Source organism: Psychrobacter sp. MES7-P7E (genome assembly GCF_002863645.1).
Classification (GTDB): Bacteria; Pseudomonadota; Gammaproteobacteria; order Pseudomonadales; family Moraxellaceae; genus Psychrobacter.
On sequence record NZ_PJBU01000115.1, the window covers coordinates 1 to 57,671 of the forward strand.

Below are 57,671 nucleotides of genomic sequence, written 5' to 3' on the forward strand. Positions count from 1 at the left end.
ATCCACTGCGCCGTTACAGTTTGTGTCTATGACTTGTTTTTTACTCAACAGTAGTCCTCTTACATAAGTATTGTCAGTTACTACTCGAGCACCTTCTGTTGGCACACTATTATCATTACCTGGTGCAAGTGGTACTAACGTTACGATAGTAGTTTCACTTGGCGTATTGTTAGTAGTATTGATAATGGCATTTGAAGAGACAACGTTGTACTTTATCGTTGCTGTGCCGTTAGCAGGTATGCCAGCAGGGAAAGCGCTGAAAATATCATATGTATTGCCGCCTACTGTGGTAGGAGAAATGTCTTTTGTGACAGTACCTATCGTTACGGTTACATCTCTGACTTGAGTATTTGCACGTTTACCAATGTTTACGTCTGTATCAGTAGTATCTCCAGTGATAGTGAACGTTAGCTCACCTGATACATCGCCTTCAACCTGATCGCCAGAGTTAGTAATAACTGACTCGTAGTTGGCTCGAGTTGTTCCATTTGTGGTTACTGGAATTTCTTTGGTAGCTGATCCCTCAATCTTTAATCCACGCTTAGTGGTTATTAAAGATTGTGCATAGTCACTACCAACAGTAGTTGGCACAGTACCATTTAAAGTCTCTGAATCACTACCACTAGGATAGTATGTGCCAGTAGTCTGAGCAGGATCGTCTTGAGTGCCAGCAGGGCTAGCATTAGTACTATCTATCACTTTACTAGTGTTAGTTGTATTTGCAGTATCGTCTAAGAGGTCTTCAACTCGGACATGGTTGACTGTAGAAGCAGCTAATACCGTCGTTGCATCAATTCTTTGGACTTTGAAAACGATAGTAATGGTGCTACCAACTTTCAAATTCGCACCGTCAATTGTAAAACCATTAGGAACTGAGCTTGAAGTACTAGTCGTAGTTGTAGTACCTACAGAATCACTACTTGTGGAGTTAGTGACAGTAATTGGTTGTAAGGTACTACCGTTTGCTGTTGCTAGTTTCAATCCAGCGGGTAAAATATCTACGATTTTGATATTTTTAGCATCAGATGCATAAGTTGCGCTACCGTCATTTTTTACAGTAATAGTATATTCTGCTGTATCGTTAATATTGTTAAGATCTAAAGAGTTTGTTACTCTCTTTACGATACTGAATACTGGTAGTTTAGTAATTGAATCATCGTTGTTAGTGATTTTCTCGTTACCAGTAACTTTGTCTTTAGATAAGTAATCACTAGTAGCAGATAGGGTTAAATCTGTAGTAGCACCACCCTTATTACCTGAAGTTTTTTCACTGATTACAATTGAAGATACATCACCAGCTTTAAGGATAATAGTGGCATTGGCAAAATCAGCACCTGACTGATTGGTTACTGTGACTAAGTCGCCAGCAGTATTACGCGTTTGGTAAGTAACTGTTATATTGGCAAGCTGTGTAGCATCTACACTACCTAAGTCCATATCATAACTATCAGTAAAGTTACCACCATTGGTCAAAGTATGATTATAGGTAATAGTACCGTTAGGAATAACAGCTATGCCTTTATTAGTATTAACGTCATTATCGCCATCAATATTAGTAGCCACTAATGAGAATTTAACTGTTTCAGTAATACTAATTACTACTGGGTTTGAATCAACTTTCTGCTGCTCTTGACCTCCAACAAAGTAGGTTGCTGAGGCAACGTTCGTAATAGAAGCAGAGCCTGCAGTAGATTGTTCACCTGCGATAGCACCCGTAGATACGCCCATCAGCGCAGCCACACCGACAGCAAGCAAACTATAATTAAAAGTATTTGATTTCATGTAATGCTCCAGAATTAAGATTAGAAATTGAAACGTTAAAAGGGTGAAGGTTTAATATCTGTTGAACTAATTAACGGTAGTATTGAGAGCAACAGCCGCTGCTTTCTTCGCTGGTAAGAGTCTGATATTCCAACGTAGCGTACGGTATTCAGAATATGGAACCTTGACCATCTTGCCATCGACATTTCTCATCAAAGGCATGTCAGCGTAGTTCTTACCATCAGTGCTAGCTTGTGCGCTCGCAGGCATCGCATCACCGGTAAATGTCATGTTTGCAGGGATAGGTAGCGTTACCATCAAGTCGTTAATATCTTTATTAACGGTATTGGTATAATTCGCTTTATACTGAATCACAGTACCTGCTGGTGCAGTACGTACTGGCGTATAGACTACTTTACCTTCTGCATTCTTTATGACTTGATTAGCTGTTAGCTCCATTTTTAGAGCATCATCAGCATGCGCTATGTTTAGTAAGCAAGTAGAAGCTACGGTTGCTAATAAAACACTACGTAAAATCTTGAAACGTTTCATATAAAATCCTTTCTTAGAGCATTACTATCATTAGGGTTTTGATGTTTTGGGTTGTAGTAAAACTGTCTACAATTTGATATGAGTATTATTTGTAGAAAGCACATATTTTTTCATTAATCTATTGTCACGCAACCAATACAATTATTCATTACAAAGACGACAAATGGCAATTCAAGGTAGCCAAACGGTAAAAGCCCTGTCTGGGTAGACAGGGCTTTTTAAGGTCAAAGAGAAAGTTAGTGATAATTCAAAGTTGCAAGAGAGAATAGCTACTGAGCGTTTACAGTAGTGCCATATTTGGTATTGAAATATAGCGTGGCTTTGGTAGGGGTTGATCCAATAGGTTTATTTAAGTTAAACAGCTCAGAAGTAATAGTACCTGTTGGTAGAGTTGTGCCAGTATAGAGAGAAGTAGGATCTCCCTTAGGAACTGGCAAGGCGAAAACAGAGGTTACCAAGTTGGTTTGCGACTTTACCTGTAATTGATCGTTTATTTGAATCTCCTTTAAATCAACATGACCTCGGTTATAAGCTTCTATTCTATAAGCGATACACTTACCAGGTTCCACATCACTAGTGGGTGACTTAATACTGAAACCATTTATTGGGTTATCTGGCTGAGGGTTTGCGACAACGGTTGAGAAGTTCAGGGCATTATTACAAGTATGAACATACTGCGACTTAATAAGCACTAAAGAGGCGTTATTCGCCTGCACTTCACCAAAGTCTAAGTTGTTATAGGCATAAATATTGGTTGTTAGCGAAACTTCTTTATTATCTGAAGTCGTATCTATAATGTAGTCCCATATACTTGGCTCGCTCTCTATCAAACAAACCTTGGTTCTATTCTCTAGCTTACTAGCAGCTACTGTGAAGCTATACTTACCTCTGGAGGATGAGCTGTCAGAAACAGTTTGCGGATTTGGTGAAATAGTTGAAATACTATTACCATTACAGTCTGTTAAAAGTATATTTAACTTACTATCATATATTCCTAGCTCATCGGAGCTGTCATAAATCCCGTTAAAGTATTTACTATTACCTACAAACTTACTAGTAATATCTTGCTTAGTACCTGCATCAGCAGCGATGCCTCCATTATCATTGAATACAATGCCTGAGAAAATAGAGTTAGGCGTATGGCAATAGTTCTCTAAGCGTACATCGATGACCTGTCCGGATGGGTTAGTAATTGTGCTTGCGTTGCTGTAGCGCAATGTAACTGACTTAACAGGATCACTAAAATAAATAGAACCTTGACAACTTGTATCAAGTGCGTCTGTACAGTTGAAAGTATTAGTACTGTCAGCAGGTAGTCTTAACCCTTTGAAAGTATCAGATCCTATACTAGAGGTGTTGAACTCTATACTAGAACCACCTATGGTCTGAAACGTACTATTAATTGCCCCATTTTTTGTGATACCAGTAACTTTGACGTAGTCGTTCCAACCATTACTTGAGGAACTAGAACTAGTAATAGCTTTATCAATATCGAAGATGCTAAGTGCAACATTATTTAAAAATAGAGCTTCACCAGTTTCACTGTTTTGAAAATTAAATGTTATGTCACTATATGAAGTTGAATTAGGAAAATCCCTGACAAACCGGATTGCTTGATTGGCAGTAGTTCCTGATAAGCTAGTAGATGCAACTGTAGTATTGCTAGATTCCTTCGTGCTTAATTGTATTTGAAGAGGTATATTCGCAGAGCCATCGGTAGTCATATAACTACCATTACTTGCTAACAGTCTTGCATAGTCAAGATTAGATAAGCTACCTTTAGTTGTATTATTGGAGCAAGTATCTTTAGCAATAGGATGTATTACGAAGGCAAAAGATGTATTACTAACTAATAGACAAGTAGCAGTAAATATCAGTATTGCTGCTTGGTGTATATATTTATCGAATAAGTTCGAAGCTACTAAGTTTAAAAAGCGTTGAATTTGAAGCATATTACTTATCCTATAAACTAAAAACCAAGATGCATACTTATTTATATGCCAATTTTCTACTATTGATATAAATGTATATATTACGTATCTCAATATAGTAATCAATGTTCTTATAAAAATCATATTAAATAGATGAATGGCGTTTTTGTCATGACCAGTTACCGTATGTTGCATAGTCAAGTAATCATATTCCACAAAGCTATCAATTAATAATATTTACCTAACAACTAATCATTATTTATTTAAAAAATACTTGTTATTTCATCATTTCTCTACAGCCATAAACAACTTAACCGTAAAAGCTTATAATGGAATGTCATAGTCAAATAATGATTAAACGAATAGCTATAGCATTATGACGGTTTGGCAGATGTGTTGATTTGATGCATTTGTCGATATGAATAATACTATTTTTATAATAAAGCTGTATATCATCGCACAAAACAATGGAATGCTTGGACGTAGCAAGGATGTCGTAAGTAAACCAATCTCTCATCATGCATTTTTCAATGAAGCCCTGCCATTAGGTAGGTATGACTGATATAAAAGGATTAACAAGAATGAATTATTATAAGGATGCTGATAGCACCGAAACTCAGGAATGGCTGGCAGCCTTTGAGTCTGTGGTTAAACACGCAGACAAGGACCGTGCTCAGTTCCTCCTAAAAGCCTTATACAATATGGCAGTTCAAGAAGGACTGCCGTTCAACAGACTAGACACTGCGTACGTCAATAGTATCGCTGTTGAAGACGAGCCAATGTACCCAGGCGATCTAGGCATGGAGCGTAAGATACGTGCGCTAATTCGTTATAACGCACTCGCCATGGTCATGCGTGCCAATAAAAACGACGATGATCTAGGTGGTCACTTAGCGACATTCGCCTCTAGTGCGACACTTTATGAAACGGGTTTTAACCATTTTTTCCGCGCCGCTAGCGATCACTTCGGTGGTGACATGATCTATTATCAAGGTCACTCAGCACCAGGTATCTATGCACGCTCTTATCTAGAAGGTCGTTTGACCGAAGATCAGCTTGATAATTTCCGTCGTGAAGTAGGCGGCAAAGGTCTATCAAGCTATCCGCATCCATATCTAATGCCGGATTACTGGCAGTTCCCAACGGTATCGATGGGACTTGGCCCAATCATGTCTATCTATCACGCCCATGTACATCGCTATATGGAAAATCGTGGCTTGCTAGAAAAAGAAGGTCGTAAGATTTGGACATTCTTGGGTGATGGTGAAACGGATGAGCCAGAAAGCTTAGGGGCTATTTCTCTTGCTGGTCGTGAGAAGCTGGACAACCTAATCTGGGTAGTCAACTGTAACTTGCAGCGTCTTGATGGTCCAGTTCGTGGTAACGGTAAGATTATTCAAGAACTAGAATCAGTATTCCGCGGCGCAGGCTGGCGTGTGATTAAAGTTATTTGGGGTGGTAACTGGGATTCACTACTTGGTAAAGATCATACGGGTGTGCTCAAACAACGTATGGAAGAAGTGGTAGATGGTGAGTATCAGTTATATGAGGCGCGTACGCCTGAATTTACTCGCAAAGAGTTCTTTGGTAAATATCCAGAGCTAGAAGAAATGGCAGATGCGTTGACTGACGAAGAAATCTCACGTCTGAACCGCGGTGGCCATGATCCTGTTAAAGTTTACGCTGCCTTTAGCGAAGCTATGAAAACCAAAGGCCAGCCAACGGTTATTTTGGTTAAAACTGTCAAAGGTTATGGTTTGTCTACCCAAACGCAAGCAGTCAACAAATCGCATCAGGTGAAGAAGCTTGATCAAGAAGCGTTGATGTATTTCCGTGATCGTTTTGATTTGCCATTTACTGATGAGCAGTTAGAGACTCTACCGTTCTACCGCCCTGAAGAAGGTTCGGCGGAGATGAAGTATCTTAAAGGTCGTCGTGAGTCGTTAGGTGGTCATCTGCCAAACCGTCGTAGTGGTCATATCCCACTGAATATCCCTGAACTATCAATGTTTGATCGGGTATTAAAAGGCAGCAATGGTAAAGAACAATCTACGACCATGGTATTTGTGCGCTTGCTATCTGCGATGCTTAAAAACAAAGACATCCAAGATCGCGTCGTACCAATTGTACCTGACGAAGCACGTACTTTCGGTCTAGAAGGTATGTTCCGTCAGTTAGGTATCTACTCAGCTGTTGGTCAAAAATATACGCCAGAAGACAGTGAAGCGTTGATGGGCTATAAAGAAGCTATCGATGGTCACATGTTAGAAGAAGGTATCAACGAAGCAGGCGCAATGAGTACTTGGATTGCATTAGCAACCAGTTATTCTGTGAACGCATTACCGATGATTCCGATGTATATCTATTACTCAATGTTTGGTTTCCAACGTGTGGGCGATTTGGCTTGGGCGGCAGGTGATTGTCAAGCACAGGGCTTCTTGTTAGGTGCTACTGCTGGTCGTACGACACTTAATGGCGAAGGCTTACAGCATCAAGATGGTCATTCACAGATTCTATTCAATGTCGTGCCAAACTGTGTCAGCTATGATCCTTGCTTTGGTTATGAGCTAGCTGTGGTTATGCATGACGGTCTACGCCGTATGTATGGTGAAGGTGAGCGTGTCTATTATTACTTGACGTTGATGAATGAAAACTACGAGCAACCTGCTATGCCAGAAGGTGCCGAAGAAGGTATCAAACGTGGTATGTACTTGCTTGAAGACAATGGTTCAACACAAGTACAGCTATTAGGTTCTGGTGTTATCTTACGCGAAGTACAAAAAGCATCACAGATATTAAAAGACGAGTTCAATATTACGTCTAACGTCTGGAGTGTAACCAGCTTTAATGAGTTGACTCGTGATGGCATGGTTTGTGATGACTACAATCGTCTACATCCAATGGATGAAGAGAAAGTGCCTTGGGTTACTGAGCAATTAGCACCACACGAAGGTATTGTGGTCGCAGCGACAGATTATATGCGTAACTATTCAGAGCAAATCCGTGCTTGGTTACCAGATAACCGTCCTTATACGACTCTGGGTACCGATGGTTATGGCCGTTCTGATACGCGCGAAAACCTACGTAGTTTCTTCAACGTTGATGCGGCGCATATTGTTGTGGCAACGCTTAAACGTCTAGCCGATGAAGGCGAAGTTGAGATGCGTTTGGTTAAAGACGCGATTTCAAGCTTAGGTATCGATGTGGATCATCCACCTGCATGGCAACAGCAGTCTTACTATGATCAGTCTCCAGATGCACCAGCGCCAGGTAACGTAAATCCAAATCCTGTACCTGAATTTATCGCTGAAGACGATGATGAAATCAGTAATGAAGGCCGTGCTGAAGATCAAGCAGATGCAAACGTACTTGATGATAAAGATGTCAAATAATAATAACCATAAGACGAGGAAATAAATCATGGACATTAAAGCCCCCGATTTAGGTGTGGATAGCGCCGAAGTCAGCGAGATTATGGTAGAAGTTGGTGATGTCATTGCAAAAGACGACAACATTGTATTATTAGAATCTGACAAAGCATCGGTTGAAGTACCAAGCTCTGCTGCTGGTAAAGTAACTAAGATTAGCGTTGCTATCGGTGATCAAGTTAGCGAAGGTATGGTGCTGATTGAGCTTGAAAGTGCAGAGGATAGCGCAGAAAGCAACGATGACAATGCCGCTGAAAAGCAAGAAGCGAACAGCCCAGACGATACTAAACCAGAATCAAAACCTGAACCTGCTGCAACTGAATCAAAGCAATCAGAGTCTGCTGCCAAGCCAGACGCTAATGCTGGTAAAGCAACTACTCATGCGCTACCTGATTTAGGTGTTGATGAGGCACAAGTTTCTGAAATCATGGTGAGCGTTGGTGATACTGTTAGCGCTGAACAGTCGATTTTGCTAATCGAATCAGACAAAGCTTCGGTTGAAGTACCAGCACCAGTTGCCGGTAAGATTGAAAAAATCTTGGTTGAAGCAGGTGATATGGTTGCTAATGGTCAGGACTTTATCGTCATCATGGCAAGTGGTGCAGATGATGCTAGTGATAGTGAATATGAAGCTCCTAAGCTACAAGAGTCAGCACCAGCTAAAACAGAAGATAAATCAGCTGCTAAAACTACTGGTGAGCCAAAACAAGCTGCCAAAACGACTAATACTAATACAGCTGCTAGCAAAACAGAGGGTAAATTAACTGAAGCACAGGTCAATGAAAAATTGGTTGATGTGTATGCAGGTCCTGCTGTTCGCAAGCTAGCGCGTCAGTTAGGTGTGGATATCACACAAGTGAATGGTTCAGCTCTAAATGATCGCATTCTAAAAGAAGACTTGTTTGCACATGTTAAAAACAGTCTAACCAAGCAAAAAGCGGCACCTGTGAGCAGTAATCCTGTTAGCTCAGGTCTACCGAAGCTGCCTGACATGAGTAATGCTGAGATCTGGGGTGAAACAGAAACACAAGACCTCAGCCGCTTGCAGAAAGTCTCGATACCACAGCTCAACTACAATACTTTGCTACCGCAAGTAACGCAGTTCGATCTGTCTGATATCACTGAGACCGAAAAACTACGCGGTGAGTTAAAAGGTGGCATGAAAGCTGAAGGTGTTGGCTTTACTATCTTGGCCTTTGTGGTTAAAGCAACTGCTTACGCGTTGACCCAGCATCCACGATTCAACAGTCATTTGAGCGATGACAATACTCAGGTTATATTGCGTAAAAGTGTCAATATGGGTATTGCTGTGGCAACAGATGATGGTCTTATTGTACCGGTTATCAAAAACGTACAAGATAAAGGCCTGAAGCAAATTGCGATTGAGATCGGCGAGCTTGCAGTAAAAGCTCGTGATAAGAAGCTCAGCACCAAAGATTTGCAAGGGGCAAGCTTTACCATATCGAGCCAAGGTAATCTAGGTGGTACGGCATTTACGCCACTAGTTAATTGGCCACAAGTTGGTATTTTAGGTGTCTCTGAAGCAAGTATGCAGCCACGTTGGGATGCTAAGACACAAAGCTTTGAGCCACGTTTGATGCTCCCACTGTCTTTGTCTTATGACCACCGTGTGATCAATGGCGCAGACGCTGCTGTATTTACTCGTTATATCGCAACGCTATTAGCGGACCCACGTCGTATCTTAATCTAAAGCTAGCTAGCAATAAAAAAAGACTGCCCACGGGTGGTCTTTTTTTATGGAGATTACTTTTTTCTTGTAGGTTATTAGCTGTTTTTATAAATAATTGCTTAATAGTTAGAGTAGACAAACGGCAGTAGCCGTAATTAATAAGCACAAAAAAGCCAGCTATCAAGCTGGCTCTTATTACGCATGGTATCTTTACTAATTTAGAACTGTTTAACGAATGCTACGCCATATACCCAAGGGCTAATGTCGATTTCACCAATATCATTATCATCTAAAGTAGCATCGGTTTTGATGTCCTTGTAGCGCGCATCGATACGGAAGTATTCTGTTGGCGCAAAAGGAATATCAAGACCAACATGACCAGCCACGCCAACACTATCATCAAGTTCTAAATCACCGCCAGTAGAGACTCTTTCTTTAAAGAAAGTCGTGTAGTTCACACCAACACCAATGAAAGGCTTGATATTCATTGGCATATTTTCATAGTCAAAGTGATACTGTACGGAAAGCGTCGGTGGTAAATGCTGAGTTTTACCTGTAAGTTCAGTACCAGCAGCATCAGTTAATGTAAAATCATGATGGAAGGGAAGGGCCGCTAGTAGTTCGACACCAACGTTGTTAGCGATAAAGTATTCACCACTGATAGTAGGACGTACATCACCGTCAACATCAACAGAGTAATCAGTACCACCTGCATTGACCGTGCCATTATCACTTTTCGGATCAACATAGTGCGCACCGGCAGCAATTGACCAAGTGCCAGCAGGGACTGCAAAAGCAGTTGTCATTGTAAGTGCAGCAGCAGTAGCTAAAACTAGGGATTGTAGTTTCATCATTTCATTCCTTAACGTAATAAAAAATTATCAGCAGTTTGCTAATGAGGGATGGCATTAGCTACTGATACATAATGTCATGATTAAAGTTTAATCTGTAACATTTAATCTCTATTATAATACGAAAATCATTATTGTTGGTAAGGTTTTAAATATAAATTAGCAATGTTTCTGCAATAAATTACATTTACGTGTAATTCAATTGTCTACAGTCTATAATTAAACACAACAAAAGCTGCTTTTTAAGTAAGTGTCATTGACGTAAGTCGGTATCTCTTATTTACGATTCAACAAGAGGTGCAATATATTATGCTTGGCTATTGCAGTAACTCCCCTCTACGCTGTACGAATGCGCGTACGATGAAAATACTGAATCAGGTAGACTCTTGTTGTCCTGAATGTCACTTGTTTTTGATACCTGCGCAGGATATAAGTCAGCAGCTTCGTAGTTACGAGCAATTCTTAAGGTTCTCTATGCTATTGATTGTGTTTATACTGTTGGTATCAATCTATATTTATTATTTATATTTTGTTTAGTCAGCTGATGATATCAATACCCAACACCCAACACACCAGTTTTTATCAGAAAACCTATTAAGTGAGAATGCGGATTATTGTGAATAAGCCTTGCAAGTAGTTTATGATAGTTGCTTAATTTTATTAATACTAAATCGGTATACCACTATATAGGGCTGGCATGTTATTCCAATCTATACGGCGCTTGCGTCATTTTGTTTATGATATTTTACAAAATGAAGAACATGACACGTTATTTAGCCGTTACGTTGATTATTTTCTTATATTTCTAATTATGACTAACGTAGCGGCTGTGATAGCAGAGTCTGTCGATCAGTGGTACTACCCTTATCAAGATTACTTCACCTTATTCGAAAACTTCTCTATCATTGTTTTCTCTATTGAGTACTTACTACGTCTGTGGAGTGTGGCTGAAGCAAAGCCCGATAATACAACATGGAAACAGCGATGGGATTGGCTCAGAAGTCCATCCGCATTGATTGATTTAGTAGCCATCGTGCCCGCCTTTTTGAATTTCTTTGTCAACATTGATTTGCGTTTCTTACGTATTTTACGTTTATTTCGAATTCTAAAATTGACTCGTTATTTTGCCTCAATGCGCATCTTGCTAGTCGTTATTAGTAAGGAGCGAGGCTCATTTCAGGCTGTTATCTTTATTCTCATTATTATGATTGTGACCGCCTCTAGCGGCATTTATCTGGTAGAGAATCACGCACAGCCAGACGAGTTTGAGTCCATACCTAAAGCGATGTGGTGGGCTGTGGTGACACTGACAACCGTAGGCTACGGAGATGTCACGCCAATTACTAATGCTGGCAAAATATTGGGTGCTATCATTACGATATTGGGTGTGGGTCTTGCCGCACTACCGGCTGGTATTCTAGCGACAGGATTAGCGAATGAACTGGCTCAGCGCCGTGAAGAGCTTGAACAGCATTTTCGTGAGCAGCTCATTGATAGTGACTTTGATTTGGTACAGAATCAGATGATGATTGATAAAATTCGTCGAGAGCTAGGTTTAGATAAAGAGCAGGCACAAAATATTGTTTTACAGGTACTTCGAGAGCAAGAGCTTGAACGGCGTGAGAAGGAAGTTGAAACGCGCCAAAAGAACTTCTGTCCGCATTGCGGTGAAGTTTTATAGCGAAGTATGAGATGATTTAGAATAGATAGGTTTTTAGTAGTTAATTACAGCTAATGCTTTACTCATAAAAAGAGGTCTTGTGTTTACATAGCACAAGACCTCTTTTATATGCGATTACTAACTGCTCTTATATTCCCTGAGGGATAGGCAATGCACGTGCTAACTCATGAGCCACTTCTTGTGCTGCATTTGCTAGACCCTCTGCAGTGAGTGGTAAGTTTTGCAATGTTAAGTGCCAGTCGTCAACAGATCGACGCAAATGCGCTACCCATAACGTCGTGCAGTCGCGTGGGAGCTGCTTAAGGTTTACCTCAAAACAACGGTTTCCTTCATCGTCACTCAGATGAATTTCGCCTTTTTTCACCCTAGAGAACGAATGACCGTGGTATGAGTTGGCGATTAAACCAATATGAGTAATATGAGCAGGAATTTTTTCGAGTTCCAATCTGATTTGCTCTTGATCAAGCGGGGCAAGATACATGGCTTGTTCACCGCGATCCTTACCATTTAAGCTGTCACCTTGATGCTTGACCGACTCAGCTTTATCTCGTAATTGCTTAAACCAAACGATGTCACTGATGACGCAATTGTCATCATATAACACACAAGCCAAATCAATATCCATCGCGCTTTGATTTTTCTTAAAACGCTTAAACATGCCTTTTGGCTCAATTTTGGTAAATTCATAATTGAGTGCAAAGAACAACGTTCCTGCGTCTAGTCCCAGTCCTCGTAAACTATCTGACAACAGTGGTGATGGGGCAGTGGTCAACATAACTTTCCTTTTTTATTCTTAGTTTTTAACCGTTATCTAGATTTGGTGTTTGCTTACTTAAGGCGTGCGGATGTTAGCCTATCTCAGGTCAGTGATGTCACTCACTGATTGCTGTCGAAGACTTATCTAATACTGCTTGATAAAGTAGTTCAGGCTTAGCATCTAATAACCCACTACCAAATCCACGTAGCCACCAGACCAGCTGTGAGGTTAAATTAACAGTAGCCTTTACAGTAAGGGTGTTATCCTCATTTAGCGTCACGGTTTGATCGTCATTAAGCTTACTTTCGGTCAGACTCTTACCAGCTTGCCTAGTGAATCTAAGCTCAACAGCGGTATTCTTGCCACGCTCGTCCAATTCGCCAAACAGTGGGTGACTAAAGCCCATGCTACCTTCATCCAAATAGGTATCGAGTTGAAAGTTCTCTGGTGTTTTTGCAGCGGTTTCGAGAATCTCAACACTATCAAAACGATGTAAAGCAAAGGTGCGAATGATGGCTTCTGGATCGTCAGTACGAGTTGCCAGCAGATAGATAATCACGCCGCGCTGGATAATTGCGATTGGATTTAGGATATATTCGCTGGCTTGTAATTTGTTGCTACGAGTATAACAAGCATGGATTTGCAGCTGATAAAATAGCGCGTGGTAAATATTGTCTTTACTGTCCAAATCTATATCTGGTGCGATGAGTGGCTGTGTGGCAGGCTCAATACGCACTCTGTCTATCCAAGAGTGGGTCACTTTGCTGTTCTTGAGCTGTCGCCGTGCTAAGTCAAACCAAGGAAATAATTCATCTAAGATAACAGGTGGCAGTAACTGGGTCAGATTGGCCTCGACCATATTAAAAGCAACCGCTTGTGATAAGTTCATATGCGGCAAGCTTTGCAATGGGGCGTCTTCTTTCCAGCGCCAACCCTGAGGATTGGCATTGTTTTTTTCGATAGGGAAGCGTTTGGCAAGGGCGTTCAAATCGCGTTGGACAGTACGTAGGCTGATATCGAAGCCTGCCATCATCAGCTGCTCATAAATATGCGTGGTGCCTACCCAGCGATTGCGCTGCAGCTGTGATAGTACCTGCCATTGCCGAGCAGTCGTTGCCGCACCATGTCGATTGTCACTGATATTGGCAGCATTGGCCTCTTTTGAGGTACCAGTGTCTACAGCTGCAAGCGCACCTGCCTGCTCACTAGGATTGGACTGAGCTTGGATGTTATCAGCATCAGTAGGATGTACAGTCATTAAGAGATACCCTTTATGAAGTTACAAGTCGGTTTCTGGCACGATATTGCTCGATCAGGAACCGTTAATCATCGCAGAAAAGCAGCGTAGCGTCTAGCGACGTTCATGCATGCGTATGTTTATTTGATGGTTGCTATTCGATGATAGCTGCTCGATCTAGCTGTAGATACAACGATAAATCTAGTCGAACAGCAATGTGCGTGCGTATCGGCAGTACCGTTCAAATTTTAATTGCCATCCTCATCGACAGCTGTTGTCTCGCTATCGTTTAGGGTGTCATCAATAGGCTTAGCATCGCTTTGCTTGCTACTTTCTTCACTGCTTTTCTCATTGATTCTCTCACCTTTACGCTTTTCTTTTATTCTCTTATTTTCTTTCTTTTGACGTTTTTCTTTACGATTTTTCTTCGCTTTCTTTTTGGACTTTTCATCATCGAGGTCGTCAGTGCTTTCCTGGTTTTCATCCCACAGCATCAGACGGCTTAATACTTTACCAAATAAAGTATCTTTACGATAACGGCCTTTTTTATTCATGGTGTCGATGGGCAAACCAGTCATCAGCGTCAGGGCCTCACTTAGAGTATAGACGCCATAGATATGAAATTTGCCTCTATTTACCACATCGATAATGTCGTCACGTAGCATCAGTTGTTTGACATTGGCCATCGGAATGACAACGCCTTGATCGCCTGTTAGCTCTTGCTCGCGGCAAGCGTCGAAGAAACCTGCGATTTTAGCATTGATGCCACCAACCGCTTGTACTTCGCCTAACTGGTTCATAGATCCAGTAATCGCAAGAGACTGATTGATGGGGACGTTTGCTAACGCGGATAGCAATGCACAGCCTTCGCTAACGGTAGCACTATCGCCATCGATTTGTGCGTAGCTTTGCTCGAATGCCAGTGAGGCACTAAAGTTAAGCGCATGATGTTGACTAAACAACGCGCGCAAATAGCTGGTCATAATCAGCATACCTTTGGCGTGTAAACTACCGCCCAAGTCTACATCACGCTCAATATCAAGAATTTCACCTGTGCCAATATTGGGCTGAATGACCGCAGTAAGCCGTGCTGGCATGCCAAACTCACTATCGGCATAACTAACCACGGTTAATGCATTAACTTGTCCGATAGCATCGCCTTGCGTTTGGATCAGCTGCTGGCCGTTTTTAAGCTCGTCCCAGTATAGATCGCGCAAATATCCTGAACGCTCATCCATGTCATCGATTGCTTGAGTGACATGATCTGCCGTCACCATAGCCTCATTATTTAATCGAGCATGCCGGTTTGATTCATGCAATAGTTTAATCAATAAGTCACTGTGTAGGCTTAAACGATCTTGTTCTTCAGCTTGCAAGCTTAAATGCTCAAGTAACGTAGCTTGCGCACTGCTATTAAACGGATAAAGGTCTGCATAGTCGATGATATCGGCCATTTTTGCGACCAATGCCAATTCATGCTCAGTGGTACGAGGCACATCGTCATGAAAATCAGCTCGGACTTTGAATACGGCATCAAATTCAGGCTCAAGCTCTAGCAGCTCGTAATATAAATCTGCTTCACCTAACAAGATAACCTTGATATCTAAATCAATAGGCGCTGGTGACAGAGACAAGCTACCGGTCAGCGTCAGCATTTGCTCTAGACTTGATAGTTTGATTTTTCGTGATTGTAATGCGCGCTTTAAGCCTTGCCATGCATAAGGATGCTCAAGGACGTGGCTAGCTTCTAACAGTAAATAGCCGCCATTGGCGCGATGTAGCGCACCTGCACGAATCATACTCACGTCAGTGGTTACTGTGCCTAATTGGGTGATTTGCTCGACATGCCCTAACAAATTGAGATGGGTTGGCAAATCCTCAAAGACCACGGGCGCGCCACTGTCAGGTGTGTGACTGACAATAACATTTACTGCATAACGACTGGGCGTCGTAGCCAATACTGCTGTCACAAACTCCTCATCATCGCCATTGACGATACGCTCTACGTGAGTGACCATGTCATCAAATACAGCCTTGAGATATGCTACGACAAGTGGATGAGTCGCAAATTGCTCATAAATAGGAGTAAATAATGGCTGTAAAGCACGTTGGGCAATACTACGATGTAACGACTCGATCTCATCGTTGGCTTCGTCTTCTAGTTGCTCTAAAGCGATGGTCAATTGACTCAGACGCTTTTGCATATGGTTTTTTTGTACAAAGTTATTCAGCTCAGCTTCATACTCATTATTGCCATATGTAGAGTCTTGGTTTTCTTTACTCTCATTATCTTTATTGCTCAAGATATTAACTTTTTCGCTATCATTGAGCCTTTCTGAATCTTTACGATTGCTAGGTATTTTTATTTGCTTGTCATCATCGCTGTTGCTTTCTGTAGGCAGCTGACTAGGATGAACAAATACGGCTTTATTATCGAACGAGCGAAACGTCAATGCTAGGTCATATTGTTTGCCTTCAGCATTAAGCGCGTCATAGGCATGACTTTCTTTTTGATGGGTACTGTTTTTGATGGCTTCAATTTTGCTCTGGTATTGATCACTACGAAAGCGTTGGCTTAAACGCTTTTTTGCTTGCTGCCATAAATTATTAACTTGCTGTTGTAATAGCGAGGCTTGACCAGCTGGTAGACGTAGCGCCAATGGTGTGCGTGGATCGGTAAAATTATGCACATATACCCAATCATCTGGCGTCGGTGCCTCGGCAGCAATACGCGCTAACAGACGACTAATCACGGTACGCTTACCTAAACCGTTCTCACCAGCGGCAAATACATGGTAGCCACTGGCTTTAATATCTAGCGCTGTATGCAATGCTTTAAGCGCGCGTTGTTGGCCGAAACCAACATCTAAGTCAGGCGCAGTACGTGTATCTGTAGGCAACTCATCAGGGTCGCTATAGCGTTTTAATTGCTCAGCGGAAATGCGACAATTTTGCTGAACTTCTATGAAGATAGGGTTTAGGGTATCAGGTGCTGTTTGCTTAGTGTTTTTTGTATCGGTAGCAGGTACTACCATATTGTTAGCGTCTTTTGATACTTGCGATATAGGGGTGTAGGGTTGTTCTGTCATAGGCGTTTGAAAAATCATCTTAAAAAGTATTAAAGGGATATGAGAAGTGATTGGTTTTATCTGTTCAGGCGTATTCTGAGTTTTTTATAATCAATCATGACATCTTACAAGATATAGTCACCTATTAGCGAAGTCATTAAGCGCAGTTTTGTATCATATTTAGACAAATGCCTGAGTAAAACTGGTAAAAAACGAATGAATTAATCAACGAATTGAAGGCAATCAAAGCAGAATAACGCCTCATGATAAGCGTAGATAGTATAAGATGTCCCACATTGGCGCAATCTGCAACTATTCAATGGGCAGACTGCATGATAAAATAAACGGTTCACAAGTCAAAACTGGATAACTCGTTGTATGTCAGCTTCCGCTAAAAACTCTTCATCGTCTGCTAGTATGGGTAATACTAATATTGATCCGGCTGGTTTCGTAAAGCTTGGTTCGCAATTGCCAAAGCTGGCTAATATCTTGGCGCAAGCGATAAATGAGCTAGGTCTGCCGTTAAGTGAAACGCAGCAGCGCACGTTATTATTGTACTTAGACCAGCTTTTATTATGGAATAAAGCGTATAATCTGACCGCGATCACTGATCCAGAAGAAGCGCTGATCAAGCATGTGATAGATTGTCTGTCTATTATAACGCATTTACCCGCCGGATCGTTGCTAGATATCGGCACGGGAGCAGGGTTGCCGGCAGTTATTATTGCCATTTGTCAGCCTGAGCGCCAGTGTACTGCGCTTGACAGCAATCAGAAGAAAATTCGTTTTATTAAGCAAATCAGCAGCGAGCTTGGTTTGAGTAATATGCAGCCGATCGCATCGCGTATTGAAGCGCATGAAGCAAGCTATGCGGTGGTGACATCGCGAGCGTTTGCCAGTTTGATAGATTTTGTAGAAGTAGCGCAGCCAAGATTAGCAGATGGCGGCTTCTTATGTGCTATGAAAGGTAAAGTGCCGAGTGAAGAAGAGCTGCAAGCACTTGATAGTGATTGGCATATCAAAACTATTAAACTGACGGTGCCACGTTTACACGACAGTCGTCATTTAATTGAAATGTCTGCCAAAGATAGCTAAGCCATAAATACTTCGCAGTCATGAAACAGGTACGGTTTTTTGTGAAACACAGTTTACGTCTGTATCTAAATGACATAGTATTTAAAAGCATTTAAAATACTCGACCGTAAACTGAGTATTTTAGACCATGAATTGCTTGTTTTTAAATACTGAGCGAGTGTCGCTGTACAAGATTGAACAAAAATAATCGTACCAACCGAGTCAAAAGTAATAGACCCTAATAAAATTGAGTGAGTGTATGGAAATCATAGCAATTGCGAATCAAAAAGGCGGTGTGGGTAAAACCACAACGGCAGTAAATTTGACCGCCAGCTTGGCTGCTAAACGCAAGCATGTACTGCTGATTGACTTAGACCCACAAGGTAATGCGACCAGTGGTACAGGTGTTGACAAAAATGAGTTAGATCTTACCATAGCGGACGTTTTGCTAGATGGCGTCGCGTTGTCTGAAGCAATTGTTACCAGTCCTGCTGGATTCGATGTCATCGGTGCCAATCGCGATTTGGCTGGCATGGATATTACCTTAATGAGCAAGACCGATAGTCATGAGCTGTTCAAAACTGCGATGGCCGAATTGGTTAACGATCAGGTATCCACACAAAAACAGCCATACGATTATGTGATTATCGATTGTGCGCCTAGTTTGAATCTATTGACGATTAATGCGTTGGTGGCTACGGACAGTGTGATTATCCCTATGCAGTGTGAGTATTATGCACTAGAAGGGTTGGCTGACTTATCACAAACGATTGAACGTCTTACAGAGTTGAACCCTAAGCTGTATATTCGCGGTGTGGTCAGAACGCTATTTGATGCGCGTAATACGCTTGCTCGTGATGTCTCTACTGAGCTAGAAGCGCATTTTGGCGATATCATGTACAAGACTCATATTCCAAGGAATATTCGCTTGGCAGAAGCCCCTGCGCACGGCTTACCAGTTATTGCGTATGAGAGATGGTCAAAAGGCGCGCGCGCGTATCAAAAGTTGGCCGCTGAAGTGATGAAGCAAAGCAGCTAGTTTTTATCTAAAGTTCTTACAAAGAATTTTTAGATAAAAAGCGTCACTGATCAAGACAGTGAATGAATAGTATAAGTATAGAATACTTAACATTGTATTTAGTAAGCCGCATCATTAATCAATTGGCTTTTATTTTAGCGTTAGAGGATAGGTAATCATGGCGAAGAAAAGAGGGTTGGCTGCTAATCGGGGCTTAGATGCCTTATTAGGGTCAATCAAAAAAGAAAAGCAAATTACCGCCTCTGCCTTGCAAGACGACATGGTGGCGCGTGAAAATGCTGCGCCAGATATTAATGTGCCTGTAGATACTAATGCGCCTATAGATACTGTATCCACAGATATAGCGCCTGATATCACTCCAACAAAAGCCAGTAAAAAATCATCTGCGAAGATTACTGATAACGATACTGCTAGTGAGAATAGCACTCGCGCGCCACGTTCATCTCGTGCTACCAGCAAGGCGTCGCTCAACAAATCGCGCGGCAATAGTGCAGATACGAGCGCAACCGAAGACCAGATTAGCCTTGTGCAGATTGATGTCACACGTTTGCAAGCAGGTAAGTACCAGCCTCGTCGAGATATGAGTGAGACGGCACTTGCAGAATTGGCGTCTTCTATCGAGCAGCATGGCGTGATGCAGCCTATCGTTATCCGCCCGCTATTGGCAAACGAAGATAAGAGTGAAGCATTTGTCACTCACGAAATTATCGCTGGTGAACGCCGCTGGCGCGCAGCAAAAATGGCAGGAAAAGCGGTTATCCCTGCGATTGAGCGCGCCTTATCTGATGAGTTGGCAATTGCATTAGCACTGATTGAAAATATTCAGCGCGAAGACTTGTCAGTGATTGAGCAGGCAGCAGCATTGCAGCGTTTTCATACCGAATTTGGTATGAGTCATGCCATGATCGCTGAAGTCGTTGGCAAGGCGCGTACGACAGTATCGAATCTACTTCGTTTAAATCAGCTGCATGATACAGTAAAAGACCATTTAGCCAACAGTGCGCTAGATATGGGTCATGCTCGTACACTTTTAGCATTGTCCTCTGAACAGCAACCTATCATCGCGCAAAAGATTATCGATGGCGGTATGACCGTGCGAGAAGCAGAAAAATTGGTCAAATCCATCTTGCAGCCAGCGCCCAAAATCAATCGTGCTGAACAAGCGCAATCTCGTGATGTAGAGCGTTTAACCCAGAGATTAACAGACATGCTTGGTGCTGAAGTCAAACTAAAGCATAAAAAAGATGGTCAAGGTAGTGTTGAGATATTTTTCCACAATCAAGATCAATTGGCTGCGTTGATTAAACATATAGAAGCTCAAGCTTAATAACATTTGCGAGTTAGCCATATCTATTCAAATGCTAAGTCGCCTCTGAACAACTATTTTTGCAAAAATACGGAAGAGAGTAGATATGTGGGAGTTGGTAAAAGCAGGTGGCTGGCTAATGACACCTATCGTGGTCTGTTCTATATTGGCATTAGTTATCATTATTGAACGTAGCCATACGCTACAGTTTAACAAAGTCGCTCCTAGCAGGTTGCGCGAACAGCTAATAACTCGTTTACGTGAAAATGGCGATATTGGCCGCACACAATTGATGAATGTAAAAGAAAAGACGGCGCTTGGCGATATCTTGGCAACGGGTTTGCTTTACCGTCAGCACGGGCTAGAGTCGATGACGATGCACATGCAAAATCGTGCCAGTGTACAAGTTCATCAATTAGAAAAAAACATCAATATGTTAGGCACTATCGGTGCGATAGCGCCGTTACTTGGCCTATTAGGTACGGTACTAGGGATCATATCGTCATTTTTGGCGATTACCGATGGCGCCATGCAAGATCCGACGATGCTAGCCGCTGGTGTATCACAGGCACTAATTACTACCGCTGCTGGTATGATTGTTGCTATCCCTGCGCTGGTTGCTTATCGTTATTTTCAGCGCCGTATCATTGATATTAATGCTCAGTTTGAGACTCAAGCAGGTCTTATGATTCAAGAGCTGTATGATTATCACTTGCTTGCTAGTACGCAGCCATCTACATCTTCTAGCCGTACGTCAATAGAAGATAGTATTGTGCAAGAACGTTCATTCGGTGCGTTGGATTCGGATAAGACTAGCATAGCGGCAGTGTAGTCAATGCGGTTGCAAAGAATAAAAGTCTTAAGCCCATAAATGGTAGATGAATTAAAGAGATTGATATGCGTTTTAGAAAACCAACGGTTGAACCGCTTGAAATTAATCTGACACCGATGATTGATTGTTTACTGTTTTTAATTGTTTTTTTATTACTTGCTACCTCATTCAATCACTTTAGTCGTTTAAATATTATTCTTCCTGAAGCTGAAGGTGTCGCGTTGACAGAAAAAAACAACAGCATTGAAGTAGCTGTGCAAGAAGATGGTAGCTATTTGGTCAACGGCATTACACTTGCTAGTAGCAATGAGGCTGAATTGATCAGTATGCTACAGCAAGAAGCAGGTGGTAATCGTGATATGCTATTTGTGATTGCTGCCGATGCTAACGCTACTCATCAGTCTGTTGTGCGAGTAATGGATGTCGCAGGAAAACTAGGGTTTTTGAACCTTAATATCAGTACAGTTGTGCCACTTGGTCAACCATTACCGCAATAATATATGGCTATATTAGTGTCATAAATACTCCTATAAAACTGTGCTTTGAATGCAGTTTATTCATATCATGATACCCAAATTGAGGCTTTTATGAGCCAAACATATCAATCTGACCCAAAAACGTCTGCTAAGAAATCATCAGCGGAACCATCGACTACGCCCAAGCATAAGACTTTACTACGTCTATTAAGGTATTTAAAACCTTACTGGTGGGCATTGCTGTTGACTATTATAGGCTTTGCTATTAATGCATCGACCGAGATTGGGACAGCGAAGTTATTGCAATATATTACTGATGCGATCAAGCAAAGTGATCAGAGTAAAAGGGATTGGTTTCCCGTTCTAATTATTATGCTTTTTTTAGTTCGCGGTGTGGGTAGCTTTTTGGGTAATTACTATTCTGCTTTGATTTCACGAAATCTGGTTTATGAGCTACGAGTAGAAGTTTTTAATAAGCTGCTGCGCTTGCCAAGCTCATTTTATCTTGCCAATCCAGCAGGTACTATCTCATCAAAGCTGATATTCGACGTTGAACAGGTCACAGCGGCCAGTACAGACTCAATGAAAACCTTGTTACGTGATGGCTTGACTGTTATTGGGTTGATTGGTTTCTTGCTTTATAGCAATTGGCGTTTGACATTGATTCTATTCCTCGTACTGCCACCGATACTGTGGCTCATTCGCATAGCATCTAAGCGTTATCTCAGATTATCTAAGGGGATTCAGGAAACAATGGGTGATGTCAGTCACGTGACCAACGAAGTTATTGGTGGCTATCAGGTGGTGAAAAACTATGGTGGACAAGCATACGAAGCTGAACGTTTTGACAAAATATCTAAAAAGAACCTGCGCCAAGGCATGAAAGTGGTCGTGACTAATAGTATCAATACACCAGCAGTACAGCTACTGATGGCGATGGCAATGTCAGTTGTGGTATGGCTTGCCCTGCGTCCAGCAGTGATAGACAATATATCAGCTGGCGAATTTATCGCTTATATCGCAGCCGCAGGATTGCTCAGTAAACCCGTTCGTTCATTAACGGATATTAATCAAAAGCTGCAAAAAGGTATTGCGGCTGGTGAATCGATTTTTGCCCTACTAGATGAGCCAGAAGAAAAAGACACTGGTGTGATCAGCTCAGCCCTAACGGGTGAGATGAAACTCGATAATGTCAGTCTAATCTATCCGGATTCGACAGTGGCACTGCGCGACTTTACGTTAGATATACGTGCAGGAGAAACCGTTGCACTGGTAGGGCGTAGTGGTGCTGGTAAATCATCTTTAGTAAATCTATTGACACGCACCTTATCAACTTCTGCAGGACAAATTACTTTAGATGGTATACCAATCGAAGATATCAAACTAGAGAGCCTACGTGCTCAAATTGCGATGGTCAATCAGCAAGTGGTGCTGTTCAATACGACAGTGTTTAACAACATTGCTTATGGTAGCTTAGCGAATAAAAGTCAGTCCGACGTTGAGCGTGCCGCAAAAGATGCCTTTGCTCATGACTTCATAATGAAGATGCCAAATGGCTACCAGAGTGAAATTGGTGCTGAAGGGTTGCAATTATCAGGCGGTCAGCGTCAGCGATTATCGATTGCTCGCGCGCTACTAAAAGATGCACCGATTCTAATTTTAGATGAAGCCACCAGCGCGCTTGATAATGAGTCTGAGTATTATATCCAGCAAGCGCTCGATAATGTGATGAAAGACCGTACCACATTGGTCATTGCCCATCGCCTGACGACTATCGAATCAGCGGATCGTATTGCTGTGATGGATGGCGGCCAGATTGTTGAGTTAGGAACGCACAATGAGCTAATGCAACTGCAAGGCCACTATGCGCAAATGTATGCTCGAGATTTCGAGTAGTCAGTTTAGAAGTTTTTAGCCAATTTTCACGCAGCCATGAACCAATAAGATAAGCGATATTGATTAATGAGTATTGAGACGATAATCACCCGCGCATGGCAACGTCAAGCTGTTTGGTTGTGGTTGTTGCTGCCTATCAGTTGGTTATACGGTTTCATTACCTTATTGCGTCGTCAAGCTTATAAGGCTGGGCTATTATCAAGCTATCGAGCACCTATTCCCGTGATGGTCATTGGTAATATCAGTGTTGGCGGTAGTGGTAAGACGCCGCTGATTATTGCTCTGGTCAACTACTTACAAAAAAAAGGCGTAGAAGTAGGGGTAATCAGTCGCGGGTATGGCGGTGATACGAGTCAAATGCCTGCATTAGTTAGTGCTACCAGTTTGCCCCATGTAGTAGGGGATGAGCCGTGTTTGATTGCTCATATGACAGGCGCTGCTATGGCAGTGTGTCCCAATCGCCAACAAGCGATTGCTACTCTGTTAAAGGCAGATCCTAATTTGCAATTGATTATTGCAGATGATGGTTTGCAGCATTATGCACTACAGCGTGATATCGAATGGATTGTGGTAGATGCCGCTCGTGGGTTTGGCAATAAGCAGCTATTACCAACAGGTTTTTTGCGTGAGCCGATGTCACGATTAGAGGGTGCAAATGTTATATATCATGAAAAACCAAGTACAGATTTAACTCAGACTTCTAGAAGTGGTAATAAGATACAGTCTGCTGACCGTTTGATCATGCATTTGCAAGCTGATGAGTTGCAACACTTATGGAATTCTACATCGAGTGAAGCTCAACTAAATAGTGTGAAGCCTACTAATAATAGCCGCGTCCATGCTGTTAGTGGTATCGGCTATCCGCAGCGGTTTTTTGATACCTTAGAATCTATTGGCTTTGAGGTCATAGGCCATCCTTACCCTGACCATTATGATTTTAGTTTGGCTGAGCTTTTACAATATGGTGATTATCCTATCATCGTAACCAGTAAAGATGCGGTAAAAATCAGCGCATTATTGGCGGACTATACAGCGACACAAGCACTCAGTGATAAGTATTTAGAACTTGTCAGCAGACTATGGGTGTTGCCAGTGACGGCTGTATTATCTGAGAATAGTTATCATAATCTAGATGCGCAACTAAAGGCACTAGGGGTTCGTATCGACCATGATATGAACACCTCAGCCTCATTATAAATATCAGTTAATATTTTAAATCGCCGTATAATTTTTATAGGAATACGCCATGTCGTTCGCCACCACACCTGCCAAAACCCATATCGTGATTCCTGCACGTTTTAAAAGTACGAGACTACCTGGTAAGCCATTGCTAACTATTCATGGTAAGCCAATGATACTTTGGGTAGCAGAAAAAGCGCAGACAGCAAGTTTTGCTGATGACATGTGTATAGCGACCGATGATGAGCAAATTGCAAAAGTTTGCACCGATGCAGGTTTTGATGTGGTTATGACCAGTAGCGAGCATGCTTCAGGTACGGATCGCTTGGCAGAGGTAGCAGCTATCAAAGGTTGGGCTGAGCATGATATTGTGGTGAACATGCAAGGCGATGAACCCCTTGTACCGCCATTGCTTTTGGAACAAGTACAGGCGCTCTTGGTAGCGGATGATGATAGCGTGATGGCCACACTCTGTGAGCCTATCGATGACTATGATACGTTCCAGCGGCCATCGGTAGTAAAAGTAGTCAGCCAATCTGCTAATAACTTACAGCGTGCGCTCTATTTTAGCCGCGCACCGATTCCTTGTGATCGTGATGTTGTATTGGCTGATAATAACCAGATGCAACCACCAAAGAACGCCTATCGTCATTTGGGTTTATACGCTTATCGTGTCAGTCTATTACAGCAGTTCGTAAACTGGCCACAAACGCCACTTGAGATACTCGAAAGTCTAGAGCAATTACGTGTTTTAGAAAATGGTCAGCATATCGCTATCGCAGAAGCCGCCTGTCAGTTACCAGCGGGTGTCGATACACAAGAAGATTTAGACCGTCTAAACGCGATGAGCTTAGATAACTTTCACAACCCTACTAAGTAATAGTCTGAGCAAAGTTGCATACGATTCTAAGCTTCATACAACGCTAAAGTATTGTTATCATGGCTATACCTAAAGTACCTAATCAATGTGACAGAGCCATAACCATGAATAATTTGACAGGAAATATGGACGCACTAGATAACACAGACCGTATGTATTTTGCGCCACTATTGCCATGGCAAAAAGTATTGTGGTTACAGTTGACCGAGCGCGTACTTAAGCAGCAGTCTTTGCCGCATGCATTGCTCGCTGCTGGTATGCAAGGTATGGGCAAACGCGCCTTTGTATGGCGATTGGTCGCTTGGCTATTATGCCGTGAGCGTGGTACAAACCCACTAGGTGCTTGCGAAGTATGTGAGAGCTGTCAATGGCTCAAGTCGGGAACTCATCCGAGCTTGCAAGTATTACCACTCGTTAGTATGCCTATCAGTGCCGAAAGCGATGCGCTTCAAGAAAAATCAAATAGCGTAAAAGATAAAAAAGGCGCTAAAGCTACTAGCAATAGTGCTCTTAAGATCAAAGTAGATGATATTCGTGCTTTGCAGCCTTTTATTTATCAAGGCGGGCAAGGAATGCGTATCTGTGTGTTAGATCACGCTGAAAAAATGACAGTAGCCGCTGCCAATGCGCTGCTTAAAACATTGGAAGAACCGCAAGCGCAGGTGCATCTGTTTTTGATTAGTGATACGCCTGCTCAGCTATTGCCAACGATTAAGAGTCGTGTGCAACAGTTAGCATTACAGACAATTGAGCAGACTGTTGCTGTCGATTATATGAGGCAGGCACTAGGTCACACGATTAACCGCGAAGCCGTTGGTAACGCTGCGATTGAGCAGTTAATACAACTAGCCAATGGTGCGCCGTTAGCTGCTATCGCCTTAGCGCAAGCACCATGGTATAGCAAGCGCAGCCTATGGTTGACTACATGGCAGGCGCTACGTAGTGGTAAACGTAGTGGTGTGGCTGCAAGTGATTATTGGCAAGGTCAGCTTAATATTAAAGAGTTTATACAGTTATCTGAGCTGATGCTCCTTGATATACGCCGTGTCTGTTTGGGGCTGAGTGAACTACAAAAGGATGTCAATCTATCAACGATATTGGCGACTTATCATCCTACCGATAGCGGGTTAGAGGCATTTGCCAACAGCGTGCAGCAGACCAAAATCGCACTGCAACAAAATGTGCAAGAAAAATTTGCCTATGATAAGCTAATGCAAGAGTTGGCAGGCTTATAGAGCCATGCTTTAACGCTTAGTTAGTGTTCGAAAATTTGCAATTGTTCTTAACTATAAACTATCAATTATTTATATAAACATACTAAACCCAGTTGATGAAGGAAGCTGACTATGGCAATGCCAGGACGTGGCGGGATTTTAACCTGTCATTATGAAAGTATCGAAATGTTATATGCCAGCTATTTGTCATTTGTCAGTAATGGGGCATTATTTATTCCCTCTGACCGCGTGCAAAAGCTGGGCGATGAGGTGTTTATTGCGGTGACTTTGCCCAATTCTAGTGAGCGCTTACCGATGAATGGTAAGGTGGTATGGATTAATTCTAAAGCCCAAAGCGGTCGTCCAGCCGGTTTTGCCGTGCAGATTGGCACTGATATCGCAGGCCAAAGAATTAAAAACGAAGTCGAGCGTTTATTGGCTGGTAAGATTGACAGTTTACAGTCTACTTATACTATGTAGCATGTATATAGTCAGAGCACTTTTAAACCGCTACGGTGTTACCCGCCCTAGATGTACTTAGTGTACTATCTGCGGTCGGTCGCCTTGTAGCGATTCTAAAATTCCTTGACTATATCTATCCGCACGCTTATCTGTTGAAATAATAATGAGTTTCAAAAAAATAATGTGATAAAAAATGCCGCCTTAGATATAAGGTGGCATTTTTTTTGAGTAAGATAGTACTGGATTGAGTACGACTAAGTAAAGCAAAAAGACAGGTTAATAACGCGGTGGTACATACATATCATCTGGAATCGGCTCACGATAATACTCATCGTCGCGCTTACGTTCGGGCAGTTCTACTTCATCGCGCGGCACCTCTTTATAAGGGATCTGCTCAAGCAGATGAGCAATACAGTTTAGCCTCGCACGCTTTTTGTTATTGCCTTCGACCACCCACCATGGCGCTTCAGGGATATGAGTACGCTCGAACATGGTCTCTTTGGCCTTGGTATAATCCTCCCAACGTCGGCGCGACTGTAGGTCCATTGGTGAGAGTTTCCACTGCTTAAGCGGATCATATATTCGGCTCATAAATCGTGCATGTTGCTCATCATCAGTGATAGAAAACCAGTATTTTACTAAGCGAATGCCTGAGCGTACGAGCATACGCTCAAACTCTGGTACTGATTGAAAAAATTCTTCATATTGCGCGTCAGTACAAAACCCCATAACACGCTCAACGCCTCCGCGGTTGTACCAACTACGGTCAAACAATACGATTTCGCCTGCTGCAGGCAAGTGGGCCACGTAACGTTGGAAGTACCACTGCGTTTGCTCACGCTCAGTGGGAGCCGGCAGGGCAGCTACCCTGCACACGCGTGGGTTTAATCGTTGGGTAATGCGTTTAATGGCACCACCTTTACCAGCAGAATCCCGCCCTTCAAAAATAACGACAATACGTTCACCGCGATCAACTACCCAATCTTGTAGTTTTATCAGTTCTCGTTGTAGTCGTACCAACTCTTGAAAGTAGGTGCGTCGATCCAGTTTTTCTTGCTCGCTCATCTCACGTCCGTTAAAACGAAAGTCACGTGCATAGTCATCTATTTCATTTTCTAGTTCTTCATCATACGTATCGATTAAGTCTTGGTGCATTTTTCGACGTAAATCATCATCAAGAATGTCTTTTTCGATGCGTTCAGTAAGAATGGCTTGTTCCTGATGGTACCGATCTAGATCCTCCTCAGACGTTAGAGATTGAAAATCAGCGGTTGCAAGCGGTTCTGTCATCACCAGTTTTTCAGAGCCAAAAATGACTTGCCTCATTTTTCTTAATAAAATTTTTGTCTTACCCATAAATATTACCTTTGTTTTGCGTATCGGCTTTTTTAAGAGGCTACTATCTAGGTCGTTTCTATCATAGCAAAGTACAGACAATAAAAAATGCCCTTTAAATAAATTAAAGGGCATTTTTTTATTGATAGATATGTACTGATTAAAATAATAAGTCAGCGTATCTTTTTCACTTAAAAGTGACCAAGCTTATTTTTCTAGGATACAAGTCACGCCTTGACCACCTGCTGCACAGATAGAAATAAGTGCACGGCCCGAACCTTTTTGATCCAATAATTTAGCAGCAGTGGCTAAAACACGACCACCAGTTGCCGCAAATGGATGACCTGCCGCTAGTGATGAACCGTTTACGTTTAATTTGCTACGATCGATAGAACCTAGCGGGGCATCTAAGCCTAAGCGCTCTTCACAGAATTTCTCATCTTCCCAAGCAGCTAAGGTTGATAGTACTTGTGAAGCAAAGGCTTCATGAATCTCATAAAAATCAAAGTCTTGTAGAGTCAGACCAGCGCGCTCAAGCATACGTGGTACCGCATAAGCTGGTGCCATTAGTAAGCCTTCTGTAGTACCAGATTTACCAATGAAATCTACCGCTGCAGTTTCTTGATGGACGATATAAGCAAGTGGTTTTAGACCGTGCTCTTTTGCCCACTCATCAGTACCTAGTAGTACACAAGAAGCACCATCAGTAAGCGGCGTAGAGTTGGCAGCTGTCATCGTTGGATTGGCATTTTTTCTACCAAAAACTGGCTTTAATTTGCCCAGTTTTTCTAATGTAGTATCTGGACGCAAGTTGTTATCACGAGTCAGGCCTTTGTATGGCGTGATCAAGTCGTCAAAGAAACCTTCGTCATAAGCGCGTGCTAGGTTTTGATGACTGTTAAATGCAAGCTCATCCTGCGCTTCACGGCTGATATTCCACTCAAGCGTGGTAATCGCTTGATGATCGCCCATTGATAGGCCAGTACGTGGCTCACCGTTTTGTGGTGAGTCGATTAAGTCTTTTGGATTGAGACCCATTAGTGCTTTTAGACGTTGCTTGTTGTCTTTTGCTGCACCAAGTTTGATCAGTACTTTACGTAAGCCATCGCCGACAGCGATAGGAGCGTCAGAAGTAGTATCTACACCACCAGTGATTGCCGAATCGATCAGACCAAGTGCAATCTTGTTAGCAGAAGCAAATGTCGCTTGTAAGCCAGTACCGCAAGCTTGTGAGATATCATAAGTTGGCGTATGTGGGTTTAGCGCGGTATTTAATGTGGCTTCACGAGTAAGGTTGATATCACGGCTAAGTTTCATGACTGCGCCAGATACCACTTCACCTACTGTTTCGCCTTGCAGGTTATAACGCTCAACTAAACCGTCCAATGCAGCTGTTAGCATATCTGTGTTGCTAACATCAGCGTATGATCCATTTGAGCGCGCGAATGGAATACGGTTACCACCTAAAATAGCAACACGGTTTAGGTTTGAAGCTGGTTTGCTCGCGCTGGCTTTTTTAGCTGGAGCAGGTTTTTTAGCAGCAGTGGTTTCCACTTTTTCATCGACCACTTTTTTACTAGCAGTTTCTTTAGCGCTAGTATCTTTAGTCGAGGTGCTTTTTGCAGCGTTTTCTTTTTTTGCTGTATCTGATTTTGTATCCGTTGCTTTAACAACTGTACTTTCAACAACAGGGCTATCTGGATGATTGTTTTTATTACTCATAATATTATCCTTAAAAAGTATGGGTAGAAGTAAAAAGTGATAGGTAATAATAAAAAATAGTTAAGTTATTTTATACAAGCAAATATTATCATTTATTACGCAGTACAGCTGTTTATCATAAGGCGTTTTTATTCACTTAATGTATCTCTTTAGCAAACTATGTGACGCTTGTATGAGGTCGGTAGTAGATTCATGACCATGACGCATCGCTCTAATAGACTGGCTAGTAAGAAATATTAGCATTGCATAACAGTACGTTTGATAATATATTGTTATCAATAATTAAGTATGCCATAACCTATAGGTCAGATTTTAACATGTTATAGTGGCGCTTAATGCTGCTAAAAACGACTGGCTTGTATACTGACTTGTTTACAGATTGTTGTAGACATTATCTGTTTTTGGACTTGTTTATAAGGGAAGTGTATAGTTAGGCTAGTTTTGAGGCGATTTACTAAATTTAAATAATTACGATGTCAATGTCTCTATATAATAGATTCATTGCATTTTTTATTATTATACGAATCATTAATTATAAGGATTATATTATGTCAGACCGTTATGGTGATTTTGTTCAATCTTCTATTGGCAAAAAAGTAGCAAAAAACTTAGGTTTGCCGATGCCAACGACGCTTGATCGTTTCGAAAGCGGCGAGCGTTTGGTGCGTGGTAGTGTATTGGTTGGCCGTGCTACTGGTGATGACAAGAGTGTCAGTGAGTCTGTGGCCCGTATCCTGTCAGACGTTCATGCCGAAGTATATGTAAACAGCAGCGATGACATCAAAGACGCACTTGCTGATGCAGGCGTAGAGGCAAAAGCCAACACGGGCGGCGACGATCAATTCAAAGTACTGCTTTTTGATGCCAGTAATATCAGCAATGCTGAACAGCTAAAAGAGCTTTATGAGTTTTTCCATACAGTTGCACGCCGCGTAGAAAAATCAGGCCGTGTGGTTGTGGTTGGTCGTACGCCAGAGAACATCACGGATATTGAATCTGCAATGGCTCAACGCTCGCTTGAAGGTTTTGTGAAGTCAGTGGGCAAAGAGTTTAAACGCGGTATCACAGCGCAGCTGATTTATGTTGAAGAAGGCGCAGAGCAAAACCTAGATTCAACCTTACGCTTTTTTACCTCAGCTCGTTCAGCTTATGTATCAGGACAAGTAGTACGCGTCAGTAAAGGCAGCTCAGTCGATGTTGACTGGAACCAGCCTTTGGGCGGCAAGACTATGCTAGTGACTGGCGCAAGTCGCGGTATTGGCGAAGCTATCGCTCGTGTATTGGCTCGTGAAGGGGCTCATGTTATCTGTCTAGATGTACCACAGCAGCAAGCTGACCTACAAAAAGTTGCTAGCGAAATCAGCGGCTCTGCTTTGACAGTAGATATCACTAGTGAAGATGCTGGGGCAGAAATCGCTGACGCTGCCCAAAAACGTGGTGGCCTAGATTCAATCATCCATAATGCTGGCGTGACTCGTGATAAGACGTTGGCTAAGATGGATGAGAAAAAGTGGAACATGGTCATCGATATCAACTTGGGCAGTATCGCTAGATTGAACCGCTACTTGTTGGACAATGACGTACTGAAAGAAAACGCACGTATCGTATGTGTGTCGTCAATTTCAGGTATCGCTGGCAACATGGGTCAGACCAACTATGCCACTTCTAAAGCTGGTGTGATTGGTTTGGTTAACGCAACTGCCAAGCAATTAGAAGACAATGCTAAAGGCATGACGATCAATGCAGTCGCTCCTGGTTTCATCGAAACCCAAATGACAGAAGCCATTCCATTTGCTATTCGTGAAGCTGGTCGCCGCATGAATTCAATGAGCCAAGGCGGCCTGCCAGTAGATGTGGCTGAAACTATTGCATGGTTCGCTTCACCTGCCTCTGGCGGTCTAAATGGCAACACGGTTCGCGTCTGTGGTCAAAGCTTACTTGGTGCATAATGTTGATTAATTGACAGGTATATGTGAGAAATAAGGTACAGATAGAGACAGTAGTTGTATCACATAAGCTATTATTTCTCGTTTGTATCACATATGCTTACGAAATAATCTTTGATAAAGTGTAATAAAGCTGCCCAAGGGTGGCTTTTTTATGATAAAAACACAAGAACCAATAGCCAAACTATTTTTTGCTATTAAAGATACTCATGAGGTTGATTAAATTTAATGCTTATTAGATGATTTAATAGTAGGCTTTAGTCAATGACTGCAGATTGTCTCTATATACGTTAAAGAACTTGTTCAAGCCACACTTAGGATGTACTTATGTCAGACAAACATTATGATGCGTTGCCAAAAGCGCACACCACTTATGCCAATATTGTCAAAAGCTTATTGCCTATCGGTAATGGTGGCAAGGTCAGTAGAGACCAGTTGCCACAATCTACTTACTATGTAGATGACTTGCATATCGATCAAGAAAATCTAGATGACTATCGCAAAATTTGCGGTTTTGCTGATGATGGTAAAGTGCCAGCGACTTACTTCTCGGTATTGTCACAGACGCTGCAGATGAACATGATGGTCAAAGAGCCGTTCCCATTTGCCATGTTAGGTCTTGTTCACGTTGATAATAGCGTCACCCAGTATCGCCCGATTGGAGAGCGTGAAACGGTAGCAATGTCGGTCACTTTTGATAACCTGCGTGATCATGCTCAAGGTCAGCAGTTTGACTTTGTCACTATCGTAAAGTCAGAAGATGAAGTCATCTGGGAAGGTACATCGACTTATTTATCACGTAGCAAGAAACCTAGCAGTAAAGATAAGAAGAGCGCGCCGCGTCCGGTCATGGTCAAGCCTGAAGTAAACGAAGCAGGTGTTCATAGCATTTTTGAAGTGCCAGAAGATATCGGTCGTCGTTATGCCTTTGTCTCAGGCGACTTTAACTTGATTCATTTGCATCCGCTATCAGCACGTGCGTTTGGTTTCCCTAAAGCGATTGCGCACGGTATGTGGTCAAAAGCTAAGTGTCTTGCTCTGATGGGTGATTTGCCTGATGCTTACACAATTGACGTCTCATTTAAGCTGCCTATCTTTTTGCCAGCTGAAGTAGAGCTGATTGCTGAGCCAGTAGCCCAGCTCAAAAACGTAGATGATACTTGTGAGTTTGGACTGTATAGCTCTAAAAACAATAAACCGCATTTGGCGGGTGTTGTAACCCTAAAGAGTGACAGCAAGTAGCATAAACATCATAAAGCTTCTATTTTAACAGCCATATTTAACGTACATATTTATTATTATGACTTCACAAAACATGCCTTCAGAAGAAAATGCGATAGACGTAGATCAAACAGAGAGCTCGATAGCAACCGATACGGTCGCTGCTAACGATAGCGGCGCTAACATGCATATTATTAGTGCCGATAATGGCATTGATTTGGCCGATATCTTTGAGCCTTATTTTCGTCCAGATGCAAACACTATCGTGTGCGGTGCATTAGATGACGAAAAAGTCGCGGCTTTAGCGAAAGCGGGCGTCGAGCTGGTTATCAACTTGCAGCCTGATGATGAGTTGAGCTTTGATGAGGCATCAGCAGTTGAGCGAGCAGGTATGCACTACGAACAACTGCCTATCAGCGGTGCTAAAGAGCTAAAGCAGCTTAAGATATTGGCGTTTGATAATGTATTACGCCAACATCATGGCAAAAAAATCGCTATGCACTGTGGGTCGGGCAATAGAGTGGGAGCTGCAATAGCGCTGAGGGCAGGATGGTTGCGTGGACGTAAGATGGATACAGCGATGGAACGTGGTCGCAGTCATGGTTTGACCAAGCTTGAACAAGAAGTTCATAACCGTTTGTTAGTACCGCGTTAACTAGATTTGTGGCGTTGAATATTAGTGCTGTCTTAGACGTTGGCAAACTCTAAAAATATCATCGAAATAAATAATAAAAAAGGCGACCAATAGGTGGCCTTTTTTATTGGCTCACAATTCATTTATACTGGTTCAAATATTTTATATAGCTTGTGTATTACTATCATCTTAAAAATAGAATAATTCATATCACTGGAGCAAGGTAATAATAATGGATCATAATACAGAAAATTCTAATATATCTATAAACGCTGACTTTCAAAACAAATTACAGCAATTACTGACAGATTTACAGCTTGATGATGCACCTGCTGGCGGGGCTGTGGCCGTGTATCAAGCAGGCCAGTGTATAGCACAAGCCAGTACAGGTATGGCACGTCCTGATATGCCGTGGCAGCCTGATACGTTAGCGATTAATTTTTCTACTGGTAAAGGGGTATTGGCAACGTTGGTTCATGTGCTAGTTTCGCAGCAACTGATCGAATATGACAAACCTATTGCCCATTACTGGCCAGAGTTTGCTGCAAATGGTAAAGACCAAATTACGTTGCGACAAGTCATGTCACATCAAGCCGATTTGTTTTCGATTCAAAGTATCGATGTCGACAGCGAGACGGTACTCGATTGGGATACGATGCTGCGCCACATTGCAGCGATGTCCATTACCTCTCCCGAAGATGCTACCAAGTATGACAGCGCTTATAGTGCATTAGTCTACGGTTGGGTATTGGGCGGCGTAGTAGATGCGGTCACGAATCTATCATTCGCTGAAGCACTGCGCCAGTATCTAACAGAGCCTCTGGGTATTGCCGACAGCTGCTATTTTGGTGTGCCAGATAGCAAAGTAGATCAGGTGGCAAAATTGGCCAAAGATTTTGAAGAAACAGAGGATACGAGCTCCCAATTAAAATCGAGACGCCAAAAACCAACCTTAAAAGTAGATTCTCAAGAGACTTTACGTACTTATGCAAGCTTACCTAGTTATCATTACTGGCAACAGAAAATGCTAAATGACAAACGTGCAGCTGAGACGCAAAGTAGCCTAGATGACAGCCTAGATAGCTCTGATATTGATAACGTGCAACCTGTATTAAATACGGCGCGTATTAATAGCTTATATTTCAATACCACTCAGCTTAATCTAAAAAACTATAAGGCGGCGCTGATACCTGCTGGCAAACATGCCCTTGATTATCATAACCGTCAAACATTACAGGCGGTCATTCCAGCGGCAAATGGTGTCGCTTCCGCTAAAGCACTGGCAACGATTTACGCAATGCTCGCTAATGGCGGTATATGGCAAGGAAATGCACTGATTGATAGTGCTACTTTTGAGCAGTTATCTACTCCGCAGGTTGAGGGTTTAGATGCGGTTATGCCAGCAGCTATGAAATGGCGATTGGGCTACCATAGATTATTTAGTTTGTATGCTAACAATGATGATACGGATAAGGGAATGAGTCCTGCTTTATCAGGATTTGGGCATATGGGGTATAACGGTTCGGTTGCTTGGTGCGACCCTGAGCGCCAATTGTCATTTGCTTTTATTCATAATTTTGATACCACTATGCTCAATGACGTTCGTCAGTTTGCGCTGACAGAAGCCGTCTTGAGCTGGGTAAAAGAGATACTTTAATTAGGCTAGTTTTAATCACGAATTGATTCTGTTTTAAATATAAGCAGCATTAATGTTAATGCTGCTCGTTTGGTGTCATTTTAAGCAATCTTGATGCGCTGAGACCATGGATAAAAATAGAAGTCAAAATGACAATTGAACAAACAATCCACAATTTAAGCGCATCTTCATCCGCGAAGAAACCTTGATTAAGCGCATAGGACAGATAATACAAAGTACCGATACCGCGAATACCCAAAGCTGATATCGCATATTTTTCAGTATGAGGTAAGTTCAATCCTGATAAGGCAATAAATCCACCAATCGGACGTATAAGTAGTAGGAAGGTAAAGCTAACGATATAGACACGCCATGTCAGCTCGACACCTGCCTGCAGCCCTTGACCTAGGAACATACCAAAGATAACTAGCACCAATGACATTAATAAGCCTTCTGATTGCTCAGCGAAATCATGCAGTTTTTGGTGATAAGTATGCTCACACTCCGAGCGACGAAATGCAAATGCGGCCACGAATACAGCGATAAAGCCATAACTGTGTACATACTCTGCAAGTCCATAGGCTAGTAGCGTCAACGCAATAACCACATAGCCTTGCGAAATGGTCGTCTCGCGAGTGTGTTTAGAAAACACGACTTTGGCCAATATTTTACCAACCAATACACCTACCACTACGCCTGCGCCAATCTTCCATAAGACATCATGAGTAAACCACGACCATAGCATATCGTAAGTAAAGGCTTTGCCCTCACTGAACGCTTCTGCGATCTTAATCGCTAGATACACAAACGGAAAAGCCAGACCATCGTTCAATCCTGCCTCTGACGTTAAAGTAAAGCGTGGTGTGTCTTCTCCTCCTGTATTGGGAGGTCCCACCTGAATGCTCGAAGCTAACACTGGATCAGTAGGCGCTAACACTGCACCTAACAAAATAGCTGCACCAAGGCTCAAACCAAACGCGTAATACCCCAAGACTGCCATCGCAAAAATACCAATAGGCATGGTAATGAGTAGCAGTCTTACTGTTGGTCGCCACAATCGCCAAGACAACTCTGTATCGATTTTAATACCAGCACCAACCAATGAGACCAATACAACAATCTCAGTCAGCTTTTCGATGAGTAAACCGTTATCAAGTGGGTCTAAAAAGGATAAAGACGTCCACCAGTAGCCCATCATCAGACCGAAGCTGACTTGGAGCATCGGTAATGAGATAGAGGTGCGCTTAAAAATAACAGGAAACAAGGCCCCGAGTAAAAAGGCAATCCCGCAGATTAATAAGAATAAGTTATATTTTTCAATCATAAGGTTTACGCACGTCGTTATGTTTTAAGGGTCGATTTTAAGAGGGTAATTTTAGATATTGATGACAATTAACAGCAATAGTTGATAGTCAGTCACGGATACCCTTTATCATGACGTCAAAATAAAATAATTACCGCAAAAAATAGTTATCAAAACGACAGCTACGTTGTTTTTTGGTGAAAAAAAGCCTGCATTGCGCAGGCTTAATATGTTTTTATCAGTATGTCTGGAGCATTGATAGCTTACAGACTAGCGCTCCACTTGACTCACGTCACGTACGGCACCAGTATCAGCGCTGGTAGTCATAGCCGCATAAGCACGTAATGCTGGCGAGACATGACGATCACGGTTGACAGGCTTCCATGCATCACGACCACGCGCTTCCATAGCTTCTCGGCGAGCAGCTAAGTCTGCATCGCTTACTTGCATATTGATGGTACGATTTGGGATATCGATATGAATACTATCGCCTTCTTCAACCAAACCAATCGCACCGCCTTCAGCAGCTTCTGGGCTAGCATGACCAATTGATAGACCTGATGTACCACCAGAGAAACGACCATCAGTCAGTAGGGCGCATTCTTTACCCAATCCTTTTGACTTGAGATAAGTCGTTGGATAAAGCATTTCTTGCATACCAGGGCCGCCTTTAGGGCCTTCGTAGCGAATGATGACCACATCGCCTGCAACGATTTGATCAGCCAATACCGCAGCAACCGCATCATCTTGTGATTCAAATAGTCGCGCACGACCAGTAAAGGTCAAGATGCTTTCGTCAACGCCTGCAGTTTTGACCACGCAGCCGCGCTCAGCGATATTGCCATATAGTACGGCTAAGCCGCCATCTGTAGAGTAGGCGTGTTTGGCACTACGGATACAGCCTGACTCACGGTTGACGTCGAGGTTTGACCACTCTTTTGATTGTGAGAACGCTTCTGTGGTACGTACGCCACCAGGTGCTGCAAGGAAGCGTGCGCGAGCTTCATGGTTGTCAGGGTTCATGATGTCCCACTTACCGATCGCTTCTTTCATCGTTGCGCTATGGATAGTCGGTACATCAGTTTTTAGTAACTCGGCGCGATCAAGTTCAGCAAGTAATGCAAAGACACCGCCAGCACGATGCACATCTTCCATATGGTATTTCTGTGAGGCAGGGGCTACTTTTGCCAGACAAGGTACACCGCGACTTAGACGGTCAATGTCAGCCATCTTAAAGTCAATCTCTGCTTCATTGGCCGCAGCAAGTAGATGCAAGATGGTATTGGTAGAACCACCCATGGCGATATCTAAGCTCATGGCGTTTTCAAAAGCAGCTTTGGTAGCGATAGAGCGTGGTAGTACAGAGTCATCATCTTGCTCATAACGACGCTTGGCTAATGAGACAATCGTACGACCCGCTTCTAAGAATAGCTCGCGGCGCAATGAATGAGTAGCTAGTAGTGAGCCGTTACCTGGTAAAGCTAGACCTAAAGCTTCGGTCAAGCAGTTCATCGAGTTTGCTGTGAACATACCAGAGCATGAGCCACAAGTAGGGCAGGCTGAAGCTTCGATAGCGGCGACGTCTTCATCACTGATGCTATCATCAGCAGCGTCCATCATCGCATCGACAAGGTCAAGTTTGCGAACAGCACTGCTGTCACTACTATCGGTATTGTGGCTCTTACCAACGGTACTGGCTAAGATTTTGCCCGCTTCCATTGGACCACCTGAAATAAACACCACTGGAATGTTAAGGCGCATGGCGGCCATCAGCATACCCGGAGTGATTTTGTCGCAGTTAGAAATACAAACTAGTGCATCTGCACAGTGGGCATTGACCATATACTCGACAGAGTCAGCGATCAAATCGCGGCTTGGTAGCGAGTACAACATACCGCTATGGCCCATCGCAATACCATCATCGACCGCAATGGTATTGAATTCTTTTGCAACGCCGCCTGCTTGCTCAATCTCACGGGCGACCAGTTGTCCAAGGTCTTTTAGATGCACATGGCCGGGTACAAACTGGGTAAAAGAGTTAGCAATCGCAATGATTGGCTTGCCAAAGTCGCCGTCAGTCATGCCGGTTGCACGCCATAATGCGCGCGCGCCTGCCATATTACGACCGCCGGTAGAGGTTTTTGAGCGATAATCCATGTGATATTCCTTACAAATAGGCGGGGTTGTTAAAATGTGCACCCTCAGTTTTAATAGGGATAGTGTGCTTTTTATAGAGAGTGAGTACTAGTGAATAATACTAATTCGTTACCATACCATTAGATATGAATAACTAAAAACAATATGCTAATAACAGTGAATTAATAATAACGAATTAATAATCACAAGTGATAAGCGAAAAAACAGTTGTTCAAAATAGCTACTCAATACGTTCTAATATGGCTTTGTCAAACCAAGGAAGATCGGCTTTGTCTGCTTCTAATTTTACAATGGCTGCAAGCGCATGAGTAGCCAGTAGCTGCTGATAATCACTACTAGCTTCAATCGTCAACAGTGACTCGGCAGGTAGTGCTTGCGTGTTAGGGTTTAGCTCGTCAATACTAATTAATATTTGCTTATTATTTTTATAAAGGACGTCTACACGACCAAAAAACTGCCAGTCTTTAAAAGCGGCAATAATAGCGTCGGCAGTATCTTTGGTATATATCTGCTGCGTCTCTTTACCCGTATTGGTCCAGTGTAGCCGTACAGCCAACTGCAATGCCTCACTAAAGACGACCAACGAGCCGATAATTTTCACATGCCAAGGGCTGGTCAGCAGCTCCTCGTCAATGCCGATTAATTTGGCAGCTTCATGAGCCGACATGGGTGTATTAAATTGAAGCAGTAACTCAGGAGTGAGTGGGTGCGTTTGTTTGATCGCATCATCTAAACTGTCATAGTGATACAAAAAAGGCAGTGGCAAATCTTGCGTGACAGTCTTCTTTATAATTTTACAATTGTGTATCTGCCAGCTGATGGCTTTATCAGTCAATGCTTCTGCTAATATGATAGCGTTCGGATCAATGGTTTGAGTACCACTTTCACTCTCAATATCAGAGTGTTCTTCCTGATTATCAAGGGTTGCAGCAGTATTATCCATATTTGTTTGAGTTGGCAAAGTAGGCAAATCCATAAACATAGCGTTATTAAAATAGAGGGTTAATATAACATTTTAAAGGCATGACTCGCCAATAAATTAGTGAGCTAGCATGGTTGGAATATGGCTTGATATTTTTCAAATTCGATTGTCATACTGACTTGTACTAAAGTCATATTTCGTCCACTATATGACAGACACTTTTATCTATTTTTGATAGCTATTAAGCTATTAATTAACTAATAATAAAACCCTTAAAGGAAGAAATAATGACTGAAGTAAATCAACAAACTGCTTATGATGACAATAATATTTTTGCCAAAATGTTAAATGGTGATATTCCGTATCATAAAGTGTATGAAGACGATAAAACCCTTGCTTTTATGGATATCATGCCGCAAGCAGAAGGCCACGTATTGGTGATACCGAAGCAAAAAGCTGTTGATTTGGCCGATCTTGAGCCAGAGTATGCCGCTGCTGTGTTAATGACGTCTAAAAAGGTCATGCAAGCCCAACGTCAAGTGTTCGAGCGTGAAGGTGTTATCCAAATGCAGTTAAATGGCTCACAAGCAGGTCAAACAGTCTTTCATTATCATGTGCACCTCATTCCATCAAGTATCCATGAATTGGGTCGTCATGCAGTAACCCAAGCTGATAACAATGATTTGGCAGATATTGCGCAGAAACTGGCGGCAGTGATTGATGCTTAGTTAGGAAACAGATTGCTTCTGTTTAGGTACAAAAAATATTGGTATTTATGAATTAGCGAGTATTTACAGGTTAGAAACTATTAAAACAGAGTACATATATAATTAAAAGGCAGCTAGCAAGCTGCCTTTTTTATTGTCTTGGTAATAGTCATGTAACATTCGTTAAAGTCATGTTACGAGTTGAACGCTTGTCTAGGGTTTTGGAAAAGAGTGTGATAATTATTATAACCATTCACACACATTTTCTAATCTTTGCCTTAATTAAAAATTTTCATAAAACGGCATCGTCAACTTTTGAGGATATTATCTTTCATGAGTAAATTACCTCGTTCGACTATTTTATTACCAGTCTTTGTACCTGCCGCCATTATTATGCTGCTATTGGTCATTGGTACGGCTATTAATCCTGAAGCAGCGGGTGCTCTGTTTAGTGATGTGCTTAGTTTTACGACTGAGACATTCGGTTGGTTTTATATGCTGGCAGTGGCACTGTTTTTGATGTTCATTATTGTACTGGCGTTTTCGTCTTATGGCAGTATCAAGCTAGGCCCTGATCATGCTGAGGCGGAGTACGGATTCCTTGAATGGTTTGCCATGCTGTTTTCGGCAGGTTACGGGATTGCGCTACTGTTTTATGGGGTAGCGGAACCAGTAATGCACTTTTCTAGTCCGCCAATGTCGGATCCGCAGACTATTGCTGCGGCAAAAGAGGCGATGCAAATAGCGTATTTTCATTGGGGTTTTCATATTTGGGCAATTTATGGTGTCGTTGGTTTATCACTAGCTTATTTTGCGTTTCGTCATGGTCTACCACTATCAATACGTTCGACGCTGTACCCGATTATTGGTGACAGGATTCATGGCCCTATCGGTCATACAGTCGATGTGTTTGCGATATTAGGTACGATGTTTGGTATTGCTACCAGTCTTGGCTTGTCGGTGTCGCAAATTAATGCGGGACTCAATTATCTATTGCCAGATATCATTCCAGTGAATACGACCGTACAGGTGATTGCCATTGCATTAGTGACATCAGCAGCACTGGTGTCCGTATTGGCAGGGATGGACAAAGGGGTAAAACGCTTATCTATTTTAAATATGCTATTAGCAACTGCATTGATGCTGTTCGTATTTGTTGTCGGTCCGACCATTTTTATTTTAAATGCCTTTATGGAAAATACGGGTAGTTATTTGGGTAATATCGTTGAGCGTACCTTTAGCTTACAAGCGTATGAGAATAGCGATTGGATCGGTAGCTGGACCTTATTTATCTTTGCATGGACGATTGCATGGGCCCCCTTTGTCGGTCTGTTTATTGCCAAGATTAGCCGTGGTCGTACCATCCGTGAGTTTGTACTCGGTGTGATGTTGGTGCCAACGTTCTTTACGTTCTTCTGGTTTTCTGTGTTTGGTGATACTGCCCTACATATGATTATGGTCGATGGCTATACCTCATTAATCAGTGAAGTACAAAACAACCAAGCGATTGCTTTATTTAAGTTATTAGAGCGATTACCGTTTACTGAATTTGTGTCGTCGTTGACCATTTTATTGATTATTACCTTTTTTGTGACGTCATCGGATTCTGGCTCATTGGTAATCGACTCGCTAGCGGCAGGTGGTCGCAGTGATACACCATGGTGGCAGCGTAGCTTTTGGGTAGTGACTGAAGGTGCTGTCGCAGCAGTATTGCTACTTGCAGGTGGTTTAGAAGCCCTACAAACAGCAGCTATCGTTAGTGCGTTACCTTTTGCCGTTATTATTCTGATCTCTATGTTTGGTATGTGGCGTGCGCTGCGTATCGAAGGACATCGTAATCAAAGCCTCGGTAATGACAACAGACTGCCGCCGCATTTACTCAAACCGTCTGCATGGCGCGAGCGTATTGATTATATGACCGATAAGCCAACGCGTGAAAAGGTCTTAAGTTATATCAAAGAAGTGGTTATGCCTTCGATGATGGAAGTGTCGTCTAAATTTGCAGAAACCGGCTGGACGACTGAAGTCAATTATGACGCGGTCAATAACCGAGCCGTATTAGAGCTACAGCGTGGTGACGATGTCGAGTTTTGGTATGAGGTGCGCTTATCTGAGCATGATGCGCCTGATTATTATACTGAAGACAGCGCAGATACCTTGCCACAAGAGCACCATCATCGCGCTGAGGTGTATCTACGCCGTGGTGGTCAGACCTATGACTTATACGGCTACAAATCTGAATCAGTGATTAATGACATCATCGATCAGTTTGAGAAGTATTTACATTTCCTCAATGTATCACCTGATAGCCTGCCGTGGCGCATGCAGGAGCATGATGATGACATCACACTAGAGCAGGGCAGTGTGCTTGATAAATAATGCATGAAATATATCAAAAACGAGTAATGCTTATGCAAGCTATTCACGTTAATCGCTTGCAATAAACGCAGGAATCCTTAGAATAACGGCTTGTTTTCCTTACAAATCAAGCCGTTTTTTTATGTCTATTGATTCTCCCATTTTACCTTCGTCCTCGACTTTGTCTGATCATCCGCTATTACAGCCATTAAATATCGGTGGCCTGACGATTGAAAATCGTTTGATGGTCGCACCGATGGCAGGCGTGACGGACAATCCTTTCCGCCGATTGTGCAAATCATTTGGCGCAGGTCATGCGGTCAGCGAAATGATCATCGCTGATACGGCCCTTTATGCACGCAAAAAATCCTTGTACCGTGCCAATTTTGACAATGAGATTGCGCCTATTTCGGCACAGATAGCAGGTGCTGAGCCGGACAAACTGGCTGAAGCGGCACGATATCAGATTGATAATGGTGCACAGATTATCGATATCAATATGGGCTGTCCGGCCAAAAAAGTTTGTCGTAAGCTGGCAGGCTCTGCATTGTTGCAAGACGAAGATTTGGTCGCGCGATTGTTAGATGCCACGGTCAATGCCGTTGATGCACCTGTCACGCTAAAGACACGTCTAGGTTTTGAAAACGGTCGTGAAAACATCTTACGAGTCGCCAAGCGTGCTGAGCAGGCAGGCATTGCAGCGATTGCTATTCATGGCCGTACACGTGAAGACATGTATACAGGCAATGCACGATATGAGCTAATACGCGAAGTCAAAGAAAGTATCAGTATTCCTGTCATTGCCAATGGCGATATCGATAGCGCACAAAAAGCCCAACACGTGTATGAGATGACAGGCTGTGATGCGGTGATGATTGGGCGTGCTGCACAAGGGCAACCGTGGATATTTCGCGATATTGAGTATTTTTTGCGTACTGGCGAGCGCCCAGAGGCACCGAGCGTTAGTGAGATAAAAGAGATCGTACTGGCCCATTTGCAAGAGCTTTATGATTTCTACGGGGAGTACTCAGGCTGCCGTATCGCTCGCAAACATATCGCATGGTATACGACAGGTATTCCAAACTCTAACGCCTTTAGACAGGCGATGTATGGTGAAGAAAGCACGGCTGGACAGTTTAAAGTGGTCGAGACTTTTTTGCAGGCGCACGAGTAGTAATCGTTTAAATTTTGTTTTATAAACCAGTGCTAATCATGTCTATGCATCGCTTTTTGATGGCATTTTTATCCAACAGCTATGCTTTATCAATTGGCACAGTATGATTATCAGTATCAGACGGTTTATCAGGCGCAGGTTTTCTATTTTGCCAAGGGAATCGACCTTCTAGTTCAACCTGTAATGATAAGCTTAAAAAGGTTCGAATCAGTACGATAAAACCTAGCACCAGTACGCTGCGTAGCGATGGCTCGGTGACGACAGTAGCCACGATATCAGCGGCGATTAGTACCTCTAACCCCAACAATATAGACTTGCCTACGGTCTGTCTGATCTCTACATAAGTATCATTATTAAAATGACCAGACGCTCGAAAAGCTCTATATAAAGCAAGAAATAGTCCAAAAAACATAATGAGGACGCCAATGACTTCGATCATTTTGGCAATTAAGTCGATATAGTGAGTTAGTGTGTCTATCAAAGCAGGTACTCCTCGTAATGGATTAGAAAAAAGCATAGCACTTAACACTTAGTACTTAGTAATTAACAACAAGCTAAAAATGTATTTATAAATATTTATGTTGACGACGAAATTTGTAAAAGTTCCGTTAGCTAACGCCCACTATGGTTTTGTTCACTCCCTACGACATTTTTTTGCTATGCTATAACCGAATGCCAATAACTATAGAATAAACGAAAAGGACTTTTTATGGCCAATCTCTCGAAAAAAGCAATTACCAAAGCTGTCAAAGGTAAGAATATTATCATCACAGGTGCTTCAAGTGGTATCGGTGAGCGTACGGCTTTTTTGCTCAGTGAATGCGGCGCGCATGTTATTTTGCTGGCCCGTACTGAAGATAAGCTAAAAATGGTCCAGGAAAATATTGAAACACTTGGCGGCGCGGCCAGCTACTATCCATGCGACCTTACCAATATGGATGAGATTGAAAAAACCAGTGAAAAGATTTTGGCTGACTTTAAGCATGTTGATGTACTAGTCAACAATGCGGGTCGTTCGATTCGCCGTTCAGTGCATGAATCGGTCAACCGTTTTCATGATTTTGAACGTACCATGGAGATTAATTATTTTGGCGCCGTCAAAATAATTCTTGGCTTCTTGCCGACGATGATTGGTCGCCAGACCGGTCAAATCGTGAATATCTCTTCAATTGGGGTGTTGGCAAACAGCCCTCGTTTTTCAGCGTATGTCGCGTCAAAGGCTGCCTTAGATGCATTTAGTCGCTGTTTGGCTGCTGAAGTTAAAGGCGATAACATCAAAGTGACCAATATCTTTATGCCACTTGTGCGTACCCCGATGATTGCGCCAACCAAGCTATATCGCTATATGCCAGCACTGATGCCTGACGAAGCAGCGATGATGGTCGCAAAAGCCATCGTTCATAAGCCAAATAGTATTGCTAGTAATATGGGCAAATTTGCATCAGCGACTTATTCACTAGTACCAGCCTTTAACGTTGGCGTCCAGTCCATTGGTTATCGTATTTTCCCAAGTTCGACCGCTGCGCAAACGACTGATAGCAAGCCTAACCTTGCTCAGCGTGCCTTCGCTAAAATCCTTCCTGGTGAGCATCACTAGAATCGATGTGTTATCAGGCTCAAATTTGAATAAGAAGGATACTACGGTATCCTTTTTTTATGCCTTAAAAATATTCTTAAGCAGTATAAAAGCCTTCTTCGCCGCCAGTATGGGAAGGGGTTAGTTATACGTTAAATGAACCCTTAAAATTTCCGCTGTTAAATTTCCTTTATATCTAAGTTTCAGTAAGATGAATGAAATTCATCTTATGTTTAAATTGTATCGTTTTTATTCATGTTTAGATTTCGGTATGATTCACCTCATACACAGATTTGGTTTTATCTCAGATAAATAAGGTAGCGGATCACCATGAGTAAAGAATTCAATTGTTCAATTAAGCACATTCGTTTTGACGAAAACTATCAGCCTGCAGATAGCACGCGTTTGACGACTAACTTTGCAAATTTGGCACGCGGCGAGCACCGCCAAGAGAACTTACGCAAAACGTTAACCATGATCAATAACCGATTCAATGCATTGGCGCATTGGGACAATCTGACAGCAGATCGTTATTCTGTTGAAGTTGATATCATCTCTGTCGATCTAGATGTTAAAGGCAATGGTCAGACATTTCCTATTATCGAAACGCTAAAAACCACGATTGTGGATCACAAAGAAAACAAGCGTATCGACGGTATGGTTGGCAACAGTTTCTCCTCTTACGTGCGTGACTATGATTTTAGTATTGTGTTACCAGAGCATCGCGACAAAAACCTAGCATCCATAACGCCAGATAATTTTGGTGAGTTGCATGGCAAATTGTTTCAATACTTACTGAACTCAGAGGCTTACAACGCTCATTTTCACAAAAAACCAGTGATTTGCCTGAGCGTGTCAACCAGCAAGACTTACTATCGTACTGTCAATCAGCATCCTGTATTGGGCATTGAATACAAGCAAGATGAATACTCGTTGACCGACGACTACTTTCATAAAATGGGCTTAACGGTACGTTATTTTAAGCCTGAGGGTAGCGCCGCGCCATTAGCGTTTTATTTTGCAGGGGATTTGCTAAGTGATTACACCGATCTTGAGCTGATTAGTGCAATCAGTACTATGGAGACCTTTCAAAAGATCTACCGTCCTGAGATTTACAACGCCAACTCAAGCGCTGGACAAGTGTATCAACCTAGCCTGAATTACCAAGATTATTCATTGACTCAAGTAGTCTATGACCGCGCTGAACGCAGTCAGATGGCAGTGACCCAAGGCAGATTTACTGAGACGCATTTTATCAAGCCGTATCAAACCATCCTTGAGGAATGGGCTGCAAACTATGATGTAACAGGCGATACTGCTCAAAAAGAAGCCGCTGACAAGAAAACGGCTAGGAAGCAAGCAGCTTAACTGAGCATCACTCATCAACATAATAAAAAATAAATTAATTAGAAGATAAATCGTATGAAATTATTATTACCGACGTCTACCGCTGGCAGCTTACCAAAACCTTCTTGGCTAGCAGAACCAGAGAAAATTTGGTCACCTTGGGCGTTAGAGGGCGAGCAGTTGCTTGAAGCCAAGCAAGATGCGCTGCGTGTATCATTGCAAGAACAACAGCATGCAGGGATTGATATTGTCAGTGATGGCGAGCAGACCCGTCAGCACTTTGTGACGACATTCATCGAGCACCTTGATGGTGTTGACTTTGAGAAGCGTGAGACGGTCAAAATTCGTAATCGCTATGATGCGAGTGTGCCGTCAGTTGTCGGTGCCGTGAGCCGCCCGAAGTCCGTGTTCGTTGATGATGCCAAGTTTTTACGTCAGCAAACCGATCAGCCAATAAAATGGGCGTTGCCAGGGCCGATGACGATGATTGATACGTTATATGACGGTCATTATAAAAGCCGTGAAAAATTGGCTTGGGAATTTGCTAAAATCCTGAACCAAGAAGCAAAAGAATTAGAGGCGGCTGGCGTTGATATTATCCAGTTTGATGAGCCTGCATTTAACGTGTTCTTTGATGATGTGAACGACTGGGGTATTGCGACTTTAGAGCGCGCCATTGAAGGCCTAAAATGTGAGACAGCTGTCCATATTTGCTACGGCTATGGCATCAAAGCCAATACTGATTGGAAAAAGACACTGGGCTCAGAGTGGCGCGAATACGAAAAAGCATTTCCTAAACTGCAACAGTCGAAAATCGATATCATCTCACTGGAGTGTCAAAACTCACGTGTGCCCATGGATCTGATTGAATTGATTCGTGGTAAAAAAGTGATGGTTGGTGCCATTGATGTGGCAACCAACACTATCGAGACACCAGAAGAAGTGGCAGATACGCTACGCAAAGCGCTACAATTTGTCGATGCTGACAAGCTGTATCCTGCGACTAACTGCGGCATGGCACCTTTGTCTCGCCAAGTCGCACGTGGTAAGCTCGCAGCACTAAGCGCTGGTGCTCAAATCGTTCGTCAAGAACTGACTGCTTAGAGTCTAGCCGTTTAGGAAATTCTATTTAAGGAATTTCCTTTGCAAAACTAAAATTGAAGCACAATTTTTTAACGTTATTTTTTAACGTTATTTTTAACGTTTCTCGGGATTGAAGCAATGATTAAAGATAGGATTGACGCGACCGACTTTAGAGATGCCATGTCTTTGCTAACGACTGCAGTCAATGTGGTGACCACAGCAGGTGAAACGGGCGTACATGGGTTTACAGCATCGGCAGTATGTAGTGTCACAGACACACCGCCGACCTTGCTGGTCTGTATGAATCAAACGTCTCGGTCACATAGCTACTTTCTGGAAAATAAGGTTTTAAGTGTCAATGTGTTAGGCGCGCAACATGAGCAGCTATCCAATGCTTTTGCCTCTAAACTGTGTTCAGAAGAACGATTTGAATATGGTTCTTGGACACAATTACAAACAGGCGCTCCTGTGTTGGAGGATGCCTTAGTCAGCTTTGATTGTGAGATTGAACAAATTCAAGAAGTCGGCACGCATAGCGTCTTTATGTGCCGCGTTGTTGCTATCAACCAGTCTGAGCCACAAGGCGGAACTGATGAAGGGTTGGTTTATTTTAACCGTGCCTATTCTAGAGTAGGGCAAGTAGAGCTTATTTAATCTAATACCTATTATTCAACACCTAAGCCTATGGGCTATTGCTCGTGCAATATTGAGCAGTCGTTTAACTATAATTATCATCTCATTCAATCTAAATAAGAAGTAACTATCCTGTGGAATTAATAACTTTTTTAATAATAGGGGCGCTAGCAGGATTTGCTGCGGGGCTATTTGGAGTGGGCGGTGGCACTATTATCGTACCACTGCTATTTATCGTCTTTACACAAATGGGTTACAGTCCTGACAGTATTATGCACTTGGCCTTGGGTACTTCACTGGCGACTATTATCGTTACATCCATAAGCTCGCTCATGGCGCATAACAAAAAGGGCGCGGTCATGTGGCCTGTCTTTAAAAATCTGACGCCAGGCTTAGCAATAGGGTGCTTTTTAGGGGCGGGGATCGCAGGACAGATATCTGGGTTGTATCTCCAGTTGATTGTTGGTGTGTTTTTGCTTTGGGTTGCTTATAAAATGTTTATGGGTGGTAAGAAGAAAGCAAATAACGATGCTAGCAATGTCCATATAGCCTTGCCTTCAAAGCCTAAACAGCTAGCAGCAGGGGCGGGTATCGGTATCGCTTCTGCTATTTTTGGGATTGGCGGTGGTAGCTTAACCGTACCTTATCTCACCCGTTACGGTGTAGTGATGCAAAAAGCCGTTGGAACCTCAGCCGCTTGTGGATTGCCTATCGCGATTGCAGGTGCGCTAGGGTTTATGTTCTTTGGCATGCAAGCTCAAGTCGACGTGCCCAATACGATTGGCTTTGTTCACATCTATGCTTTTTTAGGCATTAGCATCATGAGCTTTTTCATGGCCAAGCTAGGCGCAAAAGTCGCTCACGCATTATCGCCGCAGTTGCTGAAAAAATGCTTTGCAGTACTGTTGACCGTCGTAGGCTGTTACTTTTTATATAAAGGATTGTTCTAAGTGATTTGAGATTAATGGACGCTTGAAAAGATTCAAGGGCAGGTTTTCAATTAGCATACCGACTAGCTACATTCTTAAATTGTAGCTAGTCGGTATGCAGTTTTATAGAAGGTATGTTGATTCAGTCCTTTATTTAGCTAAATCACTTAACCAAATACTCGCCATAATATCAAAAATATTCCTATCATCAAGACAGCGATCACGAGCAGTCGTTTTAGCCAATAAGGTAGTAGAGGTTTCTTGTAGCCTAAGTCATTCAATTGACTATCGACACCATCTTGCAGCCCCTTAAACCCTTGACTCTGTTTGGTGGTTTTAACACGGTTTTTTACCAATGGTCCAGGCTCGTCTTCCTCTTGCTCTCTATCAAAGCTGATGGCTTGATTTGGAATGCCTTGTTTACTAGCGATGGTGTTGAGCTTCTGTTGTTGCTTTACTTTCAGCTGGGTCTCATAAGCATCAATTCTACTTTTGGCTTCATCCATACTGATATTTTCGTCTGCCGCCAAAGTTTTAATGGCCATTACTAGGTTGTTTTTTTCGACCATCATAATGACGTCTCTTGGCAACTTGGTATTGACCGGTTTTGCGCTAGGGTCGGGGTTAAACATGACTGTCCTTATTACGGAGTATAAGTGTGAATGAGTAATATGCTCATTATAACCATGTTAGATAATCAATGTTCAAGCAAAAAAATACCGCGGCCACTATGGTGACTGCGGTATTTTATTATTTATCGTTATTGGCAGTTTTGCCAATATTTGATAATTATAGATCTTTCCAACGTTGGATAGACTCTTTGATGACTTCTTTCGCTTCTGCGACATCGCCCCAAGATTCAACAACCGTCGTACCAGCTTTTTTCAGGTCTTTGTAATGGCTGAAATGGAACTCTAACTGGTTGATTAACTGCTTTGGTAGGTCTTCTAAGCTGTTGTAAGCATTGCCTGTATCACGGTCATCAGCAGGTACGACAACGATTTTGTCATCTACTTCGCCATCATCAACAAACTTCATGACACCGATAACTTTGGCTTTTAAGAAAATACCAGTCGGTAGTGGCTGCTCAGTCAATAGCAATACGTCAAGCTCATCGCCGTCTTCGTCAAGTGTTTGTGGGATGAAACCATAGTTACAAGGTTTGGCAAAAATCTGTGGATCAATACGGTCAAGCTCAAATACTGCTAATTCGCGATTCCACTCAATTTTATGGCTGCTACCAACTGGGATCTCTACTACTACGTTGATGATGCCGCCGTCTACGTCGCCTGCGTCCAAAATTTTGTTAAAATCTGCCATAAAATGCTCCAATTTGCTTTTGTTTTAAATGTTTGAATAAGGGGCTGAGCTAGGGATCCAGCAAGGATAGTTGCTGCGTCCGATTTGTACTGCATGCGATTATAGCAAGTTTGTACTGAATTTTCTCTTAATGCTTAAGTCTAAGCGTGCAAGATATTATGCAAAAAAAGATTATGCAAAAATAGGCTCAAAATTTACTTAGGCGCGATAGCTCGCAACTCAATCAGACCAGCATGGCGCTTGGCGATGTTATCAATAAGTTTTTGAGTGACTGTCTCATAGCTGAATGAATCGCTCATTTGCTGTTTAGACTGCGCCTCTAGCTCTGTTTGCTCTGAATCTGTCTGCATGGCTACAAAGTCAGACAGTCGCAACATTTGCATGCCGGCATAGCCACAAGGATTGATGGCGTTAAATGAAGACAAGTCACAATTTAAATTAATCGCAATGCCATGGTAGCTAAAGCCATGCTTAATCTTAAAGCCTAGCGAGGCCATTTTGCCAAGCATAATCTTGTTATCAAGATTGCTATTGTCTGTAGCGGTGCTGTCATCTGTTGCAGCAGTATCTGCATATAGGTAGACACCAGGGGCATCGCGGCGCGCATGAGCACTGATATTGTCGCTATTAGATGGTGAGCTACGCAAACAGTCATTGATGACATCTTCTATCGCTTGCTCAGCATGGGAGACAAGATTGCGCACACTCCATTTGAGGCTGTCTAAATCAAACAACCAATAGATTACTAACTGCCCATGACCGTGCCATGTCACCTGACCACCGCGATCGGTCTTGATGATAGGCGTATCAGTGCGCTGTAATATGTGCTCTTCTTTGCCTGCCTGTCCAAGCGTGTAGACATCGTTATGATCGACAATCCATAATTCATCAGGCGTACGTAGGCCTTGTTGCTTTTTTAGATCGATACGTTCGAGGGTGCGTGCCAGCATCGCATCGAGAGTAGGGACATAATCGGCCGCTGATAGAGATTTGCTGACAAGCGTATCATTGAGGAGTTGTGTGTCATTTTGCATGAGAGTATCTGTCTTATTATTATCAAGTTTAAAATAAATAATGTTCATCGGTAGTGTAGCAGTTTTGGCGACTATCGCCCAAAGATATATACTGTCGCAATGTCTGCAAGTGGCGTAAATGCTAATAATAAACAGCTAGCAATTGATGACGAAATAATAGGTATAGAACAGTGGCAAGTGGTTCATAGCGGTACTGCTAGTACAGACGCAGTAGTCAACCAAAGGTGCTGTTCATTGCTCAGTCGATGCGCTACATTAAAGTATGATGAATGGAATCTGATGAAATTTATAGTCAGAGTAGGTTATCAAAGAGCGCACCTGACTAGAAAGATAGAGCCTCTAACCCAATATAATGTAGTGACTACAAACCTTATGACTATTACTATGATTATGACAAGGAAGACAAATGACAGATAGCAACCAAAGCGCTCATGAGCAGCCAGTGACCGAGACAGGTTTTGCGCTGCAGCGTGTGCCTGAAGCACTAAGTACGGCGACGACTATCGATGAGATGAAAGCGCAATTTTCACGCTTGCAAATGTTAAGCCGTACCCAGCCAATCAATGATTGGGGCACACGTACGACGCAGCTAGACAATCTAGAAGTGATGCTTAGCGATAACCAAGAGAGTTTTGCAAAGGCGATTAGTGCAGACTTTGGCTATCGTAGCCAGTCAGAGACGCAGTTTGCTGAGTTGTTTCCTAGCTTTACCGGTATTAGCCACGCCAAGAAACACGGCAGAAAATGGATGAAAGCCCATCGTGCGCCGATTTCAGCGCTATATATGCCAGCCCATAATGAAATCCAGCCTCAGCCATTGGGTGTGGTCGGTATCATGGTGCCTTGGAACTATCCGTTATTTTTAGCAATCGGCCCGATGATTGATGCAATCACCGCGGGCAACCGCATCATGGTCAAGATGAGTGAAGCTGCGCCGCAATTTGCTCAGACGTTTGCTGACGCCATTGCTCGTTATTTTTCGCCAGATATGATCTGTGTGGTGCTCGGTGAAGTCGAGATTGCAGCCGCCTTTAGTGAGTTACCGTTTGACCATCTGCTGTATACCGGATCGACTGCGGTGGGCAAAAAAGTCATGGCTGCCGCTGCACCAAATCTAACGCCAGTGACGCTTGAGCTTGGTGGTAAATCACCAGTGATCGTACTAGATGATGCCAATCTAGAGTCTGTCGTCAATCGAGTGATGATGGGTAAGACACTAAATGCTGGACAGACGTGTATTGCGCCAGATTATGTCTTGATTCAGCGCCAATACCATGACCAGTTTATCGAACTCGCAAAAGAGTGGATGACCAAGCATTATCCTGATATCGAAGAAAACCCAGATTATTCTCGCATTATTAATGGTGAGCAGTTCAAACGGGTAAAAGGCTATCTAGATGCGCTAACAGGCGGCGAGTTACATGCGTTAACTGCCGTTGAATCTAATATAGAGACCCGTTTAATGCCGCCAGTCATCGTCAGCGAGCCTGAGCCTGACAGCGACCTCATGCAAAATGAGATTTTTGCCCCGATTTTGCCGCTGATGCATTATGAGACGCTTGATGATGCCATTTACTTTGTGAACTCGCGTCCACGGCCATTGGCACTATATGTGTTTAGTGACAATTACAGCAGTATCGAAAACGTGCGTAACAATACGGTCTCGGGTGGCTTATGTATCAACGAAGTTTTGATACATGTGGCTCAGCATGACTTGCCGTTTGGTGGCGTGGGTGACTCTGGTACTGGCGCATATCATGGTAAGGCTGGCTTTGAACGCCTCAGCCATATGAAGCCGATTTTTGTACAAACCAAGCTCAATGGTCTGAATTTATTATTGCCGCCTTATGGTGGACTGTTTAAAAAGGCAATGGCGTTGTTCTTGAAATAACTGTCTTTAAGATAACCGCTTTTAAAATGACCGTTCTTAAAATAATTGTCTTTAGAGTAACTGTTTTTGAAGTAGACGTTTTATAGTAGCTATAGAAATTAATAGTGACCTTTTTAATCGATATCATGACCAATAGCATCTATCTAGATAGGTGCTATTTTTTTGTCTAAAATATGACTTCTCAAATATAGATTTCTAAAATTAAGAGCGACTTTTCATAAGAGCTTTATCAAAATTATCGTAAATTTATATACTGCGTTAATCGACAAATAAGCGTTTGTCATCACTTCTATAAATCGCTACACTTTGTAGTAAGTCTAAACAACAGTAGATAGTAGCTGAATGGTCTATGGCTAGCCTTGGTAAACATGATATAGACCTTTCAGCTGATTTTTAGTTCTATTGTTCTAATAGTGATTTCATGCCTATACAACATAATAATAGGAAAGAGTATGCGCCAATGGATTGCATTAAGCTTACTGTGGATGAGCGCGTTACTACTGCCTTTATCGGCGTCTGCTGCCTGCAATTCAACGATTAAATTTGGGGCACTAACCTGGGAGAGTGGGCAGTTCACCTCCGGCGTACTCAGACATATCGTAGAAGATGGATACGGTTGTACGGTAGAAGAAGTGCCAGGAGCAGGGCCTGCACTTGATACAGCGCTATCACAGAATGACATTCAGGTCATCGGGGAGCAGTGGGTTGGCCGTTCGCCAATCATGGAAAAAGCCATTGAGCAAAATAAAGTGGCCATCATCGGTGATACGCTAAAAGGTGGTGCAACTCAAGGCTGGTATGTCCCAAGATATGTATTGGAAGAAAACCCAGGACTTCGCAGCTATCAAGATTTGCCTAAATATACTGAGCTATTTAAAGACCCTGAAGATCCTGGTAGATCACGCTTTATGAACTGTCCCTCTGGTTGGACGTGTGAGATTTTCAACACACGTTTGCTAAAAACCACCGGTCTAGACAGCCTCTTTAACAACGCACACCCTGGCACGGGTGCTGCTCTCGATGCCGAAATTGCCTCCGCTTTCGAGCAGCATAAGCCACTGTTGTTTTACTACTGGCAACCCACTGGGCTAATGGCAAAATATGACCTTGCGCCATTAGAGTTCCCAGCTTATGAGGATGCTTGTTGGCAAAATCTGCTGCTCGCTGATGGTAAGATGGATTGTGTGTCAGGATTCCCAGTATCGCCGTTAGGTATTGCCGTTTCTACTCCATTTATAGAATCTAATCCTGAACTAGCAGCTGTCTTTGAAAAGGTGCAATTTACCTCTGATGAGCTAAACGGTGCTATCTTGGAGATGAGCGAAAGTAAACGCACTGGCGATGAGCAGGCCATGGTTTTTTTGCGTGACAACCCAGAGGTTTGGCAAGCATGGTTATCCGATGAGGCTGCTACCAATCTCGCTACCAAGTTAGGCCTTAGCTCAACGGGTGCTATCTCTACAGAAGCAACTGCATCTAGTATCAATCAGTCAGCGCTCGCATCAAGCTTTCCTTCATGGTCACTTGAGACCCCGCTCAATAACGCTTTAGCAAATGTGGTCCAAAACTATGGTGACGTATTTCGTACTATTAGCACGATGGCGCTTACTTATCTGCTATTACCCATTGAACGATTATTAACGGTTATTCCGCCTTGGCTGATTATTGCATTTGTGACTGTGCTTGGCTGGCTTGGTGTCCGCAAGATTTGGTTCGCGCTGGCATGTGGTGCAGGGCTATTTTTGATAGGTGCTTTTGGTTTATGGGGCGCACTGATCGATACTTTAGCGCTGCTTATCGTATCGGTACTGGTCACGGTGGTGATTGGTATTCCTATTGGTATTGCTATGTCAGGTAGCAAACTGCTACGCAAGATAGTGACGCCAGTGCTAGATATCATGCAGACCATGCCGAGTTTTGTATATCTCATACCAGTACTGATGTTGTTTGGTATTGGTAAAGTGCCTGCGTTATTTGCGACTGTGATTTATGCACTGCCACCCTTGATTCGTCTGACGACATTAGGGATTACACAAGTCAATCATGAAATGGTTGAGGCAGGCCGCTCTTTTGGTAGTAAGCATTTACAGCTACTTCTCTGGATTAAATTGCCACAAGCATTGCCCAGTATTATGGCAGGTATCAATCAGGCCGTCATGATGTCACTTGCCATGGTGGTATTGGCCTCAATGATTGGTGCTCCTGGGCTGGGTGAAGATGTATTGCAGTCTATCCAAACGCTCAATATCGGTCAGGGTCTACAAGCAGGTACGGCCATCGTTATTGTTGCTATTATCATTGACCGTATTACGCAAGCATTTGGTCAAGGTAAGCGTACCCGTCAAAAAAACATCGAAGCAGGCAGACGTCCGATTGGGTAGAAGGTTGTGTAATGGTGGCATATGACTGAAACCATGGTAATCGACCGAAGCCCTGATAATAAAAACCACGTGAATAGTGAGAGCACCGATGAATCATATTCAACTAAAAAATATCAGTAAGATTTATAATGCCAGTAGCACGCAAGCACAGTCTGCATTGGCATTGCTGGCTGAGGGTATGGATAGCATCAAAGTAAAAGAGCAAACGGGCTATTCAGTTGGTCTGTATGATATCAATCTAGATATCAAGGCAGGCGAGTTGCATTGCATCATGGGTCTGTCAGGCTCAGGAAAATCAACGCTAATACGCCATATTAATCGTTTGATAGATCCAACCAGTGGCGAGATATGGGTAGATACTGCTCTGAATAGAGAACATGCGACTCACACAACAGCTGATAGGCAATCAGCGACAGATAATGTAAGTACGGTAGTAGAAGAAAGCTCTGCTACGGCTATTAATATTTTAGCGCTCAACGATAAGCAGTTGCAGCATTATCGTCAGCAGACAGTCAGTATGGTTTTTCAGCATTTCGGCTTAGTGCCGCACATGACGGTCATACAAAATGTTGCTTATGGTCTGCGTGTCCGAAAGATGAGCGCAAACGAGCGACATGAAACGGCTCGACATTGGCTTAATGAAGTCGGTCTATCAAATTTGGAGAACAGCTACCCTGATGAACTCTCAGGTGGTATGCAGCAGCGCGTTGGTCTGGCTCGTGCTTTGGCAACGGATAACCCAATTTTACTAATGGACGAAGCGTTCTCTGCGCTTGATCCGCTCATTCGCGCTCAGCTGCAAGACCAACTACTCGAATTGCAAGATCGATTGAACAAAACCATTGTATTTATTACTCATGATATTGATGAAGCTGTCAAAGTAGGTCAGCGCATCAGTATGTTAAATGGTGGTCGACTCATACAAACGGGCACACCAAGCGAGTTGCGGCATAATCCTGCTGATGACTACGTCGAGCAGTTTATGAGTGCAAAAGCGTAAGCCGTGATAACCATTTATGGATAGATTTTCTGGATAAACTTATACAAT

General features: G+C 42.7%; 44 protein-coding genes. 28 read left to right on the top strand and 16 right to left on the bottom strand.

Annotated features, from left to right (window positions below):
• The 3 genes from CXF62_RS13205 to CXF62_RS13215 all read right to left on the bottom strand — a co-directional run.
• Nucleotides 1-1,782: hypothetical protein (locus tag CXF62_RS13205; RefSeq protein WP_102094732.1), on the bottom strand; the 1,782-nt coding region annotated here is incomplete at its 3' end.
• A 66-nt stretch (nt 1,783-1,848) separates the two neighbouring features.
• Entirely contained in the window at nt 1,849-2,313 is a 465-nt protein-coding gene (locus CXF62_RS13210) for a hypothetical protein (protein WP_102094733.1), read from the bottom strand.
• Nucleotides 2,314-2,582: 269 nt separating this feature from the next.
• Complete coding sequence (locus CXF62_RS13215; RefSeq protein ID WP_145990560.1) at nt 2,583-4,439, bottom strand: hypothetical protein; 1,857 nt, start codon at nt 4,437-4,439, stop codon at nt 2,583-2,585.
• 386 nt (nt 4,440-4,825) lie between these two features.
• Between CXF62_RS13215 and aceE the strand changes: the two genes are divergently transcribed.
• Entirely contained in the window at nt 4,826-7,636 is a 2,811-nt protein-coding gene (gene aceE, locus CXF62_RS13220) for a pyruvate dehydrogenase (acetyl-transferring), homodimeric type (protein WP_102094735.1), read from the top strand.
• 28 nt (nt 7,637-7,664) lie between these two features.
• Nucleotides 7,665-9,383: a 2-oxo acid dehydrogenase subunit E2 gene (locus CXF62_RS13225; RefSeq protein WP_102094736.1), complete on the top strand. Its 1,719-nt coding sequence runs from the start codon at nt 7,665-7,667 to the stop codon at nt 9,381-9,383.
• A 197-nt stretch (nt 9,384-9,580) separates the two neighbouring features.
• Here the strand turns inward: CXF62_RS13225 and CXF62_RS13230 are convergent, their stop codons facing one another.
• The gene (locus CXF62_RS13230; RefSeq protein ID WP_102094737.1) at nt 9,581-10,213 is read right to left on the bottom strand and encodes an OmpW/AlkL family protein; all 633 of its coding nucleotides are present in this window, start codon (nt 10,211-10,213) and stop codon (nt 9,581-9,583) included.
• Nucleotides 10,214-10,910: 697 nt separating this feature from the next.
• On the opposite strand from CXF62_RS13230, the gene CXF62_RS13235 reads away from it, so the two are divergent.
• Entirely contained in the window at nt 10,911-11,894 is a 984-nt protein-coding gene (locus CXF62_RS13235; protein ID WP_102094738.1) for an ion transporter, read from the top strand.
• A 127-nt stretch (nt 11,895-12,021) separates the two neighbouring features.
• Here CXF62_RS13235 and CXF62_RS13240 read toward each other — a convergent pair whose 3' ends face one another.
• From CXF62_RS13240 to CXF62_RS13250, 3 genes are all read right to left on the bottom strand, one after another.
• A complete protein-coding gene (locus CXF62_RS13240) occupies nt 12,022-12,669 on the bottom strand; it encodes a TerD family protein (RefSeq protein ID WP_102094739.1) in 648 nt (215 codons plus the stop codon).
• 97 nt (nt 12,670-12,766) lie between these two features.
• Nucleotides 12,767-13,909 carry a helix-turn-helix transcriptional regulator gene (locus CXF62_RS13245; RefSeq protein WP_102094740.1) on the bottom strand — a complete coding sequence of 381 codons (1,143 nt, stop codon included), beginning with the start codon at nt 13,907-13,909 and terminating at the stop codon, nt 12,767-12,769.
• A gap of 227 nt (nt 13,910-14,136) precedes the next feature.
• Nucleotides 14,137-16,977: an ATP-binding protein gene (locus CXF62_RS13250; protein WP_102094741.1), complete on the bottom strand. Its 2,841-nt coding sequence runs from the start codon at nt 16,975-16,977 to the stop codon at nt 14,137-14,139.
• Between the two features lie 357 nt (nt 16,978-17,334).
• Here CXF62_RS13250 and rsmG point away from each other — a divergent pair, with 357 nt between their 5' ends.
• From rsmG to CXF62_RS13300, 10 genes are all read left to right on the top strand, one after another.
• Complete coding sequence (gene rsmG / locus CXF62_RS13255) at nt 17,335-18,051, top strand: 16S rRNA (guanine(527)-N(7))-methyltransferase RsmG (RefSeq protein ID WP_102094742.1); 717 nt, start codon at nt 17,335-17,337, stop codon at nt 18,049-18,051.
• Between the two features lie 238 nt (nt 18,052-18,289).
• Complete coding sequence (locus CXF62_RS13260) at nt 18,290-19,069, top strand: ParA family protein (protein WP_102078567.1); 780 nt, start codon at nt 18,290-18,292, stop codon at nt 19,067-19,069.
• Between the two features lie 157 nt (nt 19,070-19,226).
• Nucleotides 19,227-20,396 carry a ParB/RepB/Spo0J family partition protein gene (locus CXF62_RS13265; protein ID WP_102094743.1) on the top strand — a complete coding sequence of 390 codons (1,170 nt, stop codon included), beginning with the start codon at nt 19,227-19,229 and terminating at the stop codon, nt 20,394-20,396.
• An 85-nt stretch (nt 20,397-20,481) separates the two neighbouring features.
• Entirely contained in the window at nt 20,482-21,207 is a 726-nt protein-coding gene (locus CXF62_RS13270; protein WP_102094744.1) for a MotA/TolQ/ExbB proton channel family protein, read from the top strand.
• Nucleotides 21,208-21,272: 65 nt separating this feature from the next.
• The gene (locus CXF62_RS13275) at nt 21,273-21,704 is read left to right on the top strand and encodes an ExbD/TolR family protein (RefSeq protein ID WP_102094745.1); all 432 of its coding nucleotides are present in this window, start codon (nt 21,273-21,275) and stop codon (nt 21,702-21,704) included.
• A gap of 90 nt (nt 21,705-21,794) precedes the next feature.
• Nucleotides 21,795-23,579 (top strand): lipid A export permease/ATP-binding protein MsbA, encoded by a 1,785-nt coding sequence (gene msbA / locus CXF62_RS13280; protein WP_102094746.1) that lies wholly within the window; start codon nt 21,795-21,797, stop codon nt 23,577-23,579.
• A gap of 66 nt (nt 23,580-23,645) precedes the next feature.
• Nucleotides 23,646-24,776, top strand: a complete 1,131-nt coding sequence (gene lpxK, locus CXF62_RS13285; RefSeq protein WP_102094747.1) for a tetraacyldisaccharide 4'-kinase — start codon at nt 23,646-23,648, stop codon at nt 24,774-24,776.
• Between the two features lie 49 nt (nt 24,777-24,825).
• Complete coding sequence (kdsB, locus tag CXF62_RS13290; RefSeq protein WP_102094748.1) at nt 24,826-25,638, top strand: 3-deoxy-manno-octulosonate cytidylyltransferase; 813 nt, start codon at nt 24,826-24,828, stop codon at nt 25,636-25,638.
• Between the two features lie 104 nt (nt 25,639-25,742).
• Nucleotides 25,743-26,873, top strand: coding sequence for a DNA polymerase III subunit delta' (locus CXF62_RS13295; protein ID WP_102094749.1), 1,131 nt, complete (start codon nt 25,743-25,745; stop codon nt 26,871-26,873).
• Nucleotides 26,874-26,984: 111 nt separating this feature from the next.
• Complete coding sequence (locus CXF62_RS13300; RefSeq protein ID WP_102094750.1) at nt 26,985-27,332, top strand: PilZ domain-containing protein; 348 nt, start codon at nt 26,985-26,987, stop codon at nt 27,330-27,332.
• 258 nt (nt 27,333-27,590) lie between these two features.
• Here CXF62_RS13300 and ppk2 read toward each other — a convergent pair whose 3' ends face one another.
• Both ppk2 and CXF62_RS13310 read right to left on the bottom strand, forming a co-directional pair.
• Complete coding sequence (gene ppk2 / locus CXF62_RS13305) at nt 27,591-28,670, bottom strand: polyphosphate kinase 2 (RefSeq protein WP_228153250.1); 1,080 nt, start codon at nt 28,668-28,670, stop codon at nt 27,591-27,593.
• Between the two features lie 186 nt (nt 28,671-28,856).
• Nucleotides 28,857-30,371 (bottom strand): acetyl-CoA C-acetyltransferase, encoded by a 1,515-nt coding sequence (locus CXF62_RS13310; protein ID WP_102094751.1) that lies wholly within the window; start codon nt 30,369-30,371, stop codon nt 28,857-28,859.
• 548 nt (nt 30,372-30,919) lie between these two features.
• On the opposite strand from CXF62_RS13310, the gene CXF62_RS13315 reads away from it, so the two are divergent.
• The 4 genes from CXF62_RS13315 to CXF62_RS13330 all read left to right on the top strand — a co-directional run bounded on the left by CXF62_RS13315 (nt 30,920) and on the right by CXF62_RS13330 (nt 35,829).
• On the top strand, nt 30,920-32,320 hold the full coding sequence (locus CXF62_RS13315; RefSeq protein ID WP_102090944.1) for a 3-oxoacyl-ACP reductase: 1,401 nt from the start codon (nt 30,920-30,922) through the stop codon (nt 32,318-32,320).
• Nucleotides 32,321-32,644: 324 nt separating this feature from the next.
• Nucleotides 32,645-33,559, top strand: a complete 915-nt coding sequence (locus CXF62_RS13320) for a MaoC family dehydratase (RefSeq protein WP_102094752.1) — start codon at nt 32,645-32,647, stop codon at nt 33,557-33,559.
• A 58-nt stretch (nt 33,560-33,617) separates the two neighbouring features.
• A complete protein-coding gene (locus CXF62_RS13325; protein WP_371546670.1) occupies nt 33,618-34,193 on the top strand; it encodes a protein tyrosine phosphatase family protein in 576 nt (191 codons plus the stop codon).
• A 211-nt stretch (nt 34,194-34,404) separates the two neighbouring features.
• Nucleotides 34,405-35,829 carry a serine hydrolase domain-containing protein gene (locus CXF62_RS13330; RefSeq protein ID WP_102094753.1) on the top strand — a complete coding sequence of 475 codons (1,425 nt, stop codon included), beginning with the start codon at nt 34,405-34,407 and terminating at the stop codon, nt 35,827-35,829.
• A gap of 55 nt (nt 35,830-35,884) precedes the next feature.
• Here the strand turns inward: CXF62_RS13330 and CXF62_RS13335 are convergent, their stop codons facing one another.
• From CXF62_RS13335 to CXF62_RS13345, 3 genes are all read right to left on the bottom strand, one after another.
• Entirely contained in the window at nt 35,885-37,132 is a 1,248-nt protein-coding gene (locus CXF62_RS13335; RefSeq protein ID WP_102094754.1) for a cation:proton antiporter, read from the bottom strand.
• A gap of 249 nt (nt 37,133-37,381) precedes the next feature.
• The gene (gene ilvD, locus CXF62_RS13340; RefSeq protein WP_102094755.1) at nt 37,382-39,268 is read right to left on the bottom strand and encodes a dihydroxy-acid dehydratase; all 1,887 of its coding nucleotides are present in this window, start codon (nt 39,266-39,268) and stop codon (nt 37,382-37,384) included.
• Between the two features lie 220 nt (nt 39,269-39,488).
• Nucleotides 39,489-40,244, bottom strand: coding sequence for a hypothetical protein (locus tag CXF62_RS13345; RefSeq protein WP_102094756.1), 756 nt, complete (start codon nt 40,242-40,244; stop codon nt 39,489-39,491).
• Nucleotides 40,245-40,477: 233 nt separating this feature from the next.
• Between CXF62_RS13345 and CXF62_RS13350 the strand changes: the two genes are divergently transcribed.
• From CXF62_RS13350 to dusB, 3 genes are all read left to right on the top strand, one after another.
• Nucleotides 40,478-40,918, top strand: coding sequence for an HIT family protein (locus CXF62_RS13350; RefSeq protein WP_102094757.1), 441 nt, complete (start codon nt 40,478-40,480; stop codon nt 40,916-40,918).
• 312 nt (nt 40,919-41,230) lie between these two features.
• Nucleotides 41,231-43,276 (top strand): BCCT family transporter, encoded by a 2,046-nt coding sequence (locus CXF62_RS13355; RefSeq protein ID WP_102094758.1) that lies wholly within the window; start codon nt 41,231-41,233, stop codon nt 43,274-43,276.
• Between the two features lie 121 nt (nt 43,277-43,397).
• Nucleotides 43,398-44,429 (top strand): tRNA dihydrouridine synthase DusB, encoded by a 1,032-nt coding sequence (gene dusB / locus CXF62_RS13360; protein WP_102094759.1) that lies wholly within the window; start codon nt 43,398-43,400, stop codon nt 44,427-44,429.
• A gap of 79 nt (nt 44,430-44,508) precedes the next feature.
• Here the strand turns inward: dusB and CXF62_RS13365 are convergent, their stop codons facing one another.
• The gene (locus CXF62_RS13365) at nt 44,509-44,910 is read right to left on the bottom strand and encodes a DUF1622 domain-containing protein (protein WP_197707720.1); all 402 of its coding nucleotides are present in this window, start codon (nt 44,908-44,910) and stop codon (nt 44,509-44,511) included.
• Nucleotides 44,911-45,138: 228 nt separating this feature from the next.
• Here CXF62_RS13365 and CXF62_RS13370 point away from each other — a divergent pair, with 228 nt between their 5' ends.
• The 5 genes from CXF62_RS13370 to CXF62_RS13390 all read left to right on the top strand — a co-directional run bounded on the left by CXF62_RS13370 (nt 45,139) and on the right by CXF62_RS13390 (nt 50,018).
• Nucleotides 45,139-46,026 carry an SDR family NAD(P)-dependent oxidoreductase gene (locus CXF62_RS13370; protein ID WP_102094760.1) on the top strand — a complete coding sequence of 296 codons (888 nt, stop codon included), beginning with the start codon at nt 45,139-45,141 and terminating at the stop codon, nt 46,024-46,026.
• Between the two features lie 309 nt (nt 46,027-46,335).
• On the top strand, nt 46,336-47,373 hold the full coding sequence (locus CXF62_RS13375; protein ID WP_102094761.1) for a DUF1852 domain-containing protein: 1,038 nt from the start codon (nt 46,336-46,338) through the stop codon (nt 47,371-47,373).
• A gap of 54 nt (nt 47,374-47,427) precedes the next feature.
• On the top strand, nt 47,428-48,456 hold the full coding sequence (locus tag CXF62_RS13380) for a methionine synthase (protein WP_102090954.1): 1,029 nt from the start codon (nt 47,428-47,430) through the stop codon (nt 48,454-48,456).
• 117 nt (nt 48,457-48,573) lie between these two features.
• Entirely contained in the window at nt 48,574-49,089 is a 516-nt protein-coding gene (locus CXF62_RS13385) for a flavin reductase (protein WP_102094762.1), read from the top strand.
• Between the two features lie 113 nt (nt 49,090-49,202).
• A complete protein-coding gene (locus tag CXF62_RS13390; RefSeq protein ID WP_102094763.1) occupies nt 49,203-50,018 on the top strand; it encodes a sulfite exporter TauE/SafE family protein in 816 nt (271 codons plus the stop codon).
• 146 nt (nt 50,019-50,164) lie between these two features.
• On the opposite strand, the gene CXF62_RS13395 is transcribed toward CXF62_RS13390, so the two are convergent.
• The 3 genes from CXF62_RS13395 to lipB form a co-directional block, all read right to left on the bottom strand.
• The gene (locus CXF62_RS13395) at nt 50,165-50,629 is read right to left on the bottom strand and encodes a hypothetical protein (protein WP_102094764.1); all 465 of its coding nucleotides are present in this window, start codon (nt 50,627-50,629) and stop codon (nt 50,165-50,167) included.
• A gap of 157 nt (nt 50,630-50,786) precedes the next feature.
• Nucleotides 50,787-51,317 carry an inorganic diphosphatase gene (locus tag CXF62_RS13400; RefSeq protein WP_102094765.1) on the bottom strand — a complete coding sequence of 177 codons (531 nt, stop codon included), beginning with the start codon at nt 51,315-51,317 and terminating at the stop codon, nt 50,787-50,789.
• A gap of 194 nt (nt 51,318-51,511) precedes the next feature.
• Nucleotides 51,512-52,351 (bottom strand): lipoyl(octanoyl) transferase LipB, encoded by an 840-nt coding sequence (gene lipB / locus CXF62_RS13405; RefSeq protein WP_102094766.1) that lies wholly within the window; start codon nt 52,349-52,351, stop codon nt 51,512-51,514.
• A gap of 406 nt (nt 52,352-52,757) precedes the next feature.
• Between lipB and CXF62_RS13415 the strand changes: the two genes are divergently transcribed.
• From CXF62_RS13415 to CXF62_RS13425, 3 genes are all read left to right on the top strand, one after another.
• The gene (locus CXF62_RS13415; protein ID WP_102094768.1) at nt 52,758-54,242 is read left to right on the top strand and encodes a coniferyl aldehyde dehydrogenase; all 1,485 of its coding nucleotides are present in this window, start codon (nt 52,758-52,760) and stop codon (nt 54,240-54,242) included.
• A 452-nt stretch (nt 54,243-54,694) separates the two neighbouring features.
• Nucleotides 54,695-56,623 carry a glycine betaine ABC transporter substrate-binding protein gene (locus tag CXF62_RS13420; protein WP_102094769.1) on the top strand — a complete coding sequence of 643 codons (1,929 nt, stop codon included), beginning with the start codon at nt 54,695-54,697 and terminating at the stop codon, nt 56,621-56,623.
• Between the two features lie 88 nt (nt 56,624-56,711).
• The gene (locus CXF62_RS13425; protein ID WP_102094770.1) at nt 56,712-57,623 is read left to right on the top strand and encodes an ATP-binding cassette domain-containing protein; all 912 of its coding nucleotides are present in this window, start codon (nt 56,712-56,714) and stop codon (nt 57,621-57,623) included.
• Nucleotides 57,624-57,671 lie beyond the last annotated feature (48 nt).

Coding starts and splice junctions, on each gene's coding strand:
- CXF62_RS13270 (WP_102094744.1), top strand. CDS start 20,482: ATGTGGGAGTTGGTAAAAGCAGGTGGCTGGCTAATGACACCTATCGTG.
- CXF62_RS13335 (WP_102094754.1), bottom strand. CDS start 37,132: ATGATTGAAAAATATAACTTATTCTTATTAATCTGCGGGATTGCCTTT.
- CXF62_RS13345 (WP_102094756.1), bottom strand. CDS start 40,244: ATGGATTTGCCTACTTTGCCAACTCAAACAAATATGGATAATACTGCT.
- CXF62_RS13250 (WP_102094741.1), bottom strand. CDS start 16,977: ATGACAGAACAACCCTACACCCCTATATCGCAAGTATCAAAAGACGCT.
- CXF62_RS13260 (WP_102078567.1), top strand. CDS start 18,290: ATGGAAATCATAGCAATTGCGAATCAAAAAGGCGGTGTGGGTAAAACC.
- CXF62_RS13425 (WP_102094770.1), top strand. CDS start 56,712: ATGAATCATATTCAACTAAAAAATATCAGTAAGATTTATAATGCCAGT.
- CXF62_RS13300 (WP_102094750.1), top strand. CDS start 26,985: ATGGCAATGCCAGGACGTGGCGGGATTTTAACCTGTCATTATGAAAGT.
- CXF62_RS13315 (WP_102090944.1), top strand. CDS start 30,920: ATGTCAGACCGTTATGGTGATTTTGTTCAATCTTCTATTGGCAAAAAA.
- ilvD (WP_102094755.1), bottom strand. CDS start 39,268: ATGGATTATCGCTCAAAAACCTCTACCGGCGGTCGTAATATGGCAGGC.
- msbA (WP_102094746.1), top strand. CDS start 21,795: ATGAGCCAAACATATCAATCTGACCCAAAAACGTCTGCTAAGAAATCA.
- CXF62_RS13370 (WP_102094760.1), top strand. CDS start 45,139: ATGGCCAATCTCTCGAAAAAAGCAATTACCAAAGCTGTCAAAGGTAAG.
- lipB (WP_102094766.1), bottom strand. CDS start 52,351: ATGCAAAATGACACACAACTCCTCAATGATACGCTTGTCAGCAAATCT.
- CXF62_RS13400 (WP_102094765.1), bottom strand. CDS start 51,317: ATGGCAGATTTTAACAAAATTTTGGACGCAGGCGACGTAGACGGCGGC.
- CXF62_RS13350 (WP_102094757.1), top strand. CDS start 40,478: ATGACTGAAGTAAATCAACAAACTGCTTATGATGACAATAATATTTTT.
- lpxK (WP_102094747.1), top strand. CDS start 23,646: ATGAGTATTGAGACGATAATCACCCGCGCATGGCAACGTCAAGCTGTT.
- aceE (WP_102094735.1), top strand. CDS start 4,826: ATGAATTATTATAAGGATGCTGATAGCACCGAAACTCAGGAATGGCTG.
- CXF62_RS13295 (WP_102094749.1), top strand. CDS start 25,743: ATGAATAATTTGACAGGAAATATGGACGCACTAGATAACACAGACCGT.
- CXF62_RS13330 (WP_102094753.1), top strand. CDS start 34,405: ATGGATCATAATACAGAAAATTCTAATATATCTATAAACGCTGACTTT.
- CXF62_RS13230 (WP_102094737.1), bottom strand. CDS start 10,213: ATGAAACTACAATCCCTAGTTTTAGCTACTGCTGCTGCACTTACAATG.
- kdsB (WP_102094748.1), top strand. CDS start 24,826: ATGTCGTTCGCCACCACACCTGCCAAAACCCATATCGTGATTCCTGCA.
- CXF62_RS13355 (WP_102094758.1), top strand. CDS start 41,231: ATGAGTAAATTACCTCGTTCGACTATTTTATTACCAGTCTTTGTACCT.
- ppk2 (WP_228153250.1), bottom strand. CDS start 28,670: ATGGGTAAGACAAAAATTTTATTAAGAAAAATGAGGCAAGTCATTTTT.
- dusB (WP_102094759.1), top strand. CDS start 43,398: ATGTCTATTGATTCTCCCATTTTACCTTCGTCCTCGACTTTGTCTGAT.
- CXF62_RS13215 (WP_145990560.1), bottom strand. CDS start 4,439: ATGCAACATACGGTAACTGGTCATGACAAAAACGCCATTCATCTATTT.
- CXF62_RS13240 (WP_102094739.1), bottom strand. CDS start 12,669: ATGTTGACCACTGCCCCATCACCACTGTTGTCAGATAGTTTACGAGGA.
- rsmG (WP_102094742.1), top strand. CDS start 17,335: ATGTCAGCTTCCGCTAAAAACTCTTCATCGTCTGCTAGTATGGGTAAT.
- CXF62_RS13375 (WP_102094761.1), top strand. CDS start 46,336: ATGAGTAAAGAATTCAATTGTTCAATTAAGCACATTCGTTTTGACGAA.
- CXF62_RS13385 (WP_102094762.1), top strand. CDS start 48,574: ATGATTAAAGATAGGATTGACGCGACCGACTTTAGAGATGCCATGTCT.
- CXF62_RS13420 (WP_102094769.1), top strand. CDS start 54,695: ATGCGCCAATGGATTGCATTAAGCTTACTGTGGATGAGCGCGTTACTA.
- CXF62_RS13395 (WP_102094764.1), bottom strand. CDS start 50,629: ATGTTTAACCCCGACCCTAGCGCAAAACCGGTCAATACCAAGTTGCCA.
- CXF62_RS13325 (WP_371546670.1), top strand. CDS start 33,618: ATGACTTCACAAAACATGCCTTCAGAAGAAAATGCGATAGACGTAGAT.
- CXF62_RS13210 (WP_102094733.1), bottom strand. CDS start 2,313: ATGAAACGTTTCAAGATTTTACGTAGTGTTTTATTAGCAACCGTAGCT.
- CXF62_RS13310 (WP_102094751.1), bottom strand. CDS start 30,371: ATGAGTAATAAAAACAATCATCCAGATAGCCCTGTTGTTGAAAGTACA.
- CXF62_RS13235 (WP_102094738.1), top strand. CDS start 10,911: ATGTTATTCCAATCTATACGGCGCTTGCGTCATTTTGTTTATGATATT.
- CXF62_RS13225 (WP_102094736.1), top strand. CDS start 7,665: ATGGACATTAAAGCCCCCGATTTAGGTGTGGATAGCGCCGAAGTCAGC.
- CXF62_RS13275 (WP_102094745.1), top strand. CDS start 21,273: ATGCGTTTTAGAAAACCAACGGTTGAACCGCTTGAAATTAATCTGACA.
- CXF62_RS13245 (WP_102094740.1), bottom strand. CDS start 13,909: ATGACTGTACATCCTACTGATGCTGATAACATCCAAGCTCAGTCCAAT.
- CXF62_RS13265 (WP_102094743.1), top strand. CDS start 19,227: ATGGCGAAGAAAAGAGGGTTGGCTGCTAATCGGGGCTTAGATGCCTTA.
- CXF62_RS13380 (WP_102090954.1), top strand. CDS start 47,428: ATGAAATTATTATTACCGACGTCTACCGCTGGCAGCTTACCAAAACCT.
- CXF62_RS13415 (WP_102094768.1), top strand. CDS start 52,758: ATGACAGATAGCAACCAAAGCGCTCATGAGCAGCCAGTGACCGAGACA.
- CXF62_RS13320 (WP_102094752.1), top strand. CDS start 32,645: ATGTCAGACAAACATTATGATGCGTTGCCAAAAGCGCACACCACTTAT.